Origin of the sequence: Flavobacterium magnesitis (assembly GCF_041729735.1) — a bacterium.
Lineage (GTDB): Bacteria > Bacteroidota > Bacteroidia > Flavobacteriales > Flavobacteriaceae > Flavobacterium > Flavobacterium magnesitis.
On the sequence record NZ_JBCFQK010000012.1, the window covers coordinates 57,672 to 115,342 of the forward strand.

Genomic DNA, 57,671 nt, shown 5'->3' on the forward strand with positions numbered 1-57,671 from the left:
AACAAAGAAGAAGACAAAGACAAGAAAAAACCATTATAATCGCATAAAAAAGCGTTAAGTTTTAAATCTTAACGCTTTTGTGTTTTATTCTTCTTCGTGCATTTCGTCGTAACGGGCAGGGATTTGTGGATCAAAAAGGGGACATTTGAATTCTTCCATAATATCTACTAATTTATCCATGATTTTACCTTCAGTTCCGTAACAATCTATTTGAACGGTTTGAGGAGTGGTTTTTACTTGAAAAGCACCTACTCCATCCTTATTTTTCCAGCTGTTCTCATCTACTCTTTCCCATTTAGAAAACACCGAAGCAATTCGGTTGATAATAACCGTAACAGGAAGTTCTTCCAGACCTTCTATAGTATCCTGCTCATCGATGGCTTCATAAACCTCTTGATGGTTTAAATAAACCCCTTCTAAATAATTCCAAAAAAGTAATTCGTACATGTTTTTAAAGTTTCTGAGTCTCTAAGATTCTGAGGTACTGAGGTTTTATAGACTGAAATAGACATATCAGCAACTTAGTTACTTAGCTTCTTAGCAATTCTAATTAATATTCGAAAGTACCGTATTCGCTAGAAATAGTTAATTTCTTAGTATCAGCAGTTTCAACACGGCCTACAATTTGTGCATTTACGTTGAATGATTTTGAAATAGCAATAATATCCTGTGCAACGGCTTCAGGAACGTAAATTTCCATACGATGTCCACAGTTGAAAACCTGATACATTTCTTTCCAATCCGTTTTTGATTGTTCCTGAATTAATTTGAACAATGGTGGAACTGCGAACAAATTGTCTTTTATAATATGTAAATTATCTACGAAATGTAAAATCTTAGTTTGTGCTCCACCACTACAATGTACCATTCCGTGAATTTCATTCGAAGAATACTGATCTAAAATTTTCTTGATAATAGGCGCATAAGTACGCGTTGGCGAAAGCACTAATTGTCCAGCGTCGATTGGAGAATTTTCTACTGCATCAGTCAATTTCACCTGACCAGAATAAATTAATTCTTCTGGAACTGCAGCATCGTAACTTTCTGGATATTTTGTTGCCAAATATTTTCCAAAAACATCATGACGCGCCGATGTTAATCCGTTACTTCCCATTCCACCATTATAGCTTTTTTCATAAGAAGCCTGACCGAAAGATTCCAATCCAACGATAACATCACCTGCTTGAATATTAGCATTATCAATAACTTTAGAACGTTTCATTCTGGCAGTAACTGTAGAATCTACAATGATTGTTCGAACAATATCTCCCACATCAGCAGTTTCTCCACCTGTCGAGTGAATACTCACTCCAAAAGAAGCTAATTCTTTGATTAATTCTTCAGTCCCATTGATGATTGCCGAAATGACTTCAGCTGGAATTAGGTTTTTATTTCTTCCAATTGTAGATGAAAGTAAAATATTATCGGTTGCACCTACACACAACAAATCGTCAATATTCATGATTAAAGCATCCTGAGCGATGCCTTTCCAAACCGAAACATCTCCTGTTTCTTTCCAATACATGTAAGCCAATGAGGATTTAGTTCCCGCACCATCGGCATGCATGATAAGACAATATTCATCATCTTGGGTTAGATAATCAGGGACAATTTTACAAAATGCCTGAGGAAACAATCCTTTGTCTATATTTTTTATAGCGTTGTGTACATCTTCTTTGGATGCCGAAACACCGCGTTGTGCATATCTTTTTGAAGTATCTGAACTCATGAATTGGAATTGTGTAGCTGATATAATACAGCTTGGTTTTGCGGCAAAGATACTAATTAGATTTAGGATTTCAGAATTAGGATTTAGGATTTATTATACTTTTTTGATTCCCAATTCATCAGCACAAAAAAACCGACCTGATTTAAAAAATCGGTCGGTTTCTGAATTTAATTATTTTAATCAATTATTTTGTAAACAACAACTCTCTATATTTAGTCAACGTCCACAATTCATTATCAACTAATAATTCTAATTTATCACAGTGCGTTCTAATGATTTCAAAATACGGTTTTACTTTATTGCAATAAGCCTCAGCTGTTTTTTGCGCATCAGTCAACATGTTTGCCGTTTTTCTTTCGTTACGCATTTCCTCTACTTTAGCATTGATTTCTTCAATATGTTGAGAAATTTCTTTTATCAAACCTATTTGCTCTTTAGCAATCGATTCAAATTCGTTTCCAAAGATATCTTTCAAGCCTTTTACATTTTCAATCAAAGTATTTTGGTAACGAATAGCTGTTGGGATGACATGATTTTTCGAAATATCTCCTAAAACCCTACTTTCAATCTGGATTTTCTTAGCGTATTCTTCTAATTCAATTTCGTAACGCGCTTCAACTTCCACATGATTCATAATTCCTAATTCAGAAAACAAATCCAATGCTCTTTTTGATGCTCTTGCTTTTAAAGCTTCAGGCGTCGTTTTAAAATTACTCAATCCTCTTTTCTTAGCTTCTTTTTCCCAAGCTTCACTATAACCATCACCTTCAAAAAGAATATTTTTAGAAACCTTAATGTATTCTCTCAAAACATTAAAAATAGCATCGTCTTTTTTCATTGCTTTAGAATCAATTAAAGCATCAACTTCTACTTTAAAGTCTCTTAATTGCTTAGCAACAATAGTATTTAAAATAGTCATCGAATTAGAACAGTTTGCCGAAGAACCTACTGCTCTAAACTCAAATTTATTTCCTGTAAAAGCAAATGGTGACGTTCTGTTTCTATCAGTATTATCTAAAATTACTTCTGGTATTTTTCCAACTACGTTTAATTTTAAATCGGTTTTCTCTTCTGGAGATAATTTTCCAGTAGTTACACTTTCTAATTCAGCCAGAACTTTAGTTAATTGTTCTCCAATAAATACCGAAATAATTGCTGGTGGCGCTTCATTAGCTCCTAAACGATGGTCGTTACTAGCCGTTGCAATCGAAGCACGCAACAACTCTTCATAATCATTTACCGCTTTGATGGTATTGATAAAGAAAGTCAAAAATTGCAAATTGCTCATTGGTGTTTTACTTGGACTCAAAAGATTCACTCCAGTATCTGTTGCCAAAGACCAGTTGTTGTGTTTTCCTGAACCGTTAACTCCTTTAAAAGGTTTTTCGTGGAATAAAACGATGAAGTCGTGACGTTCAGCCACTTTTTGCATCACATCCATCAAAAGACAGTTATGATCTACTGCTAGATTTGTTTCTTCGAAAATAGGAGCCAATTCAAATTGATTTGGCGCTACTTCATTATGACGCGTTTTAACCGGAATTCCAAGCAACATACATTCTTGTTCTAAATCACGCATATAAGTCAAAGCACGTGTTGGAATAGAACCAAAATAGTGATCGTCTAATTGTTGCCCTTTTGCAGAAGTATGTCCTAATAAGGTTCTTCCTGTCATCATTAAATCAGGACGAGAATGTGCCAAAGCTTTGTCTACCAGGAAATATTCTTGTTCCCAACCCAAAGTTGCAGTAACCTTTTTTACATTTTTATCAAAATAACGACAAACTTCAGTCGCTGCTTCATCCATTACTGCTAAAGCTCTTAATAATGGAATTTTGTTATCTAAGGCTTCTCCTGTATAAGAAATAAAAACCGTAGGAATACATAAAGTAGTACCATATATAAATGCTGGAGAAGTAGGATCCCAGGCGGTATATCCTCTTGCTTCAAAAGTATTTCTAATTCCTCCATTTGGAAAACTAGAAGCATCTGGTTCTTGCTGAACTAATTGTGCTCCTCCAAATTTTTCTACAGGATCACTACCATCATAAGATGTTTCAAAAAAAGCATCGTGCTTTTCAGCTGTAGTTCCTGTTAAAGGTTGAAACCAATGAGTGTAATGTGTAACGCCTTTTGATAAAGCCCATTCTTTCATACCCATAGCAATGTAATCGGCTAATTTTCTATCAATTTTTGTTCCATGTTGGATTGCACCTCGTACAGCCTTAAAAGCATCTGAAGTCAAATATTGCTTCATTGCTTTTTCATTAAATACATTGGAGCCAAAAATGCTTGACTTTCTATCTGTTTCTTCAAAATGTACTGCTTTTCTATTAGATGCTTCTCTTAGTGCTTGAAAACGAATTGTTGACATTATAGATTGTTTTTTTTTCTAAAATTGTTAATTCACAATTTTTAATTAATAATTACAAATATAAAGAATCTAAAATAAAAATCCCTGAGCTGCATTATCAAATTGCTTTTTATTTAGCTTCAAAATTGCTTTTTTTTAAATATACCCCTACCCAAAATATAGTAATCTGAAAAATAACATTCATTCAAACAAAAGAGACCCCAAGGTTTTCAGCACTAAAAAAAATATTATATATTTGCACCTCAGTTAAAATCAAGAAAATTAATTTATATTATTATGGCTAAAATAAAGTTAGAGTACATTTGGTTAGACGGATACGAACCGACTCAAAATCTTAGAAGTAAAACTAAAGTTGAAGAGCACGAAAACTTCCAAGGAACTTTAGAAGAAATTGGAAACTGGTCATTTGACGGTTCTTCTACAAAACAAGCTGAAGGAGGATCTTCTGATTGTCTTTTAGTTCCTGTTGCTATTTATCCTGATCCAGATCGTATTAACGGATACTTAGTTATGTCTGAAGTTATGTTTGCTGATGGAACGCCACACCCTTCTAACGGTAGAGCTACTATTGATGATGACAATGATGATTTCTGGTTTGGTTTCGAACAAGAATATTTCATCATGGATACTAAAACTTTATTACCATTAGGTTTCCCAGTAGGTGGTTACCCAGCTCCTCAAGGAATGTACTACTGTTCAGTAGGTGGAAAAAACACTCACGGTAGAGCTTTAGTTGAAGAGCACGCTAATTTATGTATTGATGCAGGTTTGAACTTCGAAGGAATCAACCAAGAAGTTGCTTGTGGACAATGGGAATTCCAATTATTCGCTAAAGGTGCTAAAAAAGCAGGTGATGAAATCTGGATTGCTCGTTACTTATTAGATCGTTTGACTGAGAAATACGGTTACTATATTGAATACCACCCAAAACCACTTGGTGATACTGACTGGAATGGTTCAGGTATGCACGCTAACTTCTCTAACAATGTATTAAGAACATGTGGAGATCAAGCAACTTATGAAAAAATTTGTGAAGCTTTCCGTCCTGTAACTAAAGAGCACATTGCTGTTTACGGAGCTTACAATGACCAACGTTTAACTGGTAAACATGAAACTGCATCTATTCACGATTTCTCTTATGGAATATCTGATAGAGGAGCTTCAATCCGTATTCCACTTATTACAGTTCAAAAAGGCTGGAAAGGTTGGTTAGAAGACAGAAGACCAGCATCTAACGGTGATCCATACAAAATTGCTGCAAGAATTATCAAAACAGTTAAATCTGTATTGTAATTCTTAATTATAAGATTAAAAATGCCTTCAGAAATGGAGGCATTTTTTTTTATGTCATAAATTCAAAGTCTTAAATCAATCCTATCCACAAAAAACTATCTTTGCAATAACATAAATTAAATATTATGATAGTTTGGATTTGCTTTATAAGTGCTATTTTATTATTCCTAGCCTTAGATTTAGGAGTTTTCAATAAAACTCCTCACGTGATTACCTCAAAAGAAGCTGGAAAATGGACTGGAATTTGGGTTTCATTATCATTTCTATTTTCAGCTGTAGTTTATTGGCTTTACCAAAACAACTATGTTGAAAATCCCGACCAATTAAAACCTATGGTCGCTTCGATGAAGTATATCACAGGTTACCTGATTGAACTTTCTCTTAGTATCGATAATATTTTTGTAATTGCCATTATCTTTTCTTCTTTTAGAATTCCTAAAAAATACCAACATCGTGTATTGTTTTGGGGAATCATTGGTGCTATCGTTTTTAGAGGGCTTATGATCTATTTTGGTGTTATGATTATCAACAAATTTGCATGGACTACCTATTTGTTTGGTGCTTTCTTGATTTACACCGCCATCAAAATGTTTTTTACGAAAGAAGACCACGAATACAATCCTCATAATTCTCCGATATACAAATACTTAAGAAAACTAACCCCAATAACAACAAAGATTGATGGCGAGCATTTTTTTGTAAAAATCAACAATGTTAATACCGCCACTCCATTATTTGTGGCTTTAATTCTTATTGAGGTTATGGATGTTATTTTTGCATTAGATAGCGTACCTGCTATTTTAGCAATAACTTCCGATCCTTTTTTAGTATTTAGTTCGAATATTTTTGCCATTTTAGGACTGCGTTCCATGTATTTCTTCTTGGCAAATATGCTGGAAAAATTCAGTTATCTGGAATACAGCTTGATTGCCATTTTAACCTTTGTAGGATTAAAAATGATCCTACATAAATTTATCCACCTTCCAGAATGGGTTTCTTTAGCATTTATTGCAGTGGCTCTCTTAACAGGAATTATTGCTTCTCTTCAAAAAGATAAACGAAACAAAAAAAATAAAGCATAAAACAAAAAAAGGAAATCTCTCGATTTCCTTTTTTTAATTTCATTAACTGAATAGATTATAATTTTATTTTTTTAATCTTATTTTCAGATAATTTTAAAGTATTCATTACTTCTACATAATTACTTGTATCCATTGAAGAAGCTAAATAAGACGGAATAAGAACAATCCTAAAAGTTTGATTATTAATATAACCAGGAGTATCTAATAAATTATAAGTTCCTCTAGCGGTAATTACAAAATCTACTTTACTGAAATCATAATCATAATCTAATTCTTCACCATTTGAAAAATAAATAGTTCTTGGTATTAACTGCCAAATTGGAGTATTTGAATCAATAAGATCTACTAACCTATAAATCAAAACAGTTTCATCATCACGTAAGTTTTCATTAATTTCAAATCTAAAAGTACTTCTTATATTATACTCGTTATCAGCTACCCTTCCTAAATTATCAGTGATTTCAAAAGCATACGGATACGTGTCGTCATCTTCATCAAAATCATCCGAAGACGAACAACCAGAAATAGCTAAAAAGCTAACAAAAGCAAAAAGTGTTATTATTTTTTTCATGACATAAATTTTTAAATGGTTAAGGTATGGAATTTATTATTCATTAATTATGCCAAAATTTATTTAGCATAAAAAAAAGAGACCAAAATAGTTCATTTCTATTTTTGATCTCTTTTATGAAAACTTATGTTAACTTATTTCAAACCAGCTAAACTCTGCTCAATGGTTGCAATTTTTGCTAAAGCATCTGCTTCTTTTTGTTTTTCATTAGCCAAAACTTTTTCAGGAGCTCCGTTAACAAATTTTTCGTTAGACAATTTTGCCTGAACTGATTTTAAGAAACCTTGCGTATATTTTAATTCTTCATCTAATTTCTTAATCTCCGCTTCAACATCAATATTTCCAGAAATCGGAATAAAATATTCATTTGATTTTACACGGAAAGATAAGGCTCCGTCTACTTTATCCGAAACATATTCAAAAGCTGAAATATTACCTAATTTCGTTACGATTGAATCAAAATAAGTCGAGATATTTTCGCTATTGATCGCTTTTAATTCGATAGCATCTTTAAACGGAATATTTTTATCTTTTCTAATGGTTCTAATTCCTGAAATTACTTCAATTGTATTTTCAAAATCAGAAATCAAACTCGCATTAAACGGTTTTAATTCTGGCCAAGTTGAAACAATTAAAGCTTCTTCTGGCGTTCTATCAGAAATTAAATGCCAAATTTCCTCAGTCAAAAATGGCATGAAAGGATGCAACAACTTCAGGTTACTTTCTAACATTTCGATTGCTTTGTCGAATGTAGCTTTGTCAATTGGTTGTTGGTAAGCTGGTTTAATCATTTCAAGAAACCAAGAACAGAAATCATCCCAAACCAATTTGTAAATCGCCATTAAAGAATCGGAAATTCTGTATTTCTCGAAATTATCTTCGATATCAACTAAAGTTTGTTGTAATTTTGCCTCGTACCATTCGATAGCTACTTTTGATGATTCTGGCTGCGGAATAGTTTCTGAAACTTCCCAACCTTTAATCAATTTGAAAGCATTCCAAATTTTATTAGAAAATCCTTTTCCTTGATTACATAATTCTTCATCAAACATAATGTCATTTCCTGCAGAAGCACTCAAAAGCAATCCTACACGAACACCGTCGGCACCAAATTTTTCGATCAAATCTAAAGGATCAGGAGAATTCCCTAATGATTTAGACATTTTTCGACGTTGTTTATCACGAACTAAACCAGTTAAATACACGTTTGTAAATGGTTTTTCACCCGCATATTCGTAACCTGCAATAATCATTCTGGCAACCCAGAAAAACAAAATATCCGGACCTGTTACCAAATCATTTGTTGGATAATAATATTTATAATCGGCACTTTCTGGATCCATTATTCCACCAAAAACAGACATTGGCCAAAGCCAAGAAGAGAACCAAGTGTCAAGTGCATCAACATCCTGTTTCAAGTCAGAAACTTGAAGTTGGGAGTTTGAAGTTTTTTCTTTGGCTAATGCCAAAGCTTCTTCGATTGTTTCTGCAACTACAAAATCTTCTTTCCCATCTCCATAATAATAAGCCGGAATTTGTTGTCCCCACCATAATTGACGAGAGATATTCCAATCACGAATGTTGTTTAACCAATGCGCATACGTATTATTAAAACGTGCGGGATGCAACTTAATATCACCATCTTCTAAAACCGATTTGATTGCCGGTTTTACTAAATCTTCCATTTTCAAAAACCACTGATCTGATAATCTTGGTTCGATTATCGCTTTGGTTCTTTCAGAAGTTCCAACTTTATTCAAATGGATTTCAGTTTTTGCCAAAGCTCCAATTTCTTCTAATTCTTTTGCAATTTCAGTACGAACCACAAAACGATCTTTTCCCTGATAATGCAATCCGAAGCTATTTAGCGTAGCATCTTCATTAAAAATATCAACGATTTCAAGATTGTGTTTTTCTCCAAGGGTTTTATCGTTCATATCGTGTGCCGGAGTCACTTTCAAACATCCGGTTCCGAATTCTACATCTACATATTCATCTTCGATAATTGGAATTACACGGCCACAAATTGGAACAATAGCTTTCTTCCCTTTCAAATGTGTAAAACGCTCATCATTTGGATTAATACAAATGGCAGTATCTCCAAAAATAGTTTCTGGACGGGTTGTCGCAACAGTCAAAAATTCCTCGCTACCTTCGATTTTATATTTTAAAAAAAATAATTTCCCTTGTTGTTCTTCATAAATAACTTCTTCGTCAGACAAAGTCGTTTTCGCTTCAGGATCCCAATTTACCATTCGGTATCCTCTGTAGATCAAACCTTTGTTATACAAATCAACAAAAGACTTAATTACAGACGCTGACATATCAGGATCCATAGTAAATTTAGTTCTTTCCCAATCACATGAAGCACCTAATTTTTTAAGCTGCTCCAGGATTGTTCCGCCATATTTATCCGTCCATTCCCAAGCGTGTTTCAGAAACTCTTCGCGTGTTAAATCATTTTTATTGATTCCTTCTGCTTTTAATTTGGCAACCACTTTAGCTTCCGTTGCAATAGAAGCGTGATCCGTTCCCGGAACCCAGCAAGCGTTAAAACCTTTTAGACGTGCTCTTCTAATTAAAACATCCTGAATAGTATTGTTTAACATGTGTCCCATGTGCAAGACTCCCGTTACATTAGGCGGAGGAATAACAATGGTGTATGGTGTTCTATGGTCTGGTTCTGAGTGAAAATAGTTGTTTTTCATCCAGTAGTCATACCATTTTTGTTCTATCGTTTTAGCGTCAAATTGTGCGGGAATTGTCATTGTATTGTTTATTTGTTTAATCAGTTATTTGTCCAACCGATTAAACGAATAATCGATTAAACAAATAAACTTTTCTTTGGTGTGATTTTTGTAATTTATATCGGGAACAAAAGTAAATAATAAAGTACACTATAAAAAGGGAATTAAAAATTTGTGTACTAATTAAAACAAAGTATATTTACTTTAAATAAGACTCATTACAATGAAAAATATTACCACATTTATAGCAATCTTATTCTTTAGCAGTATTGGATTTGCTCAAAAGGGAGCTAAAATAGAATTCAAGGCTAAAAATAACACTATTGACTACGGAACAATCAGCAAAAAGACCGATAATGGTATTCGCTCTTTTGAATACACAAATACTGGCGATGCACCATTAATTATTTACTCCATTCAATCCTCAACAAGCTGTACCGTTTTATCAAAACAAAACGAAACGGTTCAACCTGGAAAATCTAGTAAAATTGACATTAAATACAATATGGCTCCTGGGCCAATTAGAAAAACCATTACTGTAGAATCTAACGCTATCAATTATGATGATGGTAGAATTCCTTTAAAAATTAAGGGAGAAGTTAGTTCATAACTCTAAAACTTTCTTTAACAAAAAAATCGTCTCAGAAATAATATCGAGACGATTTTTTTTATCAAATTCTTTTGAATTAAAACTGTGCAGCAATTCCAATAGATGCACTAAACGGCATCCCTGGTCTCAATCCAGCAGGCACTCTGGAAACTAAATAGTTAGTATCAAACAAGTTATTAATATTCCCAGTCAAGCTGAAATTTTTATTGAATCTATATTTTGAGGCAAAATCAACCACTGTATTATCTGGAACAGCAAACTCATTTGGGATTGATCCCTGACCAGCAATAGTCCTAAATTCACCATTAAAACGCGCCGCTAAGATCAACTCAAATTTTGCATGCTCTAATGCAATTGATGCATTGAACTGGTGTTTTGAAATATAAGGCATCTCACCTCCTTTTTCAATAGTTCCCCAAATCCCATCTGTGCTTGCAAATGTGTTTACAAATTCGGTATCCGTTAGTGTATAACCAAAAGATACTGGCAATTTTAATTTGCTTTCCTCATTTAATACCTGATAATTTAAAGACAATTCAATGCCTCTAACATTTACTTCTCCTGCATTAAATTGATCTAAGGTTCCACTTCCTCCACTTGCTGCCAAATCACTCCCTAGCAAATTAGAATAATCATTAAAATAAGCTACAAATTCTCCGAAAAACTTTTTACTACTAAAACGGGAACCTAATTCATAATTAATACTTTTTTCTGCTTGAGTACCTGGCGTATTGGTTGGCGGAGCAAAACCTTTATGAACACCACCAAAAAACGATAAATTACTATTTAGTTTATAATCAGCGCCAATACCTGGAAGCCAAATTTTTAAATGATTGTCATTTTTTACTAAATTCACCCCCGTTCTACTTAAATCATTTGTACCGTAATTTTCATTTCTTAAATCTATAGTTTCAAATCTAATTCCTGGCGTTACAGTTAAATTATTATACCTGATTTTATAAAGAACATGTGCTGCTAAAGCTTCTGCATAAGCAATCCTATTATCTTGCGAACCACGATTTCCTGCAGTATTCAACACCATCGAACCATCAACCATCGCATAATTATCATTCCACTGAAAACGATCTTCATTGTCTTCATGATACCTTGCTCCAAATTCAAGGTCGTGAAAAACATTCCCTGTTAAAAAATGAAAATCAAATTTTGTTTGTACTCCCTGTGCTAAATATTCTCTATTGTTAGCTCTAACTCTCAAAGCATCATTAGGAGAGTTTTGTGCTCCCGTTATGTAATCAAAAGCTAAAGCATTAGTTGATGGACTTTCTAATATATCCGCAATTGCATAAGTTGTTCCACCAAATCTTACATCGTTTAATTTATACCAATTTCTAGCAAACTTATTGCGATAAGCAGTGGTAGCTATACTAAAATAGTTACTCGTTTTTAGAGTATGCGTTATTGAAAATTGATTGTTTTTAGTAGTAATTCTATCTTTTTCAGAACCTGAATAACGCATAAATGGTGATTTTTTAAAATCCTCCTCTGTTAAACCAAGATAAGTTTCGTTAGCATCTTCATCAGCATAGACCATCTTAAACTCAAGTGCATTATAAATTTTACTAGTTCGTTTAGATTGTACTCTAAATTTAGCCATAACATCATTTTTATCAAATCCTGTATTAGCACCACTTGGTAAATCTTTAAAACCATCTGAATTATAATTCAAAAATTGAACTACTGCACCCAATCTCTCGTTTGCAATTCCCACATTTGCAGCTGTTCTTGCGGTATTAAAACTTCCGTAATCTGCTAAAAAACCTCCACTGAATTTAGATGGTATAGGTGCTGAAACAAAATTAATAGTACCGCCAGTTGTAAATGGTCCATATTGAATTTGACTACTTCCTTTTAAAATTTCAACCGCACTCATTCTAGCCACCGAAGGAAAATAATAAGCAGCTGGAGCACTATATGGAGCTGGAGCAATTAACACATTGTCTTCCATTAAAGTAATTTTAGCACTTCTGTCTGGAGAAGTTCCTCTCAAACTGATATTTGGTCTTAATCCAAAACCATCTTCTTCATATACATTAACACCAGTTACTGTTCTAAGTACCCGATTAATATCAGTATAATTAAATTTTTGTAAATCTTCTGCCGAAATATAGGATGCAGAACCTGTTTTATTAATTGCTTCAAATTTACTCCCTATAATTTGATTAGCAGAAATAACTACTTCTTTTAGCGTTTTTAGGGTGTCTTTCGGTACAGCAGTTCCCTTATTTTGCGAATAAGCAAAACTTACAAACAAAGAACTAAAGGCGAGTGTTAAATATTTCATTTACAATTTATTTAGATTAATTCTACAGGGCAAAAATAATCCGTTAATATTATTTAGACAAATTGTAAATACGTAATTTAATTAAGATTTGTTAAAAATAACAAAAAACTGATTTTTTAACAAAAAAATAATCATGAAAAAGAAAAACACTCCTAATCAACGAACTAATTACGCTATTTATGTTAAAAAAACAGTTGTTGTTTCGGTTTTTAGAATGATATTAAATGATATTCAACAATTGAAACTTAAAAGTCATCAGCTTCCCTTCTCTTAAAACTTTTAATTCTATCCAAATTTCATCTTCTGACCATAAAAGTGAATTGATTTGTTGCAACGAATAATTATAAGCTGGCTTTCCATCAATAGCAACCAGAATATCAGCGGTGCGTAAACCATTCTTCGCTGCACTTGAACTTTCTCTAATATGACCAATTTCATAAATGGGTTTCAACTCTAATTTATACCTATAATTAGAACTATTTCCATCTGATTTTCTATCATCAAGATTCACAATAATAGAATTTTCAGGAACAGTAACCATTTCTTTTACCAATTGAGATCCTGTATGCCAAACTTCAATTCCGCTTTTATTATAAAAAAAAGAAGATTTATACAATTTGTTTTTCTTTAGAAACAGCTGTTGATTAGTATAATCAAAAACAACTGAAAATCGTTTTAAAATCTCACCTCCCAACGAACCCAAACGACCTGAATACAAGCTGATATTTTTTATAAAAACAGAATCTGGGAAAGCTACAACAGGCGAATAAAACTTAAAATCAGCAATAGAAAATTGATCAATCCGGGCTCTTTTACCTTCAACAGTTCCACTCAAACCCTGACCTAAATAGTCGTCAAAATGTTTTTCTGGAATAGTAATTTTGTCTGAAAGTTTATCAAAAAGCCAAATGGCGTCACTATTACCTGTATCAATAAGTAACTTAACCAAAACCTCACTTTCCCCAAGCTTTACAACAGAATTCACATAAGGCTTTTGTTTTTCAATCAAAATTGGAACTCTTGTATATCTTTTCTCTAGTTTTTTCTGAAATTTAGAATCCAACTCATAGAAAAAAACAACTTTTTTACCATAATCAATTTCGACCAAATGATTTTTAAAAGCTGCCGTACCAATAATTCCATTTACCGAAATACCAATATAACTAGATAAATTAAGCGATGGATCTAAAATCAAATACAATAAATGATCTCTGGACTGCATTTTATTTATTGTCAATATATTTCCCGAAGATTTAAGTCCTTCAATTGGTTCTTCCTTCCCTAAACCTCTAATGCTTATTTTCTCAACATGATTAAGATTTATTTTTTTAGTGTCTTCTAAACCAAACAAAACAGTAGCTTCAACACCTGTATCTAACAGAAAAATTAATTCTACGCCATTAACTTCAACGGGAATAAAAACCAAATTATTGATTATTTTAGCAGGAACCTTAATACTACTGCTTTTCGTTTTTCCAAATTCAAATCCCTCTTGCGAAAGAACAGGAATCGCAAAACTTAAAAGAAAAAAAAATAGGAATATTTTTTTCATGATAGGCAGTTTACATAAAGTTAATAAAATTCTTGCTTTAAAATAGATATATTATCAAATTGTAAACTATGGGTAGCTTAGTTCGAAAAAAAAATCGCAAATTTGTACCAAATTTTTATTAACATGCCTGAGATTTCAATAAGAGGCCGAAAAATGCCTGAATCGCCAATTCGTAAATTGGCACCATTTGCTGATATAGCGAACAAGAAAGGCCTAAAAGTATATCACTTAAACATAGGTCAACCCGATATAAAAAGTCCAGAAATAGCCATCCAAGCCATCAAGAATATCGATATGGATATTATTGAATATGGTCCATCTGCTGGATATGAAAGTTACCGAAAAAAACTGGCCCAGTTTTATGTCGATCAGGATATTGCTATCAATTTTGAAGATATTATGATCACTACTGGTGGTTCTGAAGCTTTGTTATTTGCTTTAGGAAGTATTATGGATCCGGGAGATGAAATCATTATCCCAGAACCTTTTTATGCTAATTACCATGCTTTTTCAGAAGAATCGAGTGCAACAGTTGTTGCTGTAAGTACAACCATCGAAAATGGTTTTGCCTTACCTACAATTGATGTTATCGAAAAAGCCATAACACCTAAAACAAAAGCAATATTAATTTGCAACCCTAGTAATCCAACAGGAAACTTATATTCTGAAACTGAGATCCAACAACTTGGTGATTTGGTCAAAAAATATGATTTGTTTTTGATTTCGGATGAAGTATATCGTAAATTCATTTATGATGGTGATCCATTTTTCTCTGTAATGAACTTAGAAGGAAAAGAGCAAAACGTAATCATGATTGACTCTGTTTCTAAAAGATACAGTATGTGTGGAGCAAGAATTGGATGTATGGTTACCCAAAACAAACAAGTAATTGCTACAGCAATGAAATTTGCACAAGCTCGTTTGTGTCCGCCTACAATTGAACAAATTGCCTGCGAAGCTGCTATTGATACACCTCAAAGCTATTTTGACGATGTAATTGAGGAATACAAAGGAAGAAGAGATACCTTAATAAATGAACTTCTGAAAATTGAAGGCGTTGTGGTGAATAAACCTAAAGCAGCTTTCTATTGTATTGTTCAATTACCCGTAGATAACACGGAAGACTTTGCTAAGTGGTTGCTTGAAAGTTATGAATTAGATGGCGAAACGGTAATGATAGCTCCTGCAGCCGGATTTTATTCCACTCCAGGAACGGGACTAAATCAAGTACGTATTGCTTATGTTCTAAAGAAAGAAGACCTGATAAAATCAGTTCATATTTTAAAACACGCTATAGCAGCTTACAATGCGAGATAAATACAAAATCTTATTTTAAGATCCATCAATAAAGACAATAATTTAGAAAAGATTATTGTCTTTATTGCTTAAAAAACACCCTTAAAATAGGAACCAAAAAGACTATTTTTTATCAAAAGCTATAGAAATTCTTTAGTTTATATTAATTATCTTTACAGCCTTAAAAATATACACCCACTATAATAGTAGTATTTAATGATACAAAATGAAGAACTGCACGACGAAATAGGAGACAATCATATTGGTTCAAGTGCAAAAAATCCGATGAGAGTAGATGCTTTTGAAATTTCGGATGATGAAAAGATTGACAGAATAAAAAAAGACGTCGAAAACATTCTTCTAACTCTAGGAATGGACTTAACCGACGATAGCTTAAAAGGCACACCCAATCGTGTAGCAAAAATGTTTGTAAAGGAAATTTTTGGCGGATTAAATCCAGCTAAAAAACCAAAAGCTTCTACTTTTGATAACAATTACAAATACGGAGAAATGTTAGTCGAAAAAAACATCATTGTTTATTCTACTTGCGAACACCATCTATTACCAATTATCGGTAGAGCTCATGTGGCTTATATTTCTAATGGTACTGTGATTGGTTTATCAAAAATGAACCGTATTGTAGAATATTATTCTAAAAGACCTCAAGTACAAGAACGTCTTACCATGCAAATTGTTCAGGAATTACAAAGAGCTTTAGGAACCCAAGATGTAGCCTGTGTTATTGATGCCAAACACCTTTGCGTAAACTCAAGAGGAATTAGCGATATCGAAAGTAGTACCGTAACCTCTGAATTTGGAGGAAAATTCAAAGAAGAACAATCTAGAAGAGAATTTTTAGACTATATCAAATTAGAAACTAAATTCTAATAACAACTGTTATTTATACCTCTTCTATAAAAAATATAAGCGAAGCTAATTAGGCTCCCAAAAAAACAAAACATGTCAATTTACAATACTCAAACACTAAAAATATACAATTCCCTTTCTGGAGAAAAAGAAACTTTTGTACCTATCAACGAAGGCAGCATTGGAATGTATGTTTGCGGACCAACCGTTTACAGTAATGTACATCTTGGAAACCTAAGAACCTTTATGTCTTTTGATGTGATTTTTAGATATTTCATTCATTTGGGTTACAAAGTAAGATATGTTAGAAACATTACCGATGTAGGACACATCGTGGATGATGTTGATGAAGGAGAAGACAAAATTGCTAAAAAAGCACGCTTAGAACAATTAGAACCAATGGAAGTAGTACAGCGTTACACTGTCGATTTTCATGAAATTCTAAAAGCATTCAACTTCTTGCCTCCAAGTATCGAACCTACCGCAACAGGTCATATTATTGAGCAAATTGAAATTATCAAAAAAATAATTGATTCCGGAATTGGTTACGAAGCCAATGGTTCTGTTTATTTTGATGTGGTAAAATTCAACAAAACCAATCATTACGGAAAATTAAGCGGTCGCAATATTGAAGACATGCTTGCCAATACAAGAGATCTTGACGGACAATCCGATAAAAGAAATCCACAAGATTTTGCCTTATGGAAAAAAGCCGAACCGCAACACATCATGCGCTGGCCTTCACCATGGAGCGATGGTTTTCCTGGCTGGCACTTAGAATGTACAGCCATGAGCACTAAATATCTTGGCAATCATTTTGACATTCACGGAGGCGGAATGGATTTAAAATTCCCTCACCACGAATGTGAAATCGCTCAAAACGAAGCTTGCACTGGACAAACTCCTGTAAATTATTGGTTGCACGCCAACATGCTTACCTTAAACGGTAAGAAAATGGCAAAATCCACTGGAAACAATATTTTGCCTGGCGAAATTTTATCTGGAAAAAATACTATTCTCAGTAAAGCTTTCCCAGCATCCGTAGCACGTTTTTTCATGCTACAAGCACATTACAGAAGTATTCTTGATTTTTCGGACGAAGCTATTGTAGCAGCCGAAAAAGGATACAAAAGATTAATAGAAGCTATTGATTCCCTGAACCAAATAAACGTTAGCCCAAACAGCAGTCTAGATTTTGCTAACTGGAAACAGCTTTGTTATGATGCAATGAATGATGATTTCAACACGCCAATTCTAATTGCACAATTATTCGAAGGCGTTCGTTTCATTAATCTATTGAAAGAAAACAAAGAAACTATTAGTGCAACTGATCTTGAAATACTTTCCACAACAATGCATTCTTTTGTTTACGATGTTCTTGGTCTTGAAAATCAAAAATCGGCTGATAGCAGTAACGACAAACTAGAAGGAACTATAAATATGTTAATTGATATGCGAAATAAGGCACGTGCCGATAAAGATTTTGCCATGTCAGATCATATTAGAGATCAATTGCTTGCTTTAGGAATCCAACTTAAAGACAGCAAAGAAGGAACGAGTTTTAGCATTTGATTTTGATAACCATAATGAAAATATTTTTTATGAATATCAAAACCATTCCATAAATCTATAAAAATGTTTTCAAAAATCATCATATTTCCGTTTATCGTATTCGTGCGTTTCTACCAATTGGTAATCTCACCCTTAACTCCAGCAAGCTGTAGATTTACACCTACTTGTTCCGCTTATATGATTGAAGCTTTAAAAACTCACGGTTTATTTTATGGTGGTTATTTGGGTTTAAAAAGAATCTTTAGCTGTCATCCCTGGGGAAAAAGCGGCTATGATCCCGTTCCCGAAAAAAGATGCAATCATAAACATTAACCTTTAATTAGTACTGGTTTTACTTTAAATATTTATTTTTACAACCATAAAACAAAAATACATGATACACGCTTTAAATATCGTATGGAATCCCTCCGAAGGCATAGATTTAGGTTTTTTTGTAATTCGTTTTTACAGCCTAATGTTTGTAGTCGCTTTTGGATTGGGCTGGTACATCATGAAAAATATTTTCGAACGCGAAAATGAATCCATAGAAAAACTAGATTCGCTATTTGTATGGACTGTTCTTGCCACATTAATTGGCGCCAGACTAGGGCATGTTCTCTTTTACGATTGGGAATATTTTAGAAATCATTTACTCGAAATCTTTTTACCTTTTAGATTTAGTCCTAAATTTGAATTTACAGGTTTTCAAGGATTAGCAAGTCACGGAGCTGCAATATCCATTATAGTTGCAATGTATTATTACAGTAAAAAAATCCTAAAAAGACCTTTGCTTTGGATTTTAGACCGAGTAGTAATTGCTGTTGCTAGTGGAGCTATTTTTGTGAGATTAGGTAATTTTTTCAATTCTGAAATTGTTGGAAAAGAAACCAACTCTCCATTTGGAATAAAATTTCTTCACGATTATTACAGCAAAGCAGATGCAGTAAACGCTACACAAATTTCAAACCCTAAAGAAGCTTATACTGCTATTGCAACAGATCCAAAATTTGCTGACTTACTAGGACAGGTTCCTGTTAAACATCCAGCACAATTATACGAGGCTGTTTGCTATGTTTTTGTTTTTGCCATCTTATTTTTCTTGTATTGGAAAACCGAAGCTAGAAAAAAAGCAGGTTTCTTATTTGGACTTTTCCTTGTGCTTTTATTCTCAGTTCGAATGGTAGTCGAATCAGTAAAAGAAAGTCAAGGCGGTTTTGAAAACGCTCTAGGATTACTTTCTACTGGTCAATGGCTAAGTATCCCATTTATCCTGATTGGCTTCTATTTTATATTTACAGCAGAGAAGCCTATAGAAATATAATTCCCTTTTAAACATAATAAAAATGCCGTCTAACAAAACTTAGACGGCATTTTTTATTCTGTTAAATTTTAAATTTTAAAAAGGGATCAACGCTAAATGTTATGGAGAAACATAAAACCGCTACGCTCTAATTTTTTTTTACCGCAGAGAACGCAAAGGTTTTTAACTAAGAATGCTTCTAAAAGCACAAAGTTCGCAAAGCTAAATCAATAGAAAGCTTTGCGAACTTTGCCTTTTTATAAAATTTAAGGGTCAAAAACTTAGCACCCTCTGCGGTAATTTTTTTCTAACTCCACAGGTTTTTGTATTGATCCGTGTTGATTCCAATTTCGGAATTGATTCGAAAATCTGCATAAAAACAAAAAACCACCTAATAAAAATTAGATGGTTTTTCTTTGAGCCGGCGGAGGGACTCGAACCCACGACCTGCTGATTACAAATCAGCTGCTCTAGCCAACTGAGCTACGCTGGCGACTCAATATTTTGTAATGTATTTTTCAACTCAAATAAAAAACCACCTAAATGATATAGATGGTTTTTTTGAGCCGGCGGAGGGACTCGAACCCACGACCTGCTGATTACAAATCAGCTGCTCTAGCCAACTGAGCTACGCTGGCGTCTCATTACGGGTGCAAATATAAGTCTGTATTTTGTTATTCCAAAATAATTTCAAACTTTTTTCACCCTTTTTTTTTACTACAAATTGTTGATTTTAGCAATCAATTGATTAGCAGTTTGTTCCAATTCAACATTTATCTGTTTGAAATGTGCTTTCTTGTTTTCAACATTTTTAGCGTTAACTTTAACGATTAAAGTGTCAAAAGCAGCAATAGCTTCGTCAATTAATGCATTTGTTTCGTCTGTTGGTTTTCCTGTTGTAGAAATTTCAAACAAGTAAACTGCTTCAATAATATCTCCTAAAACGTAATTGATGTCTTTCTTTAAATTCTTAACGTTTGCCATTTTTATTTAATTTTAATTTGCGTCTGCAAAAGTACACATAAACTTTCTATTAGCTACTATGAAATGTAAATTTCTAAAATAGAAGCTTTTCCGCTCAAAACAAAAGCATTGATTGCTGCTGGAATTAGTACTGTATCTCCTTTTTTATAATTGTATTTCTCGCCATTATACTCTAATTCGAAATCCCCTTCAATACACATATAAACAGTAAACGATTCTCCATTTTTATTGATAATTACCTGTCCATCCAGAGGAACAAAATTAGTTGTAAAATAAGGACAATCCACTACACTATTGGACTGATTCACTTCCTTCGTATACTCTTTATAAGTATCAACTTTTTCATAATTAATCGCATCCAAAGCCAAATCTATATGCAATTCTCTCCCATTACCCTGAGCATCTACTCTATCAAAATCATAAATGCGATACGTAATGTCCGATGTTTGCTGAATTTCGGCAACTACCAAACCAGCTCCAATGGCATGAACCGTTCCTGTTTCCAGAAAAAACACATCACCTGATTTTACCTTTACATCATCAAGAATAGAAAGTAAGCTTTTGTTTTTTAGATTCTCAACATACTCATTAGCATTTGATTTCTCTTTGAAACCCACAATAATTCGAGCATCAGCATCAGCTTGCATAATGTACCACATTTCTGTTTTTCCAAATGAATTATGGCGTTCCTTAGCCAAAGCATCATTTGGATGCACCTGAATAGACAAATCTTCCCGAGCATCTAAATATTTAAAAAGCAACGGAAATTGCTTTCCGAATTTCTCATAAACTGCCGTTCCTAATATTTCGTTTGGTGCATCATCAATAATTTCCATTAAAGAACGTCCTTTCAATTCTCCATTAGCAACTACACTTACATCTCCTTCAACCGTAGATAATTCCCAACTTTCGCCAGTTGTAGAAGATTCAATCGACTTTCCTAAAACTGTTTTTAATTTTTCACCACCCCAAATTCTTTCTTTCAAAATTGGCGTAAACTGCAATGGATATATATTCTTCATTATTTTTGTTTTTTTTTTATTTATAGATTATTTAATCAATTTTTCAATCATTTTTGAGACATGTTTCATCCCTAACAGACTATCAAATACTATTTGAATCATACCCTGTTTGTCCACAAAATAAGTCACTCTTCCTGGAAGCAAACCAAATATTTTTGATGGCACACCAAAAAGATTTCGAATCTTCTTATCTGAATCAGACAATAAGATAAAAGGTAAGTTGTATTTTTTAGCAAATTCCTGATGCGAATCAACATCATCCGAACTAATTCCGATAACCTCAACACCTAATTTTAAAAAATCGTCATAATTATCACGAAAACCGCAGGCTTGAGCAGTACATTGTGGAGTATTATCTTTTGGGTAAAAATAAATAATTACAGCTTTTTTACCAATAATAGATTCACTTTCAAAAAGATTCCCATTAGTATCTTTGGCAGTGAATTTTGGAATTACATCTCCTACTTTTAATGCCATTATTCTCCTTTATAAGTTACAAAATTACGAGGCGTTTCATACAACACTACTTCTAAATCAAATTTAGATTCAATGCGTTTTCTTATTTTATTCCAAATTACCACTACAATATTTTCGGCAGTTGGATTCAAATTTTCGAATTCAGCTACATCTAAATTCAAATTTTTATGATCAAAAGCATCTTCAACCTCTTCCTTAATAATATCAGCCAAAATTTTAGCATCAATCACATAACCCGTTTCGGGATCAATTTCTCCAGTAACACTTACAATTAATTCATAATTATGACCATGAAAATTGGGATTATTGCATTTGCCAAAAACAGCATCGTTTTGTTCAAAAGTCCAATCTTTTCGATACAAACGATGGGCTGCATTAAAATGTGCTTTCCTACTTATTGTTACTCTCATAATCCAATTTTAGATTCAAAAATTAGCTTTTCTTAAAGTTTATGCGCTTCTAAATAATGATAAAATTCGTCAAAAATAATCTTAAACCACACCGTATAAAAAGCTGGATTAATTAAGATATCTTCTTTTACCGCTTCAATTTCCATCCATTTCCAGGATTCCACTTCTTCGGGATTAATTAACGGATTATCATTAAAATACCCAATCATTACGTGATCCAATTCATGCTCAGTCAATCCATTATCAAATGGCGCTTTGTATATAAAATGAAATAATTCTTTTAATTGTGTTTGAAATCCCATTTCCTCCATTAAGCGTCTATTTCCTGCCTGAAGATTTGTTTCGCCTTCACGCTGATGACTGCAACAAGTATTGGTCCACAACATTGGAGAATGGTATTTATGATGTGCCCGCTGTTGCAACATCAATTGGTTTTTATCATTCAAAATAAAAACCGAAAAAGCACGGTGTAATACCGCTTTTTCATGAGCTTCTAGCTTAGGCATTAATCCTATTTGCTCATCATTTTCATTAACTAGTATTACGTTTTCTTCTATCATATTTTTTTATAGCTAGACAAAAATACAAAAAAGATAAGGAAACCGTAACGCTTTAACGTTCTCTTTCAAATTATAAACTAAAAGTAATCAAAGCCGTAAAAGACTTTACTTTTAATAGTATTATCATGCTATTCTAATTATTTTATAAAACCAAAAATCACCTTAAACCGTAAATACATTAGCTAAACAAACTATAAATAGCTGTTAAATTGTATACTAAACAACAGTATAAGCTCGTTTTGACAGCTATCTTTGTGTTTATCAAAAGATTACTTAACGTCATTAAATTACAAAACCCCTAAAACATTAAAAATGAAAACGAACTCTTTTGTCAATATCCTTTTCTTATTGCCTTTATTTAGTTTTACCGCTTGCGGACAAAACAAGCAATACACAGAGATAGTACAAAAAACAACCAATAATAAAATCAGCAAACCTGGAAATCCATATTATTCCAACACGGATACAACAAAACTAAAACTGAGCGATGCTCAATGGAAAAAAGTACTTCCTGAAGACGTTTATTTAGTAATGCGAAAAGCCGAAACGGAGAGAGCTTTTACTGGAAAATATTGGAACACGGATCAAAAAGGAACGTATTATTGCGCTTCCTGTGGCAATCTATTGTTTCGTTCTACTGCCAAATTTTCAAGTAGCTGTGGCTGGCCCAGTTTTTTTGAACAAGAAAATAAAAAAAGTGTGGTTTACAAAAATGATTTCTCCTATAATATGGAGCGTATTGAAGTACTTTGCGGACGATGTGACGGCCACCTTGGTCATCTTTTTGATGATGGCCCACCTCCAACAGGAAAAAGATATTGCATGAATTCTATTGCTCTTGATTTTATTCCAGACAGTAAATAAAACAACCAAAATCTATAATTTCACCATTAAGAAATTAAGAAAATTTAGATTTAATGTTCCTTAATTTCTTAATGGTAAAAAGTAACATTATTACATTAACCTAAACTCAAAAAATAAATAGTAAAAACTTTTTTAGCTATCAAAAACAAATAACATTATGAAAAAGTCATTCCTAATTATTCTCTTTCTATCATTAAGCATGATGGGACAAAATAATTCCAAAAAAAGCACTTCTAGCCTAGAAACCATAACTCTTGGAGGCGGTTGTTATTGGTGTATTGAAGCCGTTTTCGAAAATTTGACTGGAGTAAAAACAGTAGTTTCTGGTTTTTCAGGAGGAAAAGTAGCCAATCCTAGCTACGAAGCCGTTTGCACTGGAAAAACAGGTCATGCCGAAGTAGTCCAAATCACTTTCGATAAAAAAATTACCAATTTAGATGAAATTCTAAAAGTCTTTTTCACCGTTCACGACCCAACAACATTGAATCGTCAAGGTGCTGATGTTGGTACACAATACCGCTCGGTTATTTTTTATAGAAATGAAGAACAAAGAAAAACAACACAAGAAATCATCAACAATTTGAATGCGAATAAGGTTTACAACAATCCAATTGTTACCAAAGTTGATCCTTTTAAATTTTTTTATGAAGCCGATGATTCTCATCAGGATTATTACGAATACAATAAGAACAAACCGTATTGTCGCTTAGTTATACAGCCCAAATTAGAAAAATTTGAAAAGGTTTTTAAAGACCGTTTGAAAAAGAAAAAATAAATTCCGAACCTCGAATTAGCTTATAATTCGAGGTTTTTTATTTAATGCTTCGCCAATCATTAAAGCACATTTTTCACCATCAATAGCCGCCGAAATGATTCCGCCTGCATAGCCTGCTCCTTCTCCACATGGATACAAGCCTTTTATTTGCAAATGTTCTAATGTAATTCCATCTCTTGGAATTCGCACTGGTGATGATGTTCTGGATTCAGGTGCATGAAGAACGGCTTCGTTAGTCATATAACCACGCATGGATTTCCCAAATTCAGTAAAACCTTCACGTAATATCTGAGTTAAAAAACCAGGAAAAACTTGCCCCAATTCCACCGAAGTTGTTCCAGGAACATAAGATGTTTTTGGAATTTCTTTCGAAACTTTAGATTGTGTAAAATCAATCATTTTTTGAGCAGGTACTTTTTGAGTTTGCCCTGCCAAATGCCACGCTTTTTGTTCGATACTTTTTTGGAATTCCATTCCTGCCAAAGCACCAAACTTTGCAAAAGGCTTAAAATCTTCTAATTTCAATTCGACTACAATTCCTGAATTGGCAGTAGCCTGATCTCTTTTAGAAGGAGACCAACCATTCGTAACCACTTCTCCCGGACTTGTAGCACAAGGAGCAATTACACCTCCCGGACACATACAAAAAGAATACATTCCTCTTCCTCCCACTTGCTTTACAATACTATAAGGCGCTGGCGGCAATAATTCGCCACGATAATCACAACTATACTGAATACTGTCAATTAAGGATTGCGGATGTTCGGCTCTAACGCCTAAAGCAAAAGGTTTTGCTTCTATAAATATTTGCTTTCGATCCAATAATTCAAAAATATCTCTCGCCGAATGTCCTGTAGCCAAAATCAATTTGTTAGCAAAAATTCGATCTCCATTTTGAGTTACAATTCCTTCAACCTCATTATTTTTCACTAGAATATCAGTTACTCTGGTTTCAAACAAAACCTGACCGCCACATTCTTTTATTTTCTCACGAATGTCTTCGATAATCTTTGGCAATTTATTGGTTCCAATGTGCGGATGTGCATCTACCAAAATATCAGGAGTGGCGCCATAAGCGACTAATAATTCTAAAATCCGATTCACATCGCCTCGTTTTTTAGAACGCGTGTATAATTTTCCATCCGAATAGGTTCCTGCTCCTCCTTCACCAAAACAATAATTAGAATCTTCGTCAACAATATGATCTCGATTGATGGATTTCAAATCACGACGACGACCACGAACATCTTTTCCTCGTTCGACAACTATAGGTTTCAACCCCAATTCTATCAATTGCAAAGCGGCAAAAAGTCCCGCAGGGCCAGCTCCTACCACAATAACTTCCTGGGCATTTTGTACATTAGGATAATTGGGTAATTCCAGTAAATTTCCCTTAAAAGTTTCTCCATTTAAATAAATAAGCACTTTCAAATTGATTTTAACAGCTTTTTGACGTGCATCAATCGAACGTTTTAAAATACTAACATGCTGAATTTCTTCTGAAACAATTTTTATCTGTTTAGACAAATAATCTTTAAGCAACAATTCGTTTGCGGCTATTTCTGGTGCTACTTGTAGTAGTAGTTCTTGTGGCATTTTTTTTTTTGGATTGTTCGAATGTTATATTCGAATTTTAAAATAGTAGTGAGATTTAAGGAAATAATTTATAGATAGTTTCTCTTTTTACAAATCTCGCTAATTTGACTGTAAGTCCGTCACAATAGAAACCAAGTCTATATTTACCAATTCTTAATCTATAAGCTTCTGAATAGCCACGCATTTTTTTTATGTTTGATAGTTCCAACAAACTTTGGGCTGATTCAAATTCTTCAATAGCTTGAACAACTTCAGATTTTAATTTTTTATCAGAAATATTTTGAAGATCTTTTAAAAACAATCTAGCAAAAACCACTTCCATTACTGTAACGCTTTCATTATTTCATCTCTAGAAACAGTATCTTCTATATCAGCTTCCTGCATTAGCAAAAGCATCCCTAAATCTTCTTTTTCCTCATCAGTCAAATTATTAAAACGCTCTAACTCTTTATTTTTAATAAAAGATTGCACAGCAGTTTCTATCAACGACTTCACGCTTGCATTTTCGAAAACAGAAATAAACTTCAATTTAGTAAGAGTAGTTTGATCGATATCAATTAATTTTCTCATGACAATTTATTTTATGCAAATATATACAATATATACTTTTTAGGCAAAATTTTATACATTTGTAACTCAAAACAGCTTCCATGAGAAAAATAAAATTGATTTGGGATTTCCGTGGTCCTGCAGCAGCAAAAACGGCAGAACATCATGAAATTCACCTAAAAGAATATATTGCTATTGAAAAATTTCCAATTAACATCACCGGATTTGAAGTACAAGGCGAAATGCAAGCCATAGCTTTTATGGTAGTTACCGATGAAAATATGATTCAAGTACGTGATGCTTTGAAACCGCATCGAGCTGTACTTTTTAGTGAGCAGTAATCAGAAGGCAGTTTTCAGAAAGCAGAAATTAGAAATAGTCAATAAAAAAAGATTTCAGATTAAAAGCATCAAGCAATCAATCTGAAATCTTAATTCTAAAGTCTGCGTTCTTAAATCTAATTCGCTACTTCACTTATAAATTTGATACGCATTAAACGCAATTCGTCGATATCATAATCACCTTCAAATTCTTTTAAAGCTTCTTCTATTTTATCGGTTTTGGATTCCATAAAATAATCATGGATTTCTTCTTGCTGATCTTCATCTAGCATATCATCAATCCAATACTTGATATTCAATTTGGTTCCAGCATATACAATTTGCTCCATTTCTTTAATCAAAGCATCCATTGTCAATCCTTTTGCCTTAGCAATATCATCCAAAGATAATTTTCTATCAATATTTTGAATGATATATAATTTATTTACCGAATTGGTTCCTGTAGATTTAACCACCAAATCATCAGGTCTGATAATATCATTATCTTCAACATATCTGTTGATTAAAGCGATAAATTCAGCTCCGTATTTCTTCGCTTTTCCTTCTCCCACTCCGTGAATATTAATCAATTCCGCTTGAGAAATTGGATATTTCAACGCCATATCCTCTAAAGAAGGTTCCTGAAAAACTACAAAAGGAGGCACTCCTAATTTTTTAGCTACTTTTTTACGCAAATCACGTAACATTTCCATCAAAGCTTCATCGGCAGTACCAGAAGATTTTGCAGCAGTTACAATTGCTTCATCTTCAGCAACCCCATATTCATGATCTTCAGACATCATAAACGAAATTGGATTTGCAATAAAATCCAATCCTTTTGGAGTGATTTTTACAATTCCATAAGTCTCAATATCTTTCGACAAAAATCCTTCCACCAAAACCTGTCTCAGCAATGCCATCCAGTATTTTTCGTCATGTTTTGCACCACAACCAAAAAACGATTGAGAATCCGTGCGATGTGCTTTTATAACCGCATTTACACGTCCTATCAACGTAAAAACAATTTCTTTAGACTTGTATAAATGTTTGGTATCACGAACGACTTCTAGCAATTGAACGACTTCGCTTTTAGCTTCGACTTTTGTTTTTGGATTTCTAACATTGTCATCCATATCCGCCCCTTCTCCAGTTTCACTGTCGAATTCTTCACCAAAATAATGCAATAAAAATTTCCTTCTGGACATTGAAGTTTCGGCATAAGCCACCACTTCTTGCAATAAAGCAAAACCAATTTCCTGCTCGGCTACTGGTTTTCCAGACATGAATTTTTCTAATTTCTCTACATCTTTATAAGAGTAATAGGCCAAACAATGTCCTTCGCCGCCATCACGTCCTGCACGACCCGTTTCCTGATAATAACTCTCTAGCGATTTAGGAATATCATGATGAATGACAAAACGCACATCGGGTTTATCGATTCCCATTCCAAAAGCAATAGTAGCAACCACGACTTCTACATCTTCCATCAAAAACATATCCTGATGTTTCGCTCTGGTTTTAGCATCTAATCCCGCGTGATACGGAACAGCGCTAATTCCGTTGACTTGTAAAACTTCGGCAACGGCTTCCACCTTTTTACGGCTTAGGCAATAAATAATCCCTGATTTTCCTTTATGTTGTTTGATAAATCGAATAATATCCGATTCAATATTTTTAGTTTTTGTTCGTACTTCGTAATACAAATTGGGTCTGTTAAACGAAGCTTTAAAAGTAACTGCATCCGACATGTCTAAATTTTTCAGAATGTCTTCTTGTACTTTTGGAGTGGCTGTAGCAGTAAGTCCTATTACAGGCACATTGCCTAATTGTTTGATAATATTTTTAAGATTTCTGTATTCTGGTCTAAAATCATGACCCCATTCAGATATGCAATGTGCCTCATCGATAGCGACAAAAGAAACGGTAACGCTTTTTAAGAAATTGACATTTTCTTCTTTCGTTAATGATTCGGGAGCTACATACAGTAACTTTGTTAATCCAGATGTAATGTCTTTTTTAACCTGAGCGGTCTCGGTTTTAGTAAGTGAAGAATTTAAAACATGGGCAATGCCATTTTCTGAAGACAAACTTCGTATCGCATCAACCTGATTTTTCATTAAAGCAATTAATGGAGAAACTACTACTGCAGTTCCTTCTTGAATTAAAGCAGGCAATTGATAACACAAGGATTTCCCTCCACCTGTAGGCATTATAACAAATGTATCTTGCTTATTCATTAAGCTTGTAATCACTTGCTCTTGTAATCCCTTAAATTGACTAAAGCCAAAATATTTCTTTAATTCTTTATGGATATCAATTTCGTTTGAATTCATTCTTTATTATCTGGTATTTTGTATAAATTTGCATCACATAAAGATACAAATTTCTTTTACACACACAAATTTTAAACATTCTGTTTTGATATCCAAAGAAAATATATTGGCCATTGCCAAAAAAACCATATTATCTGAAAGTGAAGCTATTGTAAAACTAATTGACTACCTCGATGATAACTTCTCAAAAGCTGTAGAAATTATCTTTCAATCAAAAGGGCGACTAGTGGTTACCGGGATTGGAAAAAGCGCCATCATTGGTCAGAAAATGGTAGCTACTTTCAATTCGACAGGAACACCTTCTATGTTCCTTCATGCTGCCGAAGCCATTCATGGTGACTTAGGGATGATCCAAAAAGGCGATGTCATTATTTGCATTTCTAAAAGCGGAAATAGTCCTGAAATTAAAGCACTTATTCCTTTATTAAAAAGAGATGGAAATTTACTAATAGGAATTAGCGGAAACAGTAGTTCTTTTTTAGCCAAAGGCTCCGATTGTGTTTTGAACACTACCGTAGATGCTGAAGCTTGTCCTATCAATTTAGCTCCTACAAATAGTACAACTGCTCAATTAGTAATGGGAGATGCACTGGCAATTTGCCTAATGGAAATGCGAGATTTTAAAGCAGAAGATTTTGCCAAATACCATCCTGGAGGTGCTTTAGGTAAAAAACTTTTACTGAAGGTAAAGGACATGATTGAACACAGTCAAAAACCAATAGTAAGTCCAGACACTCCGATTAAAAAAGTTATTTTTGAAATCTCTGAAAAAAGACTGGGTGCAACAGCCGTAATAGAAAATAATGAAGTGGTAGGAATTATTACCGATGGAGATATTCGTAGAATGTTAAATGACAGAGATACTTTTACGGATTTGACAGCCAAAGACATCATGACCAAAAACCCAAAATCTACCTCATCCAGCACTATGGCAATTGATGCATTGCAAATTTTAGAAAACCACTCCATAACGCAACTTATTGTTGTTGACAATGGTGAATACAAAGGGGTTTTACATTTACATGACATACTAAAAGAAGGAATTCTATAATGGCAAAAAAAAACATAAACGAAATGTCGTTTCTAGATCATCTTGAGGATTTAAGATGGCTATTGGTTCGAAGCACTATTGCTGTAGTTTTAATGGCAATAGCAACCTATTTTATTAGTGATTATTTATTTGACACCATCATTTTTGGCCCCACCAGACCTACTTTCTTTACCTACGTTTATTTTTGCGAACTATCGCATACTCTAGGTTTTGCGGATAGCATCTGTGTTACCGAAATGCCTTTTATCATCCAAAATACACAAATGGAAGGACAGGTAAATGTGTTTATCTGGATTTGTATGCTCTTTGGATTCATTCTTAGTTTTCCTTATATTTTGTGGGAAGTATGGAAATTTATTAGTCCCGCCTTGTATAAAAATGAAAAAAAGAACGCTAAAGTATTTATCTTTTTCTCCTCCTTATTATTCTTTTTAGGAGTCATTTTTGGCTATTTTGTAGTTATTCCCATGTCGGTGAATTTTGTCGCCACTTTTACTGTCAGTGAAACTGTAATCAATCAATTTACCTTAGATTCCTATATTGGAATGGTAAAAACCTCAGTAATCGCAAGCGGATTATTTTTCGAATTGCCAATAATCATTTATTTCTTAACCAAATTAGGACTGGTAACACCTGACTTTTTAAGAAACTACCGCAAGTACGCCATTGTAATTGTTTTAATTGTTGCAGCAATCGTTACTCCTCCTGATGTGGTGAGCCAGACTATTGTTGCTATTCCGATGCTTTTAATCTATGAAGCTAGTATCTTTCTTTCGGTCTTAGTGATGAAAAAAGAAAAAGAGTTAGAACTAAAAAAATAATAAATTGTTAATGTGGCTATTTGTTTGTTTGGTTATTCGTTTATTTGTCGAACAATCTAATTAACAGGTATTCAAGCAAACTAACTGAAGATGATTTTAAGAGCTGATAATTTAGTAAAAACATACAAAGGGAGAAGTGTTGTAAAAGGCATTTCGGTGGAAGTAAATCAAGGAGAAATCGTTGGATTATTAGGCCCAAATGGGGCTGGAAAAACCACTTCTTTTTATATGATTGTTGGATTAGTGAAACCAAATGCTGGAAACATCTACCTTGACGATATTGATATTACTCATTTTCCAATGTACAAAAGAGCACAGCAAGGCATTGGTTATCTGGCTCAGGAAGCTTCTGTTTTTAGAAAATTAAGTATTGAGGATAATATTTTGAGTGTTTTGCAATTGACAACGCTTTCAAAAGAAGCTCAAGTTGCAAAAATGGAAAGCCTGATTGCCGAATTTAGCTTGGAACACATTCGAACCAACCGTGGCGATTTACTCTCTGGAGGAGAACGCCGTCGTACCGAAATTGCGCGTTGTTTGGCTACAGATCCAAAATTCATCCTTCTAGATGAACCTTTTGCCGGAGTAGATCCAGTAGCTGTTGAAGACATCCAAAGAATTGTAGCCCAATTAAAAAACAAAAACATCGGAATCTTAATTACCGATCACAACGTTCAGGAAACATTAGCCATTACTGACAAAACCTACCTGATGTTTGAAGGTGGAATTCTAAAAGCTGGAAAACCCGAAGAATTAGTAGAGGACGAAATGGTACGCAGAGTGTATTTGGGACAAAATTTCGAATTAAGAAAAAAGAAACTGGAGTTTTAGAGAATAAAAGAGGCAGAATTTAGAACACAGAAAACAGTCCATTACTGATTAGATAGATGTTTATCATTCTTAATCTGAAATCTGAAATCTGAAATCTGAAATCTGAAATCTGAAATCTGAAATCTGAAATCTGAAATCTGAAACTACTCCTTTGTAATAAATTGCAATTGCTGCAAATCACCATTAAAGATATTGACATCAACATTGCCTTTTATCCCTGAAACCGTTGCTTTTTCAGTAAATTGCCAGAAAAGCCAATCTTCATCCAGTTTTTCCCGATAAAAATTATAATTGGCAATCCAAAACAAATAATCAGAGAATTCTTCTTTCAAAAAATCATCATAATAACGTTCTCCTGTATAGATTATCGGTTTTACTTTATAATGTTCCTCTACTTTGGTTAACCAACGTCTGAGTCCAATTTTTAATCGTTCTACAGATTGATTTTCGGGCAATCTCTCAATATCAAGCACTGGTGGTAAATCACCTTGTTGCAAACGAACTGTTTTTATAAAAAGTTCGGCTTGCTCTATCGAATTTTCATTCGGACGATAATAATGATAGGCTCCTCGAATGATATTTTTTTCTTTGGCCTGGAGCCAATTTTCTTCAAATCGTTTGTCTAATCGATCGTTACCTACTGTAGCACGAATAAAAACAAACGATAAACTGTAGTCGTTATCCAAAGTTTCTACATCGTCCCAATCAATTTCTCCTTGATATTCAGAAACATCAATCCCGATGGCTTTGTCATCATTTTTTTCTAAAACCTGATAATTACGCACAACAGAAAGTCTTTTATCCCTGGCTTCTTTGTCTAAAACTTTATCGGTTTTAAAGCTAAAATAATAGGCTAAACCATCTCTGTAATGATAGACGATTCCTAGAAAAAGAAGTACAAAAAAGCTAATAACCACAGTTTTGATTGTCTTTTTCAGCACTGCCGAAGACTTCTTCTTTGATTTTCTGGACGTTGTAGTTCGGCGTCGGTTATTTTGCTTTGCCATCTAAAGAAAACCTATTATTCAAAACTGATAATAATACATAACCAATAATAACCATTGGAACTCCCGCATATTGAAAAAACACCAATAGCAAAACCGAAAGCGTTAAGAAAATAATTTGCAGCAAATTATCTTTTAAAGTGAATTTCTTGATTTTTAGCGAAAAAAGAGGGATTTCGGCATTTAAAATATAAGCACTAAAAGCTGTAATCAATAACAAAACCCACTGACTAGTCAATAATTCTAAAATAAATAAAGAATCAGAATAGCTTATTACCAATGGCAAACTCAATATAAACAAAGAATTTGCTGGTGTTGGCAAACCAATAAACGACTCGGTTTGGCGCGTATCAATATTAAAAAACGCCAAACGGTAGCAAGAGCCTAGCGTAATAATGAATCCTAAATAAGGAAAAAACGAATGATTAGAAATTTCGTGCTGACTATTTGACAACAAAAAATACATTACATAACCCGGAACTACGCCACTAGTAACCATATCGGCCAAGGAATCCAATTGCAAACCTAACTCGCCTGTAACTTTGAATAAACGAGCAAAAAAACCATCAAAAAAGTCAAAGAAAATCCCTAAAAAAACAAAGAAAAAAGCCATTTCAAAATCTTGATTGCTTACAAAAACCATGGCAATACAACCGCAAAAAAGATTGAGTAACGTAATGCTGTTTGGGATGTGTTTTTTAATATTCATTTTCAATTTGCTTTTAAGAATAGCTACAAATTTAATACAATCCCGTTTGTAATTTCAAATTAGTTCTTTTTTCTTCCACATCAATTTTCAACAGATTGTTTTATTGACTATTTATTTAAAACAAGAAAGAAATAAGCTCGCTAAAAAATGATACTTTTGAAAAAAATTAGCAAAGACACTTATTATGGCACCTATTTTCCTTTCTAAAAAAATGATATTTCTGTTATTCTTTTTTAGTGTTTTCAGTACTTTTTGGGCGCAGAACATTCAATTGTCAAAAGATGCCACAGTGAGTGTAATTACTTGTGGCGTTGGGAACGAATCCTATTCTCTTTTTGGACATACTGCTATTCGAATTAAAGACAGTGTTAATTTTGTAGATGCAGTTTACAATTATGGTGCTTTTGATTTTAATACGCCTAATTTTGTTCCAAAATTTGCAAAAGGAGATTTAGAATATTTTGCTGTAGTGCATCCTTATACTGATTTTATCAATCAATATGCTTATGAAAATCGTTCTGTTGATGAGCAAGAATTAAACATTCCAATTGAATTAAAGCAACAACTTTTCGAAAATCTAAATACTTCATTAGCTTCAGGAGACAGTCATTATACCTATAAATTTATTGATAAAAACTGTACTTCTATGGTAGTAGATATTATCAACAAAACATTAGGAACTGAGGTAATTACAAAAAAAACCGATACTGGACTGACTTACAGAAGTATTTTATTTCCTTATTTTGATAATCATTTCTACGAAAAATTAGGTACTAGTATTATTTTTGGAACTAAAGTAGATACTAAAGGAACAAAGTTATTTTTACCCGTAGAATTACAAAAAAGTTTAACAGTAACCCAATATAAAAATCAAGCTTTAGCTCCAGAAAACGTAAACTTGCTTCATTATAAGCCATCATACAGCAGCTCATGGTGGAACAATATTTATTCTTATTTGATTTTTCTAGCTTTACTGGCAATTTGGAATAAAAAAGAAATCCATTATTTTTATTTTTCTTTAATGGGAATCCTTGGAATTTTCTTTCTCTTTATGGGATTTTACTCCAATCATTTGGAATTAACCAATAATTACAATGTGCTTTTATTCAATCCTACCTTGTTAATACTTTGCTTCTTTTATGGGATAAAAAACAAGTCTTGGATTTATAAATTATCTGTATTTAATCTTTTTACTCTTTTAATTTATCTGGTGGTATTAATCAATAAAGCACACTTATTTATTGTATTGCCTTTAGTATTAACATCAGCCTATTTTTTGATACAATTAGTACTAAAAAACAGAAAAGCGATTCCAATAATTATTTAGAACTTTATTGTCCTCTGTAAAACAAGATGGTTGTTATGGTTTTTAAGGTAATGCTAAAATCAAGGTAAAAACTTCTGTGTTTGATATAATATAAGTCGTATTGTAGTTTTATTAAACTCTCTTCGATAGATTCTCCGTAACTGTAATTTACTTGTGCCCAACCTGTAAGTCCTGGTTTTATAACATGTCTCGTTTCGTAAAAAGGCATTCTTTCGGCAATTTCTTTTACAAAAAAGGGTCTTTCGGGACGAGGTCCAATTACTGCCATTTCGCCTTTCAAAATATTTACAAATTGAGGAAATTCATCTATTCTGGTTTTTCTCATGAATTTTCCAAAAGCGGTAATTCTGCGATCTTGAGCCTTAGCAAACACAGCATTTTCCAGTTCGGCATTTTCGATCATAGTTCTAAATTTTAGAATTTTAAATACCACACCGTCTTTACCCACACGTTCCTGAGTGTAAAATAAACTTCCCTTATTAGCAATTTTATTTCCTAGAAAAATAATTGGAATTAATACCAGCGTAATCAACAAGCCAATAATAGAAAGAAAAACTTCTAAGATCCTTACAATTAACAAATACAAACGATTTTGATTGCTTCGACTAAAGGGAAAAAAGCGATAAAAATCACGTTCTACATATTGTACTGGAATACGCTGTGTTTTAGCTTCATATACCTGCGAATATTCTCTAATTACCTTTCCTGATTCTAGTAATTTCAATAATTGTTGGTACAATTCGGAAGTAATACTATTTGTTTTTTGAGAAGCTACAACAATTTCTGTAATGTGTTTTTCCTTAACATAATTCACTAAATCTACAGAAGATACACGCTCTATGTTAGAATAAAATAGATTCTGAACCTTTTCTTGTTTAAAATCATTCACATAAGCTATAATTTTATAATGAGGATCTATATTGGCTAAGCCTGAAATCAGTTCGCCTAATTGTTCTTCTTCACAAACTAATAAAGCATTTTGATGAAAACGGTTGGATGCCAGAAAACGCACATAAAAAACCCTCCACAAAACCAGTGAAAAGAAAACTACAAATAAAAAGGTTAAAATCTGGAGCCGATTTGAAGGGAGTTGCGGCGCATAAATGGGCGTTAGAAAATAAGCTAAAACCGTTGTTGCTACAGTAAGAATACAACTTCTTGTAACCAAAAATTCATTACTCGAAATTTGGAGATTGTAAAGTTCAAAAATAGTTCCAATCACTTTTAGATAAAATAACAGCACTATTAAATAAGTAAAATTAGATACTGCTGATTTCAAATATTCCAAATCGAAAAAAGCTCCTACAGTATATAAAGACGTAACAACACAAAAAACATCTACAAGATGCAAAATCATTTTCCTTTCGGAAATCTCAAAATGAATTTTGTTTTTTGGCATTCCATTTTTTGTTAGCAAGATACCTTTTATCTATAAAAAAGTCAACTAAAAAAAGCTTTAAAAGATATTTTTGTACAAGTTTACAAACTATTTATAAATACTAAAAACATATTCTTACAAGAACTGAAAATCCAGTTTAAATGGCATTTTAAGCATAAAAAATAAGATTTTTAAACTATTTATTTGCTCTTTGAATGGGTTTGATAGTTACGTTTAATAAGGTCAAAGCATATACAAAAGCAGGAGCTGCAATTCGCATTGCGGCATGGTTGATGGTCAATAGCCAAAAGGCGTAAAAAGAGAAAAAATAAATATTTTGATAATTATTCAAAAAGACAATAACAGGTGTAAGAAATAAGATAATTAGAATAAATATTCCAAACATACCGTGTTCCGCTAACAATCTCGTTATTTCATTATGCGAAGCCACTTCCTGTCCTATTTCCTGTTCCCGAAAGACTTTTCCTAAACCTATCCCCACGCCCATAATAGGATTTTCTTTAAAAAGGGTCAATTCAGTTCCCATTATTAATTCACGTCCGCCCAAACGGTCTTCTTTCACTCGCCCTCTTGCATCTTGATTGGCATATCTTTTTGTAATTAACCCACTGGTTTGTATCACGCTGTAACTCCAAATACTTAGTGCTAAAATACCGCTAAGAACAATTATCCATCTTAACTTCCTTTTCCCGGAAGGATTACTAAATAAATAAGTCGCTATTAACACAAAAATAACCATTGCAAAGCCGGTAATCACTCCTCCTCTTGAAAAGGTGACAATGGCTCGGTAACTTACTACTATTAAAAGAAAACCGTTTAATACCATCATCATTTTTGATTTTGACAAAAAAACCAATTGACAAAAAAACACAAACATTCCTAATCCTAAAATAGTAGCTACCTGATTAGGCCCAAAACCTCCAGAGGTCGCAAAATTAGATTGTGTCCCAGTTACTACGTCTTTAACACTGGGATTGTATAAAATCAAATAGACCATAGTAGCAATAATAGGCAAGCCAAAAAAGACCAGAATGTTTTGTAACTGACTCAAAGTAACTTGTCTTTTATAACAGTACAAGGCACACAAACCCAAACATATTGGTCCGGAAATATTAAAAACAATGGCTTTCTTGATTTCTAAATTAACATCCTGATTACTCATTGTAACTAAAAATGCTGGCAGCAACAATAAAAAATATAACCAATATACTATACTACTTTTCGAAAAGCTACTTAAAACAAAACCCAATAACATCAGCAGCGAAATCACTAACTTGACGTATTCGTTATTAAAATTCCCTCCTGTCATTCTTAAAAAAACCTCAGCACCAACTAAATAAGCTGAAACATACAAGACTTCGTTATTCCTATTTCCCTTATTAACAATATAAAAAACACCAAAAACTGCAATTACTAATGCATAGATTTTGGATAAAAAGGGAATATAAAAAAGAACAAGCGCTAAAGCGACATGAAGTAACGCTAGCTTAATGTAATTGATTTCGGATTTATTCATTAATAATATAATTATACTTTATAATGAGTTCTTTCATAATTTCACAAGAAGAGTACTGTTTTAATACCTCCGTTTTTAAATTTGTACCTAAGTCTTTTTGCAAATCTTCATCGAAAGCTAATTTTAAAAAATGTTCTTTTAATGCTTCTGAATCTTCAGGATTGAATAATAATCCATTATATCCATCTTTAATAAGTGAAGTACAAAATCCAACATTTGTACTGATTACAGCTAAACCCGCATGTCCATATTCTAATAAGGAAACAGGAAAACCTTCATATCGAGAAGCCAAAACACTAATATTTGCCTGAGATAATGCAAACGAAACATCCTGTATTGAATCATAAAAAAAAATACTCTCTTTCAAATTATTTTCATCTATAAAATATTTTAATTGGTAAAAATAATCATCATGATATATTTTACCTACTAAATGTAAAGACCAGGAAAAATGATTTAGTTTAGTATTATTAAAGGCTTTAAGTATTGTAATATGATTTTTAGGCTTCTTTAAATTGGCTAGACAAATAATTCTTTTATTTGTCTCACCATTTAGGTATGTTTTATTGCTAACACTACTGTCGCCTAATGTAAAATTAGGTATAAAAAACACCTTTGTTATTCTTAATTTTTTTAAAATCCATTTTTCTAATTCTGGATTTACAGCAAAACAAGCTGAAAAACAGAAAGAACATAAAAACAATATGTAATGTTTTTTTCTACTTTCATTAATTCTATTCCCGTAATGATCGTGCCAAATTATTTTAACTTTTGGCAAAGTTAATTTGACTAAAACCGCTAAAAAGAAAGACGAACTGTGTGCCTGAATAATTTGTACCTGATTGTTATTAATGTATTTTCGGAGTTTTAAAACGGCTTTAATGTCTAACCTAGTCTTCTTATCTAAAAATAAATAGCTAACTTTCTTGTCTATTTGTTTTTTTAATTCTCCTTCTTTACGAGTAGCGACTAAACCTGAAAAAGCAATTGATTCCGAAAGCGCATTAGCATAATTGACCGCCATACGTTCCGCTCCACCTGCTTCTAAGGAATCTATGAGTTGTACAATTCTCATGCTTGCAATAGTTTTTGAATTTCAGTTTCAAAACGTTCCATAGTGTATGCTCTGGACCAATTTAATGTTGCTTTGCTTTTCCTTTCAAAATCTGTTGGGCTATTTATTAACTTATTAATTGTAGCTGCATCTTTTTCTAAATCCATTTGTAACAGAATCCCTCGATTGTCCTGATCTAACATATTAGGAACACAGGAAACCGCAGTGGCTAAAGGAACACAGCCCCAAAACATACCCTCGGCAATGGCTTTTGGCCAGCCTTCGCTTTTAGAGGGCAAAACTACAAAATGACTTTCCTGATAGGCTTTTTTTACTACTTCCTGATTTTGATTCCCGTGTAAAACTACAAATTCTTTCAAATTATTGGCTTCAATATACTTTTCCAAAAATGTTCTCAATATTCCCTCTCCATAGATATCCAAAACAATATTTTCGTTTTTTAGTTGTAATTTTTCCAATAGTTGAATAGCATACATTGGATTTTTTCCCTCAACTAAACTCCCTACAAAAAGGAATTTTATTGCTGTATTGGGATTTATTGTTTTTTGGATGACATTTTTTTCTATTTCCGAGTAACTGGCTGTAAAAAATGATTTTATATTTTTGGATTGGTTTTTCCAATTGCCATAGACTAAAACCTGCATATTCCGGGTCAAAAAAGTATTACTCAAAATCCATTTTTGTAAACGATAGGTCCAGGGTTGTTTTGCTTTTGGATCCCAATTTCCTGCGTATTTAGCTGTTTTGGATTTTGAAGGGAAGAATATTTGTGCAACACAAGCCAGTAATCCCATATTTCCAGGACAGCGCAAATGAATGTTATCGGCTTGTTGCATGGCTACAGCTATTTGCAAAAGAATTTTAGGTAATTTAAAAATGGAAGCAATTGTATTACTGAAATTGGTTAGACTAAAATGAGAAACGCTTCTAAAATCAATACTTTTATGTTCATAAAAAGTATCGATTGCTGTCGGTTTCTTGTTTTCTAATGGAGCAATTAGAATTAACTCATCGACCTGTTTTATCCAAATGTTCATTTCACGAACATAGGGGGCATAGCCATAGTATTGCTTTTGTTCTACAGCGTGAGGCACATGTGTAACAATTAAAAATTTCATCCACTTAATTTATTTACTAGTCTTTTTCTAGCTTAGCAAATATAGTTATAAAATGGTTATGAGTTTTGGGTTGTGAGTGATGAGGCATATTTTCAAAGCCATTCTAAGATTCGCTAAGTTTTTCTTATAACAGCCCACGGATTGTACTGATTTAACGGATTAAAACTGATTTTAGTTTTTATCTTCAATTAATTTTTGAATAACAACTTTTGGAGCTAAATATTTCTCAAAATATTTTCTACTATTAAACTCTAATTTAGATTTTAGATTTCTATCCGAAATTAATTCTTCAATAGCTAATTGAATCTCCTCTCTATTATTAGCGTAAATAACATGTTCGTAATTCAATAAATTTTTCGGTAATTCATTACTATGAGAAGTTGTAATTATTGCTTTTCCTAAAGCTAAGAATTCTGCTAACTTCCAACCGTGACAAGAAAGAACTGCTGGTGTATTAAAAGCAATTGCGGATTTTTTCATTTTTTCTATATAAACATTCAAGGGAATTTTTTTCGAAAAAACTAAATCATCATACCCTAAATTATGTCCATTGACTCTAGCTGCAAAACCTCCTTCAAAACTAATATTCAAACTACTTTTACAGCTTTCAATAAATAAAGCTCGATTTTTATTTGTTCTAACTTCTTTTTTCCAAATACTACTTATAAAAAAAACTCCATTTTTAGAAGAAATGGACGGAGTATAAACATCTATTCTAAATCTTTTATATTGTCGCCAATAATTTGCAATAAATTCTCTTTTATTTAAGATTGTATTTTTAAATCTAAAAAAATTTAAAAATAAATAAAATAAAGTATTAAAGAAATTCCAAATTTTTATTCCAAAACTTGGTCCAATAGCGATAATTTTATCTTTATCATTTTCACATATTTTCTCTATACCGTAATTTATTTTTCCATAAATATCACACCATTCTAGCCAATTAGTATCTATTTCATTTGAATCTCTAGAATCTATAATTATGTTTTTTACTTTATTATTATCTTCAATAATAACTGCAAAAGTACCTTGATTAAAACTAGGAAATTTAGAAATATTAAATTCAAAATTATCATAAACTTCTTTTAATCCTAAAATATAATATCCATCATAAAAAACATTACAAAGTCCATAGATATACACTTTTGATTTCATTGTATTATTTTGGTTTATTAAAAATTAAACTCCACCACCCTACCAAACGACCTATGGATTCAGTGAAAGCTGCTTTTTTATTTGTAGTTGTAAAGGTATTTGAAAACCGGATAACTGTTAGCAATATCGTTATCCCATGCCATTTTAACTTATCTTTAAACGCTGGTTTGGGATTTTTAACCCTCCACACATACCAACCATTGCGTACTACCATTTTTCCATATTGGTACTGATTGGGTCTTCCCGATTCGGCATGATAATGTTCTAATCTTGCTTTTGTATTTATAAAAAGCTTTCCAGTTTTGGCTACACGTAAACAAAAATCAGCATCTTCATACAAACCATAGCCTTCAAAATAGGTTGAAAAAGAAAGATTATCAAAAATATTTTTTCTAAAAGAAGAAACGCCACCCATAATCATTTCAACTTCATATACTTTCTCACTAGGTGGCAAAAAACCAACACCTCGTCCATGAGAAAAAAGGGAAGAATACCCTGGCGGACAATCACTGTCTAAGCCTAATCTTTTACGCAATATAAAACGACTTCCGTCTTTACGTTTCCAGCCATCAAAATAGAATTCATTTATGTTTGGAATGTAAGTACTTGTGACTTGTTCCCATTTGATTTCATTTACAATATAGCCTCCTACTCCTAAGGCTTCTGGATAAACGCTATAGGTTTTAAGTAATTCTTCAAAATAATCGGGATCTAAAACGGTATCATCATCTAAAAAACAAACTATTTCAGACGATTCGGCAACTTTTGTTATTCCAAAATTTCGTTGTTTAGTCAACCCCCTATTGCTATCTGAAACTAAAAAATAAATTAAATTATCAAATTGATTTTCTTGTAAAATCAATTCTGTTTCTTTATTTGTCGAGCCATCGATTACCAAAATCTCATCGGGATAGATGGATTGCTTTTGAACCGAATGCAATAATTTAAGCAATGGTTCTGGACGCATATAGGTACAGATGATTAAGGAAAATTTCATATGAATCTTATTTATGTCTAACTCCTAAACTCTTTAATTTTTTAGCATAAAAAAGAGATTTTTTAAATTGTAAATTTTTATATGGAATTCTTAAACAACGATATAAAAACCCTTTTTTTGAACCTTTAAATAGATAAAGAAAGAAATGCTTGTATTTATATTCTATTAACTGCTGATTTGTAAAATGTTTTACAATTCCATACATTATAGTTGGACTTGGAACTGGACGCAAAAACTTCACAGGAACGTCTAATTCCCATGGCTGTTTTTTTCTTTTTTTTCCAATAATTTGTGCTTCGTTTCCCCAAAATCGATATCCTCCAATAGGAGGTTTTAAATGTAAATTTGGAGAAAAAGGATTATGAATTACAACTTGGCCTAATTTAATTAATGAAAAACCGAAATCACTATCTTCACCATAGCCCCCATCAAAATTAATATCATTACCAACTAATGTTCTAACGTATTCTGTTTTCACACAAGAATTTGCATTACTAAAACCAGCATTTGCACCAACTTTCCATCTTGAATCTCCTATTTTTTTAAGTTTTTCATCTAATTCTGTTAATCCTTGCTGCATATTATCAGCCCTAATATCTAATCCATTAGATGCATTTACACTATAAGTTTGTAATAATCTTATATGATTTTTTATAAAATCGGGCTGTACACGAATATCATCATCACCAAAGACGATATAATCACCAATACATAATTCTATAGCTTTATTTCTAGCCCTACAGCTTCCTTTTGTTTCTTGCCATTTTATTGTTAATTCAAAGGAATAATCTCTTTGTTTATATACTATTTCATTTCTTAAATTTTGAGGAGTGGCATCAACAATTACAACCTGGGAAACCGGATAAGTCTGAGCAGCTAAATCTTCTAACAATTGCAAAGTAAATTCCTGACGCATCATTGTTGGAATTATATAACTAACCGTTGGATTCCCTTCTATTTCTAATAATTTACGGGGTTTTACAACAGGTCTAGTTTTTGTTTGGTTAAAATTTTTCTTAGCCCAAAAAAAAGCATTCCATTCTTTCCATTTCCAGAATCCTTTTCTATATAACATAAAGACGGAATGATCAATTTTAAAATTCTTTCTAAAAAAAACATACCTATCTTTTACTGTAATATTTATTTCTTCTTTAGTATTTTCGTTAAAGAGTCCTTTTACATATAGAGGAATTACCGCAGAATTTCTCACAGCATTATAGCCAAAATCTAATGCCTGAAGCTGTAAATTTTTATATTCTTGATCAAACCCCTTCAACGTAATCCAAACCGACTGACGAACTGCAAACTGATTCGGATTGATTCTCCAACTTATACATTCATCCAAGTTATCAAAATCATTCAAATACCAAAAAAAAGTAGCTGTTTGATAGACTAACTCTTGAAAAGCATTCTTATAGCCTTGTTCAAATGAACTATGCCAAATATCACCTACACCCAGAGCAAGTGATTCCAATTTCTTAAAATCAGGTTGCCCCCTGTAAAAAATGATTTCCCCAAGACTCGTTTTATATTCTTCTAATTTCATTTGTGTGTTTTTAAATTGAGAACCTTTTGATAAAAATCCAAACTCTGTTTTGCTACCGTGGCTATAGAAAATTTGTTTATCACTTTTTGTCGGGCTGCTTTTCCCATTTCCTGCCTTAAATTTTCATCAGCAAGCAACTTCAAAATAGCATCGGCATATTCTTTATGCTTTTCGGGATGTACTAGAAAACCATTGATCCCATTATCAATCACATCTGAAGCCCAACCAATATTTGAAGCCACAACAGCTTTTTGCATTGCCATAGCTTCAATCCATGAAACAGGTAAGGCTTCTGCAAAAGAAGGAAACACACAAACTGTTGCTTCTTTTATATAATTTTGAATCTCAGTGTAGGGCACACTGCCTAAATATTTCACATTCGACAATACCTGCTCAGAAAACAAAGGTTTCATCATTTCCCAAGTTGAACTTGAACCCGAGACAATATCAGCTACATCCTTACCTACTAGTATTAGTTGTGCTAATGGATTTTCTTTTACAACTTCATTAAAAATATAAGGCAACTCCAGTAGTCCTTTTTTTCGAATTAAACTTCCAAAGTATAGTATCGTATTTGATCTAGAAATTGTACTGTTACCTTCAAAATCATTAGTATCAATACAATTGGGAATGATGGTGAAATTTTTATTTAATCCAAAAACTTCGTTGGTTTTATCAGCTGTAAATTGACTTACTGCCAATAATCCGTCTGCTTTTTCTAACGCTCGTCTTTCATGAAATTTATTTTTCCATTTCACAGGACGTTGATCTAAATGACAAAAATAGGCATCTGAACCATTGAGTCGAATTACTATTGGGCATTTTTCAGGTTGTATAAAAGATGTAATACCAGTCCAATCCGGAGCTTCAACCAAATCTATTTTCTTTTCATTATACAGCTGGTTAATCAGTCTTTCTATTTTTTTTCGTGTAAAAAACCAGGATAACCCTTTTATTTTTACATTCTTAATTTGATGAACAGTAATCCCTTCATCGTCAAAAAGACCATCTTCTTTTTGACCATAAACCAAAACACAAACAGAACATTCTGTTACCAAAAGTCCTTTAGCCAGGTTTTTTATACTTGTCCCAATTCCACCTGAATTTCCTGTTTTAGCATGGGGATATTCGGGAGTAAGAAAAGCTATTTTCCTCGCTCCAAATTGATCTGAAGGAGTTGGAACTGAATATTTTTTTTCCATTTTTTTTTTACTACTATTTGCGTTTTTAACTAATGATAAATAGTTCAATTTCTTTTATCTAAAGTTTTTTTCTTTCCCCGCCCTAAAGGAAGGAAAAATATATTTCTTTTTCTTTACCCCAGCCCTAAAGGGAGGAAAAAGAAATAGGACGTTATTATATATAACACGTTTTATTTTATTGCAGCAACTTACTTTTATTTATTGAAAAAATCTTTAAGAATTCTGGCTGTAAAAATTCTGGCTCCTGTATCATTCATGTGACCGCAAGAGGAAAAGTATTTATCCTCCAATACTACGTTTTCATAATTGTGAATTTCAGGATAGACTTTTTTTACTTTATCAAAGTACTCAATTCCTTTTGTGTTTTCACACATGGGAGTCATTATTGAAATCATATTGATATTATTAGCTTTACACAATTGTTTGATTTCCTCGTAATATTTATTCTTTAAGGGTTTCAATGCGCTAATGTCATTTTTCATTTTCCCTTTCTTGTTCTTTAAGGCATGAAAGCCTCCTTCATCTAAAACATTTGTGGTTTGTCGGCTCCCTGTTTTATACATCTCTCTAAAACCTATTAAGCCATCAAAATCAATGTAACGGTAAAATGGAAGATAATACATGTATTTAAAATCGGTTTCATTCGAAAAATGATTTTTAATGATTTCAGAATCGTGAATGTAAGGCAAAAATTTAGCTGCCACAGTTTCAGAGCGTTTTTCGTTAGACAGGTTTAAATCGGTTTCTAAAATCAATGTTTTAATTTTATAATTTCGTTCTAACATTAACTTCAGCAATAACGAAGATTCAAATAAATGTCCTCCACTGATTCCGTAATTGTAGGTTTTCAATTCTTTTTGTTCAAACATTTCAGTAACAAAATGATTGTTTGCTCGGGAAGAACCTAAAATCACTACATCATAATTCCTAGCTTCAGAATTATAAACGTATTCTATTTTGTTCCGATTACTGTTTTTTAGGTAAATGGAGGTATAGCCGTAATCTAATAGTACGGCTAGTACTACTATTATAATTATTGTTTTTATTGTGAAAAGTAAAAATTGTTTCATTGTCTTTTTATTACTACAAACTTAAAATTTATATTTTCTTGTCCTGTTTCTAGAAAAAGAAATGGTGTATTTTTTTATTTCTTTTTCTTACCCCTGCCCCTAAAGGTAACTTATATTTATATTTCTTTTTCCTTTCCCCAACCCTAAAGGGTCGAAAAAAGAAATATTAGGACGTTGTTGTTAATCCTGAACATTGTGAATTTTCGGCTCCCTTTAGGGTTGGGGTAAACGAAAATTTATATTCTGTTTCTTTCTCGCCCTAAAGGGTAAAAAAAACTATGTCGATATTACTATTTCTTTTTCCTTTCCCCAACCCTAAAGGGTGGGAAAAAGAAATATTAGGACGTTGTTGTTAATCCTGAACTTTTTACTTTTTGGCTTCAGCTCCAGCAGATTGGGTAAACGAAAATTCAGGGTTTCGTATTAATAAAGGATTTAATTTTATCTATAACTTCTTGTAATTTCAATAGTATTTCTTCATTTGTGAATCGGATTACTTTTAACCCTTGAAATTCAAGATCAGCAGTTCTTTTTTTATCTAAAAGTTGTTGCTCTTCGTCTAAATGATATCCGCCATCTATTTCGATTACTAATTTTAGGGCATGACAATAAAAATCAGCGACATAAATACTAAGTGGGTGTTGTCTTCTAAATTTATATCCATCTATTTTATTATCTTTTACAGCTAACCAAAATTTTTCTTCTGCTTCTGTTTGAGTTTCTCTTAATTTTTTAGCATTAGAAAAAATCTGTGGAGATGCTCCTTTCCACATATTCTCAGAATGATTTTTGCTTTTGTCCATAATACTAAAAGTTTTGATTGGATAAAAAATGAACTACTGGTTTTCTTTTTTACTTTTTAATCCTAAAATTTATTTTTCTTGCTCCTGTCACTAAAATTAGAACTTGTATTTCTTTTTCCTTTCCCCGCCCTAAAGGGTGGGAAAAAGAAAGTAGGACGTTGTTGTTAATCCTAAACATTGTGAATTTTCGGCTCCCTTTAGGGCTGGGGAAAACGAAAATTACTATTTCTTTTTATACCCCTGCCCCTAAAGGGAAAAAAGAAATTTAGGCGTTATTATTAATCCTAAACATTGTGAATTTTCGACTCCCTTTAGGGCTGGGGAAAACGAAAATTCATGCTCCTTAGTCTATTTTTTTCTTGCCCCGCACTAAAGGGAAAAAGAAATAAGGCATTTTTTATTTCTTTTTTTTACCCCTACCCCTAAAGGGGAAAAAGAAAGAACGCATTATGGTTTAGTATAAACACTTTCAATTTTCGGCATCCACCATGGCGGATTGGAGAAAAATGAAAATTGAGTACTAAAACTGAAAATAAATAAACTCCTTATAATCGGAATAAGTGCCTAGTGCTAATATTGCGGCTAAACACAAAGCTAATTTTATGCTTTGGTATTTGCCTGAAATGGGTTCGACTTTGGTGCGGTTGTTCCATTCGACAAAAACGAATAAAAATATCAGTATGACCAACTCATAGTTATACCTTTCATTGCTTAAATATTGTGATGTAAGATGTCCGTTTGTAAACATATTTTTGATGTATAAAACCGCATCTGTGATGGTTTTTGCTCTAAAAAACACCCAGGCTAAACAAGTTAATACAAACGTAAGCAGAATATTTGCTAATATTTTTAGCGAATCCCAACTCTTATCCAATACAATATCATCTAAATTGTTTCTGTTTGATTTCCTTAAAAGTAATGGTAAAAAGTACAAGGCATTTATGAATCCCCAAGCGACATAGGTCCAATTGGCTCCATGCCAAAAGCCACTGACTAAAAAGATAATAAAGGTGTTTCTTATTTTCATCCAAAGTCCGCCTTTGCTTCCACCTAATGGAATGTACAAATAATCCCGAAACCAGGAAGATAAAGAAATGTGCCAGCGGCGCCAGAATTCGGCGATGTCTCTGGAGAAATAAGGATAGTTGAAGTTCTTGAGTAAATCGATTCCAAAGAGTTTTGATATTCCCAATGCCATATCTGAATAGCCTGAAAAATCACCATAGATTTGGAATGCAAAATAAACAGCTCCTAAAATCAATGACAACGAATTCATCGTTGAGTAATTATCAAAAATAGCATTGGCATAAGTGGCGCAAGTATCAGCGATGACTACTTTTTTGAATAATCCCCAAAGCATTTGATGGATTCCTTCTTTGGCTCTTTGAAAATCAAACTCTCGTTTTACTTTTACTTGTGGCAATAAATGTGTGGCTCTCTCAATTGGTCCTGCTACCAAAAGCGGAAAATAACTCACAAATAAGGAATAATCGACAAAATTGTATTCGGCTTTGATTCGTTTGTAATAAATATCAATGACATAGGATAAACCATGAAATGTATAAAACGAAATTCCCACAGGTAAAACCACATCCAACAGAAACGGAGAGGTCTTTAAACCAAAACCTTGCATCAATTCGGCAAAAGAATTGGCAAAAAAGTTATAGTATTTAAACATTCCCAGTAAACCTAAATTGATTCCGATACTCAACCAAAACCAAAATTTACGGCTGCTTTCTTTCTTACTTTTTTCAATTCGGATCCCTGTATAATAATCCAGAAAAGTGGAAAAAACTAATAAGAATAAAAACCTCCAATCCCAACAGGAATAGAAATAATAACTGGCAATTATTAATAGGGTATTTTGTGTGGTTTTGTTTTTATTAAACACAAACCAATACAGTACAAATACTATGGGTAAAAAAATCGCAAAAGCGAAGGAGTTGAAGAACATTTTTCAGTTGTGAGTTGTGAGTTGTGAGTTGTGAGTTGTGAGTTGTGAGTGCAAAATTAAAAATTATTTATTCCCTAATTAACTCCCAATGATTTTCTACCATTTTTTTTAATGAAAAAGAGTTTTCAATTAATGATCTTGTATTTATTTGTATTTTTTTTTCTCCTAAATAAATACTTTGAATCATGTTTTTGAGTGTTTCTATATTTTTAGGTTGAAGAATATAACCGTTCACTCCATCAGTAATCACTTCGGTATTTCCTCCTACAGCTGTTGTGATCACTGGAACATTCGCTGCTAAACTTTCTAATATAGACAAACTAAAACACTCCATATGGCTCGGCTGTAACATGTAGTCGTAGTTATGAAAAACAGCTTTCAGATTAGATATGCTGCCTTTCAAATTAAAATTAGTAACGACATTTTTACTTCTTATTCTTTCTATAAGTGTTGCCTTATATGGTCCGTCACCATATATATCTATGCTAATTTTAGCTTTTATAGTCGCTGACATTAATGCAACAGCATCTATTAAGTCTTGAATTCCTTTAGATTCTCTTAAATGGGAAACTACTAAAAAAGTAGGATTACTACAACTTCTGTGTTCCCTCATTACAATATCATCGATAACGACACCGTTATAAATAGTCTGTGCTTTAGATTTTAAATGCTTTCCAAAATCTTTCAAAATTTCATTTGTAGTATATTCTGAAACACCTACAAATAAATTTATATATTTGGAATATAACAATCCTTTTATTTTTTTTAAGATTTTTTTCTTTAACGGATATCCCCCTAAAGGTCTTGGATTATGATCTACAGCAATAATTTTTGCCTCAGATAGTTTACTTATTCTTTTAAAAACTGGAGTACACAATTCTACAAAGTGCGTGATAATAAAGCTGTAATTTTCATCATTCCTTTCACAATATTTGACAAAAAAAATTTCTGTATTTTGACACTCCGTATTAATAATATTTAGATTCGAATATTCTCCATGAGCTGAATAATTAGGAAAAAACCAGTCAATTGCAATGCCATTTTCTTTGCATTTCACATCAAATGCCCAGAAAAAGTAATCCATTCCGCCTACTCTTTCAGGAAGTAATTCATAATTACAAAGAATAGCAATTTTCTTCATCTTCAAGTCCATCGTAACAAAGTTTGAGCGATTCTTTTTCCTGTTTCAGGTAATGGTTTTGTTATTTGTAATTTTAGTAATTGCGTTCTGTTTTCCGAATCTAAATTAGGATTGTTTAGATAGTGGTTTATGGCTATAACTAACTCCTCTTGATTTCTTACTATTTTAGTTGCCTTACTATTAACTACATTTACAATATGAGCGTAGTTTAAAAAGCGTTGGTCATCATATAATCCATTTTCAATATTTCCAAAAACGGTATTAATTACGGGTTTATCAAACTGGATAAAATCCAAACTCATTGTTGATAGCATATTAATATTCAAATCCGAGAATTCTAATATACTTCTCAAATCCTTGACATCCTCAACTGAAGGAATGCGTTGCGACCAAGCTTCCTGATGTTCCTTACGTGATAATGTCCATCGGGGATAATTCCATTTTATAAATGGAAATCGTTCTACAAAAGAAGCAAACCGAATGGGATCTTCCGCTGGAGAAGTTCTAACGATGAAATTTACCTTTTCTATTTGTTGATTTAAAATGGCTTTTGCAATAGTTTCAATATACAATTCATCATTTTTACTGGTAGAACTATCCCCACAACTAAAACAAATGGTTTTTAAAGAAGTATCTAAACTGAATTTAGCGACAATATCTTCTTTAGCAACCTGATACCTTTCTAAAACATACGGTTCAAATTGAGGTGTACCAACTACTTCAATATTTTCTTTTTTAACTGATGTATAGAACTGCTGCAGTTCCGCTTTCATTAAATCACTCCATACCAAATAACAATCAAAATTAGCAGCCATTCTGCCTTTGGAAGCTAAATTATCCCAAGAAAAAATAAACGAAACAGTCTTAATTTTTAATTGTTCTGCCTGATATACTAATGGTGCAATAAAAGGAGGACGCTGGTGGGTAAAAAACAATATATCAAAATTTTCTTTTTCTAAAATTGTTTTGTAACCAGAAGTAATTGAATTGTTTTTAAACGTTTTTTGTTGCCAAAAATTGAATCTTTGTATCCATTTTTCTGAATGTAAAAGAGTATTAACTTTAAAAATAAAACGCGTTGCGTAGCCTCTGAAAGTTTTTAATTTAGAATTATTAATACGTAAACTGTCCTGAATGCCAAAATTGTTTTTTTGATGCAATTTAAGATGCGCTACTTCTTTGGCTTTTCTAAAAAACCAAGTGGGAAATTTTTCTTCAAAAACTTCTAATTCAATGATTTTAGAATTGGTTACAAAATTAGAATACACTTCTTTAGGCAAACAAGATAGTATCACTACCTCATCAAAAGCCTTTTCAGCTTCTTTCAAAAAATCACTTAGAATAAAATTTCTAAAGCCCACTCCATCAGTAATTACTACTCCTAGTTTCTTCATTATGAATCTCTAAATTGCTTTTGATGGTTAATTTCCCAAATGGTTTTATCTTCAATTGCATTTATGAATAGTTGGGTACTATTTCCTTTTCCAAAATTAGTAATTAAACTTTGGGTTTTATGAGAATCGATATTACCCAAGGCTTTCAAAATACTTTCTTTAGTATAATCTACATTAATGATTTCTGTATTTACAACTCGGTTTTGCTGACGAGTTCCTATGTTTATTACCGGTATTCCATAATAGGGTGCTTCTCGAATTCCAGCGCTGCTATTGCCTATAATAAATTGGCTATTTTTTAATAATGTTAAAAAGTATTCGAAACGAAGAGAAGGAAAAATTCTAAACCGTTTTTTTTCTTTAAGATTAAGGTATTCGTCAATAATAAACTGACTTCCTAAATCATTATTAGGAAATATAACTATATAATTATGAGTATCTTCTAACAATGCTGAAACAAAATTTTCAGTATATAATTTCATATCACTTGCTTCGGTAGTCACTGGGTGAAATAGAACAATAGCATAATCCTCAAAATTGATTTCATAGTATTTTTTTACCGTTTCTAAATCGGGTAGATTATCTGAAAACATGATGTCTATATCAGGGGAACCTATGGTAAAAACAGAGGACTCCATTTCCCCCATTTGTATTAATCTTTTGGCTGCTTCATCATGGGATACAAAATGGATATGACTTAATTTTGAAACACTATGCCTAATTAATTCATCTACCGTTCCTGATAATTCTCCACCTTCAATATGAGCTACTAAAATATTATTTAAAGATCCTACTATGGCTCCTGCTAAAGTTTCAACTCTATCGCCGTGCACTACAATCATATCGGGCTCTAGTTTTTTGCAATAAGCAGATAATCCTTCAATAGTTTTAGCCAAGGTCAAATCCATGGTAGTTTCATGGGTATGATTTTCAAAAGTATAAACATTTTTAAAATCACAACGTTGAATTTCAATCAGTGTATAACCATATTCTTGCTGCAAATGCATTCCCGTTACAAAAACATGCGCTTCAAAATATGGGCTTTCATCCACGATGGATATCAATGATTTTATTTTACCAAAATCAGCTCTTGTTCCCGTTAAGAATAGGATTTTTTTCATTTACAAACTATTAAAATTCTCTTTTCCCGCTCCCTGAAGTTTTTTTTATTTCTTTTTCTTACCCCTACCCCTAAAGGGGAAAAAGAAATACTGAACGTTGTTGTTAATACTGAACGTTATGAATTTTCGGCTCCCTTTAGGGCTGGGGAAAAACGAAAATTTTTGTATTCCTTTTTTTATTCCCCTCCCTGAAGTTTTTTTCTTTACCCTCCCTAAAGGGTGGAAAAAACTGGATAATATTATTATTTCTTTCCCTTTACCCCGCCCTAAAGGGTGAGGAAAGAAATAAGGACGTTTTGTTTAATCCAAAAATTTCTAATTTTCGGCTTCCACCGCGGCGGATTGAGGAAAACGAAAATTTGGGTGCTCCATTTTTTCTTTGCCTCACCCTAAAAGGTGGAGAATTTATTAATCAAAACTTGAACTATTCAAAATCATCAAAACCTAACTGTTCACCATTTTCAATAGTTCGTGTCGCTGTTTTTCCAATCAAATCATTAAAATGTTCTGCCAAAATTTTTCCTGTACCTGGACGTTTTACCCAGATATTTTCTTTAGATAATATCTCCCCTTTTTTAATTGATTGAATACTGCATACTGTTGCAAAAGCAAAGTCTATGGTGACTTGTTCTTCTTGTGCTGCTTGTTTTGTTCCACCACGCATTTGCCAAATTTCATTGGAATTTAGAATTAAATCCTTAGTAGCTTGTTCATCCATACTACAAATAATATCTGGCCCTGTACGTTGCATCTGATCAGTAAAGTGTCTTTCTAATATACTCGCTCCTAAAGCTACTGCTCCTAAACAAGCATTATTATTTAGTGTATGATCACTCAATCCAAAAACTTTATCCGGAAAAGCTTCGTGTAACTGGGTCATCGCTCCAAAACGCACTAAATGAATGGGTGTTGGATATAAATTTGTAGTATGCAATAAAGCAACGGGAATATTCTGTTTTTCAAAAATAGCAACAGCTTTCTGAACACTTTCTATCGTATTCATACCGGTACTCAATATTACGGGCTTTCCTAAAGAAGCAATATGTTCTAATAATGGATAGTTGTTACATTCGCCTGAACCAATTTTATAAGCCGGTACATCAAATTTATGTAGCCTATTTGCTGCTGCACGAGAAAAAGGTGTGGAAATAAAAATCATGCCTTTGCTTTCTACATAATTTTTAAGTTCCAATTCATCCGCTTCGTTCAAGGAACAACGTTCCATAATTTCATAGATAGAAACATCGGCATTCCCTGGAATTACTTTTTTAGCTGCACCGCTCATCTCATCTTCAACAATATGCGTTTGATGTTTCACCACTTCAACTCCTGCTCTTTTTGCTGCATCAACCATTTCTTTTGCAACTTGTAAAGAACCTTCGTGATTGATACCTATTTCTGCAATGACTAATGGTGGATAATCGAGACCTATTTTTCTGCCTGCTATTTCTATATGTGGGTTCATGTAAAAGTTGTGAGTTATCAGTTATGGGTTATGAGTTTTTTTAAAAGATATTTGGCATACTCCAAATCTTCTTGTGTGTCAATATCCACATTGGCAAAAATATGATTTACTTCGAATGGAAAAGCATTTTCTGAAATGATTGTATTCTCTAAAATTAGTTTTGCTTTAGTGATGTATAACAATCCATTTTCAAAAAACAATGGCTCTAAATCCTGACTTCTTTGACCAATGGTGTAATTAAAAGGTACAAATAGTTTATTCTTGATTTTACCTAATTTTTGTTCTGAACGACTCACTGTAAACAGACTATCACAATTATCTTTTTGAAAGGTTTCAAAAGCTTCTTTTAAAAGATTTTCTGGTCTCAAAGGGTTTGTTGGTTGTAATAAAATAACATTTTCTACTTCTGTTTCAATCGATTCCAAAACATGTTTCAAGGCTGAAACTGTTGGTTCCGCATCTCCAGAAATAGAAGTTGGACGATCGATTACCTGAGCACCATATTGTAGTGCTATTGCTTTACTATTAGCATCATCAGTCGAAACATAAACTGCGTCTATAATTGTACTGTTGGCTTGTGCAAACAAAATACTATGTACTAACAATGGATAGTTTCCTAGTAAGATGGTGTTTTTATTAGGCAGGCGTTTTGAACCTCCTCTGGCTGGTATTATGGCTATGGTTTTATTTTTCATCCTCTGGTTTCCAATAAATTTTAGCTGGAGGTAGTTTCAAAATGGCATGATACTCCTTAGTTGTCAAACGATTACTTTGCTTAAGCAATTTAGGAAAATTAAAAATTACATCAAAAACTGCCTGTGCTATCGCCATTGTAGCGATCCAGTCTCCTTTAGCCATTTTTGTTTTTATTTGAATCCATAAGGTATATAACACTTTTTTAGGGATTGTTAAAAAAGGATAAAAAAGAAAATACAAATACCATCCCGATCTCAAAGAACGGCGCAAACGTATCTGATAATCGCTTTGTTGCTTCCTTGCCTTTACATCGACCCTGTGATGTACTAATATTTGAGGCAGATAGTGAATTTCCCATCCTTTTTTAAACAACTGAAAAGCGGCAAAATCTTCTTCTCCATAAAATACAAACCAAGAAGGATAATCCGGAACTTCTTTCCATGCTTTCATTCTCCATACGTGTGCACATCCAACGAAACTTTTAACTTGTACTGGTCGCTCTGTTGTTTTCTGAAAATGTGGTTCTTGTAAACCCCAAAAAATTCGAAATCCAAGAATTCCAGCTTGGGGATGCCTTTCAAAAAAGGCACTTATTTTTTCAAGTGGTGTTTCCGAAAGAAAGTGAAGATCATCATCAATAGAAATAGTAAATTCTGTTTGCACTCGATTCATTAAGCGATTTCTGCTATATATTAAACCCTGACTTTTGGGGTTTTGAATTAATTGTATTTTTGGAAAATTTATTTTGATTTCTTCAAAAGTTCCATCTGTTGATCCATCATCACATACAATACAAACCACATCTTCTCGATCCAGAAGAATTTTTATTTTTTCTAATGTAAAAAATAATTCCTCTTTTCGGTTTTTAGTTGTTATTATGATAGTGAATTTTTTTTTATCTTTTCCCATAAAAAAAAGCAAATATTTTTTTATAAAATATCTTTCTCAACGTATATACTCTGTTTGACTTTTTTGAGTTAAATAAATCTTTTGATACTGAAACCTGCAAGTTACTACTTTGAATTAATTCATTATTAAGGTTATTTTCATTTATCATAATCATCCAATTCTCTAATAAATTCCCCATGTGAAAAGCATAGTTATTAAAAGTAGCTAGCCTAAGTTTATCTGCCTTGTCTATTGGAACGTCAACATAATTATGTTCAGAATTGCCTCCCACAAGAGTTAAAGAAGGATTTGAAGGTGATGTTAAAAATAAAATATCCCGACTAATTGTTAGTACTTGATGCGCACTACCAACAATTGCCTTAACCCCTTTAGTTTCTACTACTGGCCACTTTTTATTTTTATCAGAATCTAAATCCCAATTTATACTTGACAAAAACCTATTGTAGTTATCAAAATTTTCAGGTATCGAAATAAATTTATATTTCAATTTTCTAAAGATTATTTGTTTTAGCACAGAACTTGTTCCAGCATATAGACCCGTTCTAACAGGTATAGGAGAGACAGAACCTACATTTGGAAAATTAATGAAAATTTCCTCCACTTTTTCTTGCCACCCTTTTACAAATAATATATCAGCATCTGTAAGAGTTATGTATTTTTCTCTAGCACCCCGTGCAGCACCAATTTGCGCATCAATCTTGCCGATATTAGCAGTATGAGAAATTAAAGTATCTATTTTTCTCTCCTTAAGATACAACTCTAAAAAATCAGAAACTTTTGAAAAAGAACCGTTATTTACAACTGTTATCGCTGCAAAAGCATTTACTGTATTAATAAGTGAATCCAAACAAACTTTGAAAACACTCAAAGAGTTTTTGTAGAAACCTTCTTCATTAGGGATATAAACCACCATCACAATTCGATGATGGGTCGTCATGGTAACTTTTGTTTCCAATTTTTGAGGATTCATTCCTATTCTCATTTTTCAACAATTTTTTTTACAGTTGTTTTAATATTTTCTGAACCCAGATAGTATTTTATAGAATCAAAAACAGGTCTTTTAAAATCCTTTTTAGTCCTCCAATCATTAAATAATACTTCTAAATACTTTTGAATCTTTTCCAATTCATTGGCTTCACACCAAAAGGGATAATCATGTCCTAATAATCTTCTTGTTTCACTGTAATAAGGCGAAAGCAAAAGTATCGGTTTTTGTGCTTCGATACAATGTGGAAACTTAGCTGGTAAAAAAGGACTTATTTCAGCCATAGATTCTAAAATCACATTAACATTCACATGCATCTGAAGATTATAAATCACATCAAAAGGAATATGTGCATTTTCAATATAAATATTTTCTTCTGATTTATAGCTTTTTAGCAACTCTGTATGAAATTCTGCTGGTCCAATAATATAGAGTCTTGCATATTCTTTTGCTTCGGGATTATTTTTCAAAAACAATAAAAAACCTTCTAAAAGTCCTTTTGGAGAACGCTGTTTCATTAAATTCCCTGCATGAAGAATAGAGAATTTTTCAGGTTCAAAATATGATGGAAAATCTTTATTTTTTATTTCATAAGACACACTTTGATGCGGAATTATGATTCCTGTTTTAAGAAAATTAGGAAAATAACTCCCCATCCATTCTTTCAACAATAAACTTGGAAATGCTGAAAAAGCTGCTTTTTCAGATACCGCTTTAAAAAAAGCTTCTTTATTTTTAAAACCTGATTCTACCCAATTATAAGGTCTTGGATAATAATGAAATGGATAAGGATCATGCACATAAGCGAGCCATTTTTCATGGAATTCAGGGCATTTTAAAAGTGCATAATGCGGCCTGAAACTGGCTCCTTTGCTTAATGTAATAACAAGATCTGGCTTGAATGTTTTTTCTTTACGCAGTAACTTAGCAATGCTGTTAGTATCATTAAAAAAAGTAAAAGAAAAGCCTAAAAAATTTTCAATAAATTGATTTATATTAATTCCTGTCAAACGATGAAAAATACGCTGGGATCGGCTTAAAAGGTATAAAAAACCCCACTTTTTCTCTGGTATCGCTATACATTCTGCACCTGAAATATCAATCGTTTTGCGGGTATAATGCAAAACTTTTAAAATAAATCCGGCAGCAAGTAAACTTTGAATCAATGCCACATTTGCTTTTGATCCGCTACTATCTTCAATATTTATTGATTCTGCT

At 32.7% G+C, this 57,671-nt stretch carries 53 protein-coding genes and 2 tRNA genes (2 of these 55 cut by a window edge); 16 read left to right on the forward strand and 39 right to left on the reverse strand.

The features are described 5' to 3' along the window. Positions 1-39, forward strand: the 3' portion of a protein-coding gene (locus tag AAGV33_RS09595) for a PAS domain-containing protein (RefSeq protein WP_373391759.1). The gene continues 1,431 nt to the left of window position 1, outside the view; the window shows 39 of its 1,470 coding nt (coding positions 1,432-1,470); its start codon lies off the left edge, out of view; the stop codon is at positions 37-39. Positions 40-84: 45 nt separating this feature from the next. On the opposite strand, the gene AAGV33_RS09600 is transcribed toward AAGV33_RS09595, so the two are convergent. From AAGV33_RS09600 to AAGV33_RS09610, 3 genes are all read right to left on the reverse strand, one after another. Beyond that, on the reverse strand, positions 85-447 hold the full coding sequence (locus AAGV33_RS09600) for a hypothetical protein (protein WP_373391760.1): 363 nt from the start codon (positions 445-447) through the stop codon (positions 85-87). A gap of 103 nt (positions 448-550) precedes the next feature. Continuing rightward, a complete protein-coding gene (locus AAGV33_RS09605; RefSeq protein WP_373391761.1) occupies positions 551-1,729 on the reverse strand; it encodes an AIR synthase related protein in 1,179 nt (392 codons plus the stop codon). A gap of 184 nt (positions 1,730-1,913) precedes the next feature. Continuing rightward, positions 1,914-4,103: a glutamine synthetase III family protein gene (locus AAGV33_RS09610; protein ID WP_373391763.1), complete on the reverse strand. Its 2,190-nt coding sequence runs from the start codon at positions 4,101-4,103 to the stop codon at positions 1,914-1,916. A 276-nt stretch (positions 4,104-4,379) separates the two neighbouring features. Here AAGV33_RS09610 and AAGV33_RS09615 point away from each other — a divergent pair, with 276 nt between their 5' ends. Both AAGV33_RS09615 and AAGV33_RS09620 read left to right on the forward strand, forming a co-directional pair. Continuing rightward, positions 4,380-5,396: a glutamine synthetase beta-grasp domain-containing protein gene (locus AAGV33_RS09615; RefSeq protein ID WP_373391764.1), complete on the forward strand. Its 1,017-nt coding sequence runs from the start codon at positions 4,380-4,382 to the stop codon at positions 5,394-5,396. 125 nt (positions 5,397-5,521) lie between these two features. Further along, complete coding sequence (locus tag AAGV33_RS09620) at positions 5,522-6,478, forward strand: TerC family protein (RefSeq protein ID WP_373391765.1); 957 nt, start codon at positions 5,522-5,524, stop codon at positions 6,476-6,478. A gap of 55 nt (positions 6,479-6,533) precedes the next feature. On the opposite strand, the gene AAGV33_RS09625 is transcribed toward AAGV33_RS09620, so the two are convergent. Next, positions 6,534-7,049 carry a hypothetical protein gene (locus AAGV33_RS09625; protein WP_373391766.1) on the reverse strand — a complete coding sequence of 172 codons (516 nt, stop codon included), beginning with the start codon at positions 7,047-7,049 and terminating at the stop codon, positions 6,534-6,536. A gap of 134 nt (positions 7,050-7,183) precedes the next feature. Continuing rightward, on the reverse strand, positions 7,184-9,817 hold the full coding sequence (locus tag AAGV33_RS09630; RefSeq protein WP_373391767.1) for a valine--tRNA ligase: 2,634 nt from the start codon (positions 9,815-9,817) through the stop codon (positions 7,184-7,186). A 202-nt stretch (positions 9,818-10,019) separates the two neighbouring features. Here AAGV33_RS09630 and AAGV33_RS09635 point away from each other — a divergent pair, with 202 nt between their 5' ends. Continuing rightward, positions 10,020-10,406 carry a DUF1573 domain-containing protein gene (locus AAGV33_RS09635; RefSeq protein WP_373391769.1) on the forward strand — a complete coding sequence of 129 codons (387 nt, stop codon included), beginning with the start codon at positions 10,020-10,022 and terminating at the stop codon, positions 10,404-10,406. 76 nt (positions 10,407-10,482) lie between these two features. Here the strand turns inward: AAGV33_RS09635 and AAGV33_RS09640 are convergent, their stop codons facing one another. Then, complete coding sequence (locus tag AAGV33_RS09640) at positions 10,483-12,708, reverse strand: TonB-dependent receptor family protein (RefSeq protein WP_373391770.1); 2,226 nt, start codon at positions 12,706-12,708, stop codon at positions 10,483-10,485. 220 nt (positions 12,709-12,928) lie between these two features. Continuing rightward, on the reverse strand, positions 12,929-14,260 hold the full coding sequence (locus AAGV33_RS09645) for an aspartyl protease family protein (protein ID WP_373391771.1): 1,332 nt from the start codon (positions 14,258-14,260) through the stop codon (positions 12,929-12,931). A 123-nt stretch (positions 14,261-14,383) separates the two neighbouring features. Here AAGV33_RS09645 and AAGV33_RS09650 point away from each other — a divergent pair, with 123 nt between their 5' ends. From AAGV33_RS09650 to lgt, 5 genes are all read left to right on the forward strand, one after another. Beyond that, positions 14,384-15,577, forward strand: a complete 1,194-nt coding sequence (locus AAGV33_RS09650) for a pyridoxal phosphate-dependent aminotransferase (RefSeq protein WP_373391773.1) — start codon at positions 14,384-14,386, stop codon at positions 15,575-15,577. 195 nt (positions 15,578-15,772) lie between these two features. Continuing rightward, the gene (gene folE, locus AAGV33_RS09655) at positions 15,773-16,444 is read left to right on the forward strand and encodes a GTP cyclohydrolase I FolE (RefSeq protein WP_373391774.1); all 672 of its coding nucleotides are present in this window, start codon (positions 15,773-15,775) and stop codon (positions 16,442-16,444) included. A gap of 72 nt (positions 16,445-16,516) precedes the next feature. Next, complete coding sequence (cysS, locus tag AAGV33_RS09660) at positions 16,517-17,995, forward strand: cysteine--tRNA ligase (protein WP_373391775.1); 1,479 nt, start codon at positions 16,517-16,519, stop codon at positions 17,993-17,995. A 63-nt stretch (positions 17,996-18,058) separates the two neighbouring features. After that, positions 18,059-18,307, forward strand: coding sequence for a membrane protein insertion efficiency factor YidD (gene yidD / locus AAGV33_RS09665; protein WP_373391776.1), 249 nt, complete (start codon positions 18,059-18,061; stop codon positions 18,305-18,307). A gap of 61 nt (positions 18,308-18,368) precedes the next feature. Next, positions 18,369-19,295 (forward strand): prolipoprotein diacylglyceryl transferase, encoded by a 927-nt coding sequence (gene lgt / locus AAGV33_RS09670; RefSeq protein ID WP_373391778.1) that lies wholly within the window; start codon positions 18,369-18,371, stop codon positions 19,293-19,295. A 398-nt stretch (positions 19,296-19,693) separates the two neighbouring features. Here the strand turns inward: lgt and AAGV33_RS09675 are convergent. The 7 genes from AAGV33_RS09675 to idi form a co-directional block, all read right to left on the reverse strand. Beyond that, positions 19,694-19,767 (reverse strand) — tRNA-Thr (locus AAGV33_RS09675). 71 nt (positions 19,768-19,838) lie between these two features. Further along, positions 19,839-19,912, reverse strand: a tRNA-Thr gene (locus tag AAGV33_RS09680). 79 nt (positions 19,913-19,991) lie between these two features. Further along, positions 19,992-20,258: a hypothetical protein gene (locus AAGV33_RS09685; protein WP_373391779.1), complete on the reverse strand. Its 267-nt coding sequence runs from the start codon at positions 20,256-20,258 to the stop codon at positions 19,992-19,994. A 56-nt stretch (positions 20,259-20,314) separates the two neighbouring features. After that, positions 20,315-21,283: a type I phosphomannose isomerase catalytic subunit gene (locus AAGV33_RS09690; protein ID WP_373391833.1), complete on the reverse strand. Its 969-nt coding sequence runs from the start codon at positions 21,281-21,283 to the stop codon at positions 20,315-20,317. Positions 21,284-21,307: 24 nt separating this feature from the next. Continuing rightward, positions 21,308-21,757 carry a peroxiredoxin gene (locus AAGV33_RS09695; RefSeq protein ID WP_373391780.1) on the reverse strand — a complete coding sequence of 150 codons (450 nt, stop codon included), beginning with the start codon at positions 21,755-21,757 and terminating at the stop codon, positions 21,308-21,310. Then, positions 21,757-22,167 carry a 6-pyruvoyl trahydropterin synthase family protein gene (locus AAGV33_RS09700; RefSeq protein ID WP_373391781.1) on the reverse strand — a complete coding sequence of 137 codons (411 nt, stop codon included), beginning with the start codon at positions 22,165-22,167 and terminating at the stop codon, positions 21,757-21,759. Before AAGV33_RS09700 ends, AAGV33_RS09695 begins: the two co-directional genes overlap by 1 nt. Before the next feature lie 32 nt (positions 22,168-22,199). Next, positions 22,200-22,727: an isopentenyl-diphosphate Delta-isomerase gene (gene idi / locus AAGV33_RS09705; RefSeq protein WP_373391782.1), complete on the reverse strand. Its 528-nt coding sequence runs from the start codon at positions 22,725-22,727 to the stop codon at positions 22,200-22,202. Between the two features lie 312 nt (positions 22,728-23,039). Here idi and msrB point away from each other — a divergent pair, with 312 nt between their 5' ends. Together msrB and msrA are read left to right on the forward strand one after the other, a co-directional pair. Further along, positions 23,040-23,591 (forward strand): peptide-methionine (R)-S-oxide reductase MsrB, encoded by a 552-nt coding sequence (msrB, locus tag AAGV33_RS09710; protein ID WP_373391783.1) that lies wholly within the window; start codon positions 23,040-23,042, stop codon positions 23,589-23,591. A 157-nt stretch (positions 23,592-23,748) separates the two neighbouring features. Next, positions 23,749-24,366, forward strand: a complete 618-nt coding sequence (gene msrA, locus AAGV33_RS09715; RefSeq protein WP_373391784.1) for a peptide-methionine (S)-S-oxide reductase MsrA — start codon at positions 23,749-23,751, stop codon at positions 24,364-24,366. Between the two features lie 15 nt (positions 24,367-24,381). Here the strand turns inward: msrA and AAGV33_RS09720 are convergent, their stop codons facing one another. The 3 genes from AAGV33_RS09720 to AAGV33_RS09730 are packed head-to-tail and all read right to left on the reverse strand — an operon-like array spanning position 24,382 to position 26,532. Then, on the reverse strand, positions 24,382-25,962 hold the full coding sequence (locus tag AAGV33_RS09720; protein ID WP_373391785.1) for an NAD(P)/FAD-dependent oxidoreductase: 1,581 nt from the start codon (positions 25,960-25,962) through the stop codon (positions 24,382-24,384). A 55-nt stretch (positions 25,963-26,017) separates the two neighbouring features. Next, the gene (locus tag AAGV33_RS09725; RefSeq protein ID WP_373391786.1) at positions 26,018-26,284 is read right to left on the reverse strand and encodes a type II toxin-antitoxin system RelE family toxin; all 267 of its coding nucleotides are present in this window, start codon (positions 26,282-26,284) and stop codon (positions 26,018-26,020) included. Beyond that, positions 26,284-26,532 carry a hypothetical protein gene (locus AAGV33_RS09730; protein WP_373391787.1) on the reverse strand — a complete coding sequence of 83 codons (249 nt, stop codon included), beginning with the start codon at positions 26,530-26,532 and terminating at the stop codon, positions 26,284-26,286. Before AAGV33_RS09730 ends, AAGV33_RS09725 begins: the two co-directional genes overlap by 1 nt. An 80-nt stretch (positions 26,533-26,612) precedes the next feature. Here AAGV33_RS09730 and AAGV33_RS09735 point away from each other — a divergent pair, with 80 nt between their 5' ends. After that, entirely contained in the window at positions 26,613-26,852 is a 240-nt protein-coding gene (locus AAGV33_RS09735; RefSeq protein WP_373391789.1) for a hypothetical protein, read from the forward strand. A gap of 116 nt (positions 26,853-26,968) precedes the next feature. Here AAGV33_RS09735 and AAGV33_RS09740 read toward each other — a convergent pair whose 3' ends face one another. Beyond that, positions 26,969-29,164: a RecQ family ATP-dependent DNA helicase gene (locus AAGV33_RS09740; RefSeq protein ID WP_373391790.1), complete on the reverse strand. Its 2,196-nt coding sequence runs from the start codon at positions 29,162-29,164 to the stop codon at positions 26,969-26,971. 85 nt (positions 29,165-29,249) lie between these two features. On the opposite strand from AAGV33_RS09740, the gene AAGV33_RS09745 reads away from it, so the two are divergent. The 3 genes from AAGV33_RS09745 (at position 29,250) to lptB (ending at position 31,867) form a co-directional block, all read left to right on the forward strand. After that, positions 29,250-30,215: a KpsF/GutQ family sugar-phosphate isomerase gene (locus AAGV33_RS09745; protein ID WP_373391791.1), complete on the forward strand. Its 966-nt coding sequence runs from the start codon at positions 29,250-29,252 to the stop codon at positions 30,213-30,215. Continuing rightward, positions 30,215-31,036, forward strand: a complete 822-nt coding sequence (gene tatC, locus AAGV33_RS09750; protein ID WP_373391793.1) for a twin-arginine translocase subunit TatC — start codon at positions 30,215-30,217, stop codon at positions 31,034-31,036. Before AAGV33_RS09745 ends, tatC begins: the two co-directional genes overlap by 1 nt. 90 nt (positions 31,037-31,126) lie before the next feature. Beyond that, entirely contained in the window at positions 31,127-31,867 is a 741-nt protein-coding gene (lptB, locus tag AAGV33_RS09755) for an LPS export ABC transporter ATP-binding protein (RefSeq protein WP_373391794.1), read from the forward strand. Between the two features lie 143 nt (positions 31,868-32,010). Here lptB and AAGV33_RS09760 read toward each other — a convergent pair whose 3' ends face one another. Together AAGV33_RS09760 and AAGV33_RS09765 are read right to left on the reverse strand one after the other, a co-directional pair. After that, positions 32,011-32,874 (reverse strand): glycoside hydrolase family 25 protein, encoded by an 864-nt coding sequence (locus tag AAGV33_RS09760; protein WP_373391795.1) that lies wholly within the window; start codon positions 32,872-32,874, stop codon positions 32,011-32,013. After that, entirely contained in the window at positions 32,858-33,580 is a 723-nt protein-coding gene (locus tag AAGV33_RS09765; RefSeq protein ID WP_373391797.1) for a CDP-alcohol phosphatidyltransferase family protein, read from the reverse strand. Before AAGV33_RS09765 ends, AAGV33_RS09760 begins: the two co-directional genes overlap by 17 nt. Positions 33,581-33,764: 184 nt before the next feature. Here AAGV33_RS09765 and AAGV33_RS09770 point away from each other — a divergent pair, with 184 nt between their 5' ends. Continuing rightward, a complete protein-coding gene (locus tag AAGV33_RS09770) occupies positions 33,765-34,907 on the forward strand; it encodes a lipoprotein N-acyltransferase Lnb domain-containing protein (RefSeq protein WP_373391798.1) in 1,143 nt (380 codons plus the stop codon). Positions 34,908-34,911: 4 nt separating this feature from the next. Here AAGV33_RS09770 and AAGV33_RS09775 read toward each other — a convergent pair whose 3' ends face one another. The 19 genes from AAGV33_RS09775 to AAGV33_RS09865 all read right to left on the reverse strand — a co-directional run. Further along, entirely contained in the window at positions 34,912-36,306 is a 1,395-nt protein-coding gene (locus AAGV33_RS09775) for an exopolysaccharide biosynthesis polyprenyl glycosylphosphotransferase (protein ID WP_373391799.1), read from the reverse strand. Between the two features lie 175 nt (positions 36,307-36,481). Then, on the reverse strand, positions 36,482-37,822 hold the full coding sequence (locus AAGV33_RS09780; RefSeq protein WP_373391800.1) for an O-antigen ligase family protein: 1,341 nt from the start codon (positions 37,820-37,822) through the stop codon (positions 36,482-36,484). Then, a complete protein-coding gene (locus tag AAGV33_RS09785) occupies positions 37,815-38,897 on the reverse strand; it encodes a glycosyltransferase (RefSeq protein ID WP_373391801.1) in 1,083 nt (360 codons plus the stop codon). The genes AAGV33_RS09780 and AAGV33_RS09785 overlap by 8 nt, the downstream gene beginning before the upstream one ends. Continuing rightward, entirely contained in the window at positions 38,894-40,015 is a 1,122-nt protein-coding gene (locus AAGV33_RS09790; RefSeq protein ID WP_373391802.1) for a glycosyltransferase, read from the reverse strand. Before AAGV33_RS09790 ends, AAGV33_RS09785 begins: the two co-directional genes overlap by 4 nt. A gap of 171 nt (positions 40,016-40,186) precedes the next feature. Next, positions 40,187-41,170, reverse strand: coding sequence for a glycosyltransferase (locus tag AAGV33_RS09795; protein WP_373391803.1), 984 nt, complete (start codon positions 41,168-41,170; stop codon positions 40,187-40,189). 4 nt (positions 41,171-41,174) lie between these two features. Continuing rightward, on the reverse strand, positions 41,175-42,167 hold the full coding sequence (locus AAGV33_RS09800; RefSeq protein ID WP_373391804.1) for a glycosyltransferase family 2 protein: 993 nt from the start codon (positions 42,165-42,167) through the stop codon (positions 41,175-41,177). A gap of 7 nt (positions 42,168-42,174) precedes the next feature. Further along, the gene (locus AAGV33_RS09805; RefSeq protein WP_373391805.1) at positions 42,175-43,713 is read right to left on the reverse strand and encodes a glycosyltransferase family 2 protein; all 1,539 of its coding nucleotides are present in this window, start codon (positions 43,711-43,713) and stop codon (positions 42,175-42,177) included. Further along, entirely contained in the window at positions 43,710-44,915 is a 1,206-nt protein-coding gene (locus AAGV33_RS09810) for a glycosyltransferase family 4 protein (RefSeq protein WP_373391806.1), read from the reverse strand. Before AAGV33_RS09810 ends, AAGV33_RS09805 begins: the two co-directional genes overlap by 4 nt. A gap of 194 nt (positions 44,916-45,109) precedes the next feature. Then, positions 45,110-45,985 (reverse strand): hypothetical protein, encoded by an 876-nt coding sequence (locus AAGV33_RS09815; RefSeq protein WP_373391807.1) that lies wholly within the window; start codon positions 45,983-45,985, stop codon positions 45,110-45,112. Positions 45,986-46,395: 410 nt separating this feature from the next. Next, positions 46,396-46,788 (reverse strand): endonuclease domain-containing protein, encoded by a 393-nt coding sequence (locus AAGV33_RS09820; protein WP_373391808.1) that lies wholly within the window; start codon positions 46,786-46,788, stop codon positions 46,396-46,398. Between the two features lie 520 nt (positions 46,789-47,308). Then, a complete protein-coding gene (locus tag AAGV33_RS09825) occupies positions 47,309-48,742 on the reverse strand; it encodes an MBOAT family O-acyltransferase (protein ID WP_373391809.1) in 1,434 nt (477 codons plus the stop codon). Positions 48,743-48,809: 67 nt separating this feature from the next. Further along, a complete protein-coding gene (locus AAGV33_RS09830; protein ID WP_373391810.1) occupies positions 48,810-49,883 on the reverse strand; it encodes a glycosyltransferase family 4 protein in 1,074 nt (357 codons plus the stop codon). Between the two features lie 2 nt (positions 49,884-49,885). Then, positions 49,886-51,277 carry a glycosyltransferase family protein gene (locus AAGV33_RS09835; RefSeq protein WP_373391812.1) on the reverse strand — a complete coding sequence of 464 codons (1,392 nt, stop codon included), beginning with the start codon at positions 51,275-51,277 and terminating at the stop codon, positions 49,886-49,888. After that, the gene (gene neuC / locus AAGV33_RS09840) at positions 51,277-52,398 is read right to left on the reverse strand and encodes a UDP-N-acetylglucosamine 2-epimerase (protein ID WP_373391814.1); all 1,122 of its coding nucleotides are present in this window, start codon (positions 52,396-52,398) and stop codon (positions 51,277-51,279) included. Before neuC ends, AAGV33_RS09835 begins: the two co-directional genes overlap by 1 nt. Before the next feature lie 424 nt (positions 52,399-52,822). Beyond that, on the reverse strand, positions 52,823-53,863 hold the full coding sequence (locus tag AAGV33_RS09845) for an N-acetylneuraminate synthase family protein (RefSeq protein WP_373391815.1): 1,041 nt from the start codon (positions 53,861-53,863) through the stop codon (positions 52,823-52,825). 17 nt (positions 53,864-53,880) lie between these two features. Further along, positions 53,881-54,558 carry an acylneuraminate cytidylyltransferase family protein gene (locus tag AAGV33_RS09850; protein WP_373391816.1) on the reverse strand — a complete coding sequence of 226 codons (678 nt, stop codon included), beginning with the start codon at positions 54,556-54,558 and terminating at the stop codon, positions 53,881-53,883. Then, entirely contained in the window at positions 54,548-55,468 is a 921-nt protein-coding gene (locus AAGV33_RS09855) for a glycosyltransferase family 2 protein (RefSeq protein ID WP_373391817.1), read from the reverse strand. Before AAGV33_RS09855 ends, AAGV33_RS09850 begins: the two co-directional genes overlap by 11 nt. Continuing rightward, on the reverse strand, positions 55,455-56,450 hold the full coding sequence (locus AAGV33_RS09860) for a glycosyltransferase family A protein (RefSeq protein WP_373391818.1): 996 nt from the start codon (positions 56,448-56,450) through the stop codon (positions 55,455-55,457). Before AAGV33_RS09860 ends, AAGV33_RS09855 begins: the two co-directional genes overlap by 14 nt. Further along, positions 56,447-57,671, reverse strand: partial view of a UDP-glycosyltransferase gene (locus AAGV33_RS09865; protein ID WP_373391819.1) — the 3' portion only. 17 nt of this gene lie beyond the right edge of the window; 1,225 of the gene's 1,242 nt are visible here — the last part of the coding sequence; its start codon lies off the right edge, out of view — the gene reads right to left on this strand; its stop codon occupies positions 56,447-56,449. Before AAGV33_RS09865 ends, AAGV33_RS09860 begins: the two co-directional genes overlap by 4 nt.

Excerpts from the sequence above, each read along its gene's own strand:
- folE (WP_373391774.1), top strand. The coding sequence starts at position 15,773 with ATGATACAAAATGAAGAACTGCACGACGAAATAGGAGACAATCATATT.
- AAGV33_RS09635 (WP_373391769.1), top strand. The coding sequence starts at position 10,020 with ATGAAAAATATTACCACATTTATAGCAATCTTATTCTTTAGCAGTATT.
- AAGV33_RS09800 (WP_373391804.1), bottom strand. The coding sequence starts at position 42,167 with ATGAAATTTTCCTTAATCATCTGTACCTATATGCGTCCAGAACCATTG.
- AAGV33_RS09640 (WP_373391770.1), bottom strand. The coding sequence starts at position 12,708 with ATGAAATATTTAACACTCGCCTTTAGTTCTTTGTTTGTAAGTTTTGCT.
- AAGV33_RS09730 (WP_373391787.1), bottom strand. The coding sequence starts at position 26,532 with ATGAGAAAATTAATTGATATCGATCAAACTACTCTTACTAAATTGAAG.
- AAGV33_RS09855 (WP_373391817.1), bottom strand. The coding sequence starts at position 55,468 with ATGGGAAAAGATAAAAAAAAATTCACTATCATAATAACAACTAAAAAC.
- AAGV33_RS09830 (WP_373391810.1), bottom strand. The coding sequence starts at position 49,883 with ATGAAGAAAATTGCTATTCTTTGTAATTATGAATTACTTCCTGAAAGA.
- AAGV33_RS09860 (WP_373391818.1), bottom strand. The coding sequence starts at position 56,450 with ATGAGAATAGGAATGAATCCTCAAAAATTGGAAACAAAAGTTACCATG.
- lptB (WP_373391794.1), top strand. The coding sequence starts at position 31,127 with ATGATTTTAAGAGCTGATAATTTAGTAAAAACATACAAAGGGAGAAGT.
- AAGV33_RS09765 (WP_373391797.1), bottom strand. The coding sequence starts at position 33,580 with ATGAATATTAAAAAACACATCCCAAACAGCATTACGTTACTCAATCTT.
- AAGV33_RS09795 (WP_373391803.1), bottom strand. The coding sequence starts at position 41,170 with ATGAAATCAAAAGTGTATATCTATGGACTTTGTAATGTTTTTTATGAT.
- AAGV33_RS09845 (WP_373391815.1), bottom strand. The coding sequence starts at position 53,863 with ATGAACCCACATATAGAAATAGCAGGCAGAAAAATAGGTCTCGATTAT.
- AAGV33_RS09770 (WP_373391798.1), top strand. The coding sequence starts at position 33,765 with ATGGCACCTATTTTCCTTTCTAAAAAAATGATATTTCTGTTATTCTTT.
- AAGV33_RS09850 (WP_373391816.1), bottom strand. The coding sequence starts at position 54,558 with ATGAAAAATAAAACCATAGCCATAATACCAGCCAGAGGAGGTTCAAAA.
- AAGV33_RS09615 (WP_373391764.1), top strand. The coding sequence starts at position 4,380 with ATGGCTAAAATAAAGTTAGAGTACATTTGGTTAGACGGATACGAACCG.
- AAGV33_RS09695 (WP_373391780.1), bottom strand. The coding sequence starts at position 21,757 with ATGGCATTAAAAGTAGGAGATGTAATTCCAAAATTCACTGCCAAAGAT.
- AAGV33_RS09685 (WP_373391779.1), bottom strand. The coding sequence starts at position 20,258 with ATGGCAAACGTTAAGAATTTAAAGAAAGACATCAATTACGTTTTAGGA.
- AAGV33_RS09820 (WP_373391808.1), bottom strand. The coding sequence starts at position 46,788 with ATGGACAAAAGCAAAAATCATTCTGAGAATATGTGGAAAGGAGCATCT.
- AAGV33_RS09760 (WP_373391795.1), bottom strand. The coding sequence starts at position 32,874 with ATGGCAAAGCAAAATAACCGACGCCGAACTACAACGTCCAGAAAATCA.
- AAGV33_RS09600 (WP_373391760.1), bottom strand. The coding sequence starts at position 447 with ATGTACGAATTACTTTTTTGGAATTATTTAGAAGGGGTTTATTTAAAC.
- AAGV33_RS09605 (WP_373391761.1), bottom strand. The coding sequence starts at position 1,729 with ATGAGTTCAGATACTTCAAAAAGATATGCACAACGCGGTGTTTCGGCA.
- AAGV33_RS09785 (WP_373391801.1), bottom strand. The coding sequence starts at position 38,897 with ATGAGAATTGTACAACTCATAGATTCCTTAGAAGCAGGTGGAGCGGAA.
- yidD (WP_373391776.1), top strand. The coding sequence starts at position 18,059 with ATGTTTTCAAAAATCATCATATTTCCGTTTATCGTATTCGTGCGTTTC.
- AAGV33_RS09625 (WP_373391766.1), bottom strand. The coding sequence starts at position 7,049 with ATGAAAAAAATAATAACACTTTTTGCTTTTGTTAGCTTTTTAGCTATT.
- neuC (WP_373391814.1), bottom strand. The coding sequence starts at position 52,398 with ATGAAAAAAATCCTATTCTTAACGGGAACAAGAGCTGATTTTGGTAAA.
- cysS (WP_373391775.1), top strand. The coding sequence starts at position 16,517 with ATGTCAATTTACAATACTCAAACACTAAAAATATACAATTCCCTTTCT.
- AAGV33_RS09645 (WP_373391771.1), bottom strand. The coding sequence starts at position 14,260 with ATGAAAAAAATATTCCTATTTTTTTTTCTTTTAAGTTTTGCGATTCCT.
- AAGV33_RS09810 (WP_373391806.1), bottom strand. The coding sequence starts at position 44,915 with ATGGAAAAAAAATATTCAGTTCCAACTCCTTCAGATCAATTTGGAGCG.
- AAGV33_RS09735 (WP_373391789.1), top strand. The coding sequence starts at position 26,613 with ATGAGAAAAATAAAATTGATTTGGGATTTCCGTGGTCCTGCAGCAGCA.
- AAGV33_RS09790 (WP_373391802.1), bottom strand. The coding sequence starts at position 40,015 with ATGAAATTTTTAATTGTTACACATGTGCCTCACGCTGTAGAACAAAAG.
- lgt (WP_373391778.1), top strand. The coding sequence starts at position 18,369 with ATGATACACGCTTTAAATATCGTATGGAATCCCTCCGAAGGCATAGAT.
- AAGV33_RS09630 (WP_373391767.1), bottom strand. The coding sequence starts at position 9,817 with ATGACAATTCCCGCACAATTTGACGCTAAAACGATAGAACAAAAATGG.
- AAGV33_RS09775 (WP_373391799.1), bottom strand. The coding sequence starts at position 36,306 with ATGCCAAAAAACAAAATTCATTTTGAGATTTCCGAAAGGAAAATGATT.
- msrB (WP_373391783.1), top strand. The coding sequence starts at position 23,040 with ATGAAAACGAACTCTTTTGTCAATATCCTTTTCTTATTGCCTTTATTT.
- AAGV33_RS09700 (WP_373391781.1), bottom strand. The coding sequence starts at position 22,167 with ATGAGAGTAACAATAAGTAGGAAAGCACATTTTAATGCAGCCCATCGT.
- AAGV33_RS09825 (WP_373391809.1), bottom strand. The coding sequence starts at position 48,742 with ATGTTCTTCAACTCCTTCGCTTTTGCGATTTTTTTACCCATAGTATTT.
- AAGV33_RS09610 (WP_373391763.1), bottom strand. The coding sequence starts at position 4,103 with ATGTCAACAATTCGTTTTCAAGCACTAAGAGAAGCATCTAATAGAAAA.
- AAGV33_RS09805 (WP_373391805.1), bottom strand. The coding sequence starts at position 43,713 with ATGAAATTAGAAGAATATAAAACGAGTCTTGGGGAAATCATTTTTTAC.
- AAGV33_RS09720 (WP_373391785.1), bottom strand. The coding sequence starts at position 25,962 with ATGCCACAAGAACTACTACTACAAGTAGCACCAGAAATAGCCGCAAAC.
- tatC (WP_373391793.1), top strand. The coding sequence starts at position 30,215 with ATGGCAAAAAAAAACATAAACGAAATGTCGTTTCTAGATCATCTTGAG.
- AAGV33_RS09815 (WP_373391807.1), bottom strand. The coding sequence starts at position 45,985 with ATGAAACAATTTTTACTTTTCACAATAAAAACAATAATTATAATAGTA.
- msrA (WP_373391784.1), top strand. The coding sequence starts at position 23,749 with ATGAAAAAGTCATTCCTAATTATTCTCTTTCTATCATTAAGCATGATG.
- AAGV33_RS09650 (WP_373391773.1), top strand. The coding sequence starts at position 14,384 with ATGCCTGAGATTTCAATAAGAGGCCGAAAAATGCCTGAATCGCCAATT.
- AAGV33_RS09740 (WP_373391790.1), bottom strand. The coding sequence starts at position 29,164 with ATGAATTCAAACGAAATTGATATCCATAAAGAATTAAAGAAATATTTT.
- AAGV33_RS09725 (WP_373391786.1), bottom strand. The coding sequence starts at position 26,284 with ATGGAAGTGGTTTTTGCTAGATTGTTTTTAAAAGATCTTCAAAATATT.
- idi (WP_373391782.1), bottom strand. The coding sequence starts at position 22,727 with ATGATAGAAGAAAACGTAATACTAGTTAATGAAAATGATGAGCAAATA.
- AAGV33_RS09620 (WP_373391765.1), top strand. The coding sequence starts at position 5,522 with ATGATAGTTTGGATTTGCTTTATAAGTGCTATTTTATTATTCCTAGCC.
- AAGV33_RS09780 (WP_373391800.1), bottom strand. The coding sequence starts at position 37,822 with ATGAATAAATCCGAAATCAATTACATTAAGCTAGCGTTACTTCATGTC.
- AAGV33_RS09835 (WP_373391812.1), bottom strand. The coding sequence starts at position 51,277 with ATGAAGAAACTAGGAGTAGTAATTACTGATGGAGTGGGCTTTAGAAAT.